At 61.7% G+C, this 55,569-nt stretch carries 54 protein-coding genes and 1 pseudogene (2 of these 55 running past the window's edge); 34 read left to right on the forward strand and 21 right to left on the reverse strand.

The window, feature by feature from the left end; genetic code table 11:
* Positions 1-1,650, reverse strand: the 5' portion of a protein-coding gene (gene hsdR / locus MET49242_RS07070) for a type I restriction-modification system endonuclease (RefSeq protein ID WP_051134062.1). It extends 1,731 nt beyond the left edge of the window; the window shows 1,650 of its 3,381 coding nt (coding positions 1-1,650); its start codon is at positions 1,648-1,650; its stop codon lies off the left edge, out of view.
* An 842-nt stretch (positions 1,651-2,492) separates the two neighbouring features.
* Here hsdR and MET49242_RS07075 point away from each other — a divergent pair.
* A complete protein-coding gene (locus MET49242_RS07075) occupies positions 2,493-2,753 on the forward strand; it encodes a hypothetical protein (RefSeq protein WP_036281779.1) in 261 nt (86 codons plus the stop codon).
* Positions 2,754-2,771: 18 nt separating this feature from the next.
* On the opposite strand, the gene MET49242_RS07080 is transcribed toward MET49242_RS07075, so the two are convergent.
* Positions 2,772-3,224 carry a hypothetical protein gene (locus MET49242_RS07080; protein ID WP_036281781.1) on the reverse strand — a complete coding sequence of 151 codons (453 nt, stop codon included), beginning with the start codon at positions 3,222-3,224 and terminating at the stop codon, positions 2,772-2,774.
* Between the two features lie 6 nt (positions 3,225-3,230).
* On the opposite strand from MET49242_RS07080, the gene MET49242_RS07085 reads away from it, so the two are divergent.
* Positions 3,231-4,508 carry an IS66 family transposase gene (locus tag MET49242_RS07085; protein WP_036281783.1) on the forward strand — a complete coding sequence of 426 codons (1,278 nt, stop codon included), beginning with the start codon at positions 3,231-3,233 and terminating at the stop codon, positions 4,506-4,508.
* Between the two features lie 257 nt (positions 4,509-4,765).
* On the opposite strand, the gene MET49242_RS07090 is transcribed toward MET49242_RS07085, so the two are convergent.
* Together MET49242_RS07090 and MET49242_RS07095 are read right to left on the reverse strand one after the other, a co-directional pair.
* Complete coding sequence (locus MET49242_RS07090; protein ID WP_036281784.1) at positions 4,766-6,283, reverse strand: sigma-54-dependent Fis family transcriptional regulator; 1,518 nt, start codon at positions 6,281-6,283, stop codon at positions 4,766-4,768.
* 50 nt (positions 6,284-6,333) lie between these two features.
* Positions 6,334-7,146, reverse strand: coding sequence for an IS5 family transposase (locus MET49242_RS07095; RefSeq protein ID WP_036279258.1), 813 nt, complete (start codon positions 7,144-7,146; stop codon positions 6,334-6,336).
* 509 nt (positions 7,147-7,655) lie between these two features.
* Here MET49242_RS07095 and MET49242_RS07100 point away from each other — a divergent pair.
* The 3 genes from MET49242_RS07100 to MET49242_RS24800 all read left to right on the forward strand — a co-directional run bounded on the left by MET49242_RS07100 (position 7,656) and on the right by MET49242_RS24800 (position 8,766).
* On the forward strand, positions 7,656-8,054 hold the full coding sequence (locus MET49242_RS07100; protein ID WP_144259503.1) for a hypothetical protein: 399 nt from the start codon (positions 7,656-7,658) through the stop codon (positions 8,052-8,054).
* Entirely contained in the window at positions 8,051-8,260 is a 210-nt protein-coding gene (locus MET49242_RS07105; RefSeq protein WP_036281789.1) for a hypothetical protein, read from the forward strand. The genes MET49242_RS07100 and MET49242_RS07105 overlap by 4 nt, the downstream gene beginning before the upstream one ends.
* Before the next feature lie 83 nt (positions 8,261-8,343).
* Complete coding sequence (locus tag MET49242_RS24800) at positions 8,344-8,766, forward strand: hypothetical protein (RefSeq protein ID WP_144259504.1); 423 nt, start codon at positions 8,344-8,346, stop codon at positions 8,764-8,766.
* A gap of 253 nt (positions 8,767-9,019) precedes the next feature.
* Here MET49242_RS24800 and MET49242_RS25490 read toward each other — a convergent pair whose 3' ends face one another.
* Positions 9,020-9,370 carry a hypothetical protein gene (locus tag MET49242_RS25490; RefSeq protein WP_158497265.1) on the reverse strand — a complete coding sequence of 117 codons (351 nt, stop codon included), beginning with the start codon at positions 9,368-9,370 and terminating at the stop codon, positions 9,020-9,022.
* 11 nt (positions 9,371-9,381) lie between these two features.
* Here MET49242_RS25490 and MET49242_RS23250 point away from each other — a divergent pair.
* Positions 9,382-10,033, forward strand: a pseudogene (locus tag MET49242_RS23250) (leucine zipper domain-containing protein); the annotation flags it as partial.
* A gap of 1,301 nt (positions 10,034-11,334) precedes the next feature.
* Here the strand turns inward: MET49242_RS23250 and MET49242_RS26570 are convergent.
* Entirely contained in the window at positions 11,335-11,895 is a 561-nt protein-coding gene (locus tag MET49242_RS26570; RefSeq protein ID WP_192815577.1) for a hypothetical protein, read from the reverse strand.
* Positions 11,882-12,487 carry a recombinase family protein gene (locus MET49242_RS07125; protein WP_036287239.1) on the reverse strand — a complete coding sequence of 202 codons (606 nt, stop codon included), beginning with the start codon at positions 12,485-12,487 and terminating at the stop codon, positions 11,882-11,884. The genes MET49242_RS26570 and MET49242_RS07125 overlap by 14 nt, the downstream gene beginning before the upstream one ends.
* 205 nt (positions 12,488-12,692) lie before the next feature.
* Between MET49242_RS07125 and MET49242_RS07130 the strand changes: the two genes are divergently transcribed.
* Both MET49242_RS07130 and MET49242_RS07135 read left to right on the forward strand, forming a co-directional pair.
* Positions 12,693-13,544: a zinc ribbon domain-containing protein gene (locus MET49242_RS07130; protein ID WP_144259505.1), complete on the forward strand. Its 852-nt coding sequence runs from the start codon at positions 12,693-12,695 to the stop codon at positions 13,542-13,544.
* Positions 13,541-15,988 carry a tetratricopeptide repeat protein gene (locus MET49242_RS07135; RefSeq protein ID WP_036281798.1) on the forward strand — a complete coding sequence of 816 codons (2,448 nt, stop codon included), beginning with the start codon at positions 13,541-13,543 and terminating at the stop codon, positions 15,986-15,988. Before MET49242_RS07130 ends, MET49242_RS07135 begins: the two co-directional genes overlap by 4 nt.
* Before the next feature lie 667 nt (positions 15,989-16,655).
* Here the strand turns inward: MET49242_RS07135 and guaB are convergent.
* Positions 16,656-18,143, reverse strand: coding sequence for an IMP dehydrogenase (guaB, locus tag MET49242_RS07140; RefSeq protein WP_036281801.1), 1,488 nt, complete (start codon positions 18,141-18,143; stop codon positions 16,656-16,658).
* Positions 18,144-18,457: 314 nt separating this feature from the next.
* Here guaB and MET49242_RS07145 point away from each other — a divergent pair, with 314 nt between their 5' ends.
* Positions 18,458-20,416, forward strand: coding sequence for a pilus assembly protein TadG-related protein (locus tag MET49242_RS07145; protein WP_158497267.1), 1,959 nt, complete (start codon positions 18,458-18,460; stop codon positions 20,414-20,416).
* Here MET49242_RS07145 and MET49242_RS07150 read toward each other — a convergent pair.
* Together MET49242_RS07150 and MET49242_RS07155 are read right to left on the reverse strand one after the other, a co-directional pair.
* Positions 20,406-20,846, reverse strand: coding sequence for a nuclear transport factor 2 family protein (locus tag MET49242_RS07150; RefSeq protein ID WP_036281805.1), 441 nt, complete (start codon positions 20,844-20,846; stop codon positions 20,406-20,408). The two genes, MET49242_RS07145 and MET49242_RS07150, sit on opposite strands and share 11 nt — an antisense overlap.
* Positions 20,847-20,916: 70 nt before the next feature.
* Entirely contained in the window at positions 20,917-22,746 is a 1,830-nt protein-coding gene (locus tag MET49242_RS07155; RefSeq protein WP_036281807.1) for an ABC transporter transmembrane domain-containing protein, read from the reverse strand.
* 334 nt (positions 22,747-23,080) lie between these two features.
* On the opposite strand from MET49242_RS07155, the gene MET49242_RS25725 reads away from it, so the two are divergent.
* Both MET49242_RS25725 and MET49242_RS25730 read left to right on the forward strand, forming a co-directional pair.
* The gene (locus tag MET49242_RS25725) at positions 23,081-23,248 is read left to right on the forward strand and encodes a hypothetical protein (RefSeq protein ID WP_192815578.1); all 168 of its coding nucleotides are present in this window, start codon (positions 23,081-23,083) and stop codon (positions 23,246-23,248) included.
* A gap of 56 nt (positions 23,249-23,304) precedes the next feature.
* Positions 23,305-23,472: a hypothetical protein gene (locus MET49242_RS25730; protein ID WP_192815579.1), complete on the forward strand. Its 168-nt coding sequence runs from the start codon at positions 23,305-23,307 to the stop codon at positions 23,470-23,472.
* A gap of 128 nt (positions 23,473-23,600) precedes the next feature.
* Here MET49242_RS25730 and MET49242_RS07160 read toward each other — a convergent pair whose 3' ends face one another.
* The 3 genes from MET49242_RS07160 to MET49242_RS07170 form a co-directional block, all read right to left on the reverse strand.
* Positions 23,601-25,259 carry an acyl-CoA synthetase gene (locus tag MET49242_RS07160; protein WP_036281809.1) on the reverse strand — a complete coding sequence of 553 codons (1,659 nt, stop codon included), beginning with the start codon at positions 25,257-25,259 and terminating at the stop codon, positions 23,601-23,603.
* A gap of 107 nt (positions 25,260-25,366) precedes the next feature.
* Positions 25,367-26,086: a DUF1013 domain-containing protein gene (locus tag MET49242_RS07165; protein WP_036281812.1), complete on the reverse strand. Its 720-nt coding sequence runs from the start codon at positions 26,084-26,086 to the stop codon at positions 25,367-25,369.
* A gap of 548 nt (positions 26,087-26,634) precedes the next feature.
* Positions 26,635-27,708, reverse strand: coding sequence for a hypothetical protein (locus MET49242_RS07170; protein ID WP_036281815.1), 1,074 nt, complete (start codon positions 27,706-27,708; stop codon positions 26,635-26,637).
* A 159-nt stretch (positions 27,709-27,867) separates the two neighbouring features.
* Between MET49242_RS07170 and purM the strand changes: the two genes are divergently transcribed.
* Both purM and purN read left to right on the forward strand, forming a co-directional pair.
* Positions 27,868-28,935 (forward strand): phosphoribosylformylglycinamidine cyclo-ligase, encoded by a 1,068-nt coding sequence (gene purM, locus MET49242_RS07175; protein WP_192815580.1) that lies wholly within the window; start codon positions 27,868-27,870, stop codon positions 28,933-28,935.
* Positions 28,932-29,573 carry a phosphoribosylglycinamide formyltransferase gene (gene purN, locus MET49242_RS07180; protein WP_036281820.1) on the forward strand — a complete coding sequence of 214 codons (642 nt, stop codon included), beginning with the start codon at positions 28,932-28,934 and terminating at the stop codon, positions 29,571-29,573. Before purM ends, purN begins: the two co-directional genes overlap by 4 nt.
* 51 nt (positions 29,574-29,624) lie before the next feature.
* Here the strand turns inward: purN and MET49242_RS07185 are convergent, their stop codons facing one another.
* The gene (locus MET49242_RS07185) at positions 29,625-30,341 is read right to left on the reverse strand and encodes a hypothetical protein (protein WP_051134063.1); all 717 of its coding nucleotides are present in this window, start codon (positions 30,339-30,341) and stop codon (positions 29,625-29,627) included.
* Between the two features lie 165 nt (positions 30,342-30,506).
* Between MET49242_RS07185 and MET49242_RS07190 the strand changes: the two genes are divergently transcribed.
* Positions 30,507-31,205: a glutathione S-transferase family protein gene (locus MET49242_RS07190; protein WP_036281823.1), complete on the forward strand. Its 699-nt coding sequence runs from the start codon at positions 30,507-30,509 to the stop codon at positions 31,203-31,205.
* Positions 31,206-31,325: 120 nt separating this feature from the next.
* Here MET49242_RS07190 and ndk read toward each other — a convergent pair whose 3' ends face one another.
* Both ndk and tpiA read right to left on the reverse strand, forming a co-directional pair.
* Positions 31,326-31,748, reverse strand: a complete 423-nt coding sequence (ndk, locus tag MET49242_RS07195) for a nucleoside-diphosphate kinase (RefSeq protein ID WP_036281826.1) — start codon at positions 31,746-31,748, stop codon at positions 31,326-31,328.
* A 90-nt stretch (positions 31,749-31,838) separates the two neighbouring features.
* Positions 31,839-32,591, reverse strand: coding sequence for a triose-phosphate isomerase (tpiA, locus tag MET49242_RS07200; protein WP_036287244.1), 753 nt, complete (start codon positions 32,589-32,591; stop codon positions 31,839-31,841).
* Between the two features lie 126 nt (positions 32,592-32,717).
* On the opposite strand from tpiA, the gene MET49242_RS07205 reads away from it, so the two are divergent.
* From MET49242_RS07205 to MET49242_RS07220, 4 genes are all read left to right on the forward strand, one after another.
* Complete coding sequence (locus MET49242_RS07205) at positions 32,718-33,059, forward strand: helix-turn-helix transcriptional regulator (RefSeq protein ID WP_036281828.1); 342 nt, start codon at positions 32,718-32,720, stop codon at positions 33,057-33,059.
* Complete coding sequence (locus MET49242_RS07210) at positions 33,056-33,580, forward strand: arsenate reductase ArsC (protein WP_036281830.1); 525 nt, start codon at positions 33,056-33,058, stop codon at positions 33,578-33,580. The genes MET49242_RS07205 and MET49242_RS07210 overlap by 4 nt, the downstream gene beginning before the upstream one ends.
* An 8-nt stretch (positions 33,581-33,588) precedes the next feature.
* Positions 33,589-34,650, forward strand: coding sequence for an ACR3 family arsenite efflux transporter (gene arsB, locus MET49242_RS07215; RefSeq protein ID WP_036281833.1), 1,062 nt, complete (start codon positions 33,589-33,591; stop codon positions 34,648-34,650).
* Between the two features lie 132 nt (positions 34,651-34,782).
* Complete coding sequence (locus MET49242_RS07220) at positions 34,783-36,168, forward strand: glutaredoxin family protein (RefSeq protein ID WP_192815581.1); 1,386 nt, start codon at positions 34,783-34,785, stop codon at positions 36,166-36,168.
* Here the strand turns inward: MET49242_RS07220 and MET49242_RS07225 are convergent.
* On the reverse strand, positions 36,144-36,560 hold the full coding sequence (locus tag MET49242_RS07225; protein WP_036281835.1) for a hypothetical protein: 417 nt from the start codon (positions 36,558-36,560) through the stop codon (positions 36,144-36,146). The two genes, MET49242_RS07220 and MET49242_RS07225, sit on opposite strands and share 25 nt — an antisense overlap.
* A 245-nt stretch (positions 36,561-36,805) precedes the next feature.
* Here MET49242_RS07225 and MET49242_RS07230 point away from each other — a divergent pair, with 245 nt between their 5' ends.
* The gene (locus tag MET49242_RS07230) at positions 36,806-37,021 is read left to right on the forward strand and encodes a hypothetical protein (RefSeq protein ID WP_036281838.1); all 216 of its coding nucleotides are present in this window, start codon (positions 36,806-36,808) and stop codon (positions 37,019-37,021) included.
* A 144-nt stretch (positions 37,022-37,165) separates the two neighbouring features.
* A protein-coding gene (locus tag MET49242_RS23985) for an IS5 family transposase (RefSeq protein ID WP_144259506.1) occupies positions 37,166-38,004 on the forward strand; the annotation gives its coding sequence in 2 pieces (ribosomal slippage) (positions 37,166-37,565 and positions 37,565-38,004; 840 coding nt in all).
* Here MET49242_RS23985 and MET49242_RS07245 read toward each other — a convergent pair.
* Positions 37,979-38,752, reverse strand: a complete 774-nt coding sequence (locus tag MET49242_RS07245) for an IS5 family transposase (RefSeq protein WP_051134064.1) — start codon at positions 38,750-38,752, stop codon at positions 37,979-37,981. The genes MET49242_RS23985 and MET49242_RS07245 overlap by 26 nt on opposite strands.
* Positions 38,753-38,985: 233 nt before the next feature.
* On the opposite strand from MET49242_RS07245, the gene MET49242_RS25735 reads away from it, so the two are divergent.
* Positions 38,986-39,177, forward strand: coding sequence for a hypothetical protein (locus MET49242_RS25735; protein ID WP_192815582.1), 192 nt, complete (start codon positions 38,986-38,988; stop codon positions 39,175-39,177).
* A gap of 86 nt (positions 39,178-39,263) precedes the next feature.
* Here MET49242_RS25735 and ppk2 read toward each other — a convergent pair whose 3' ends face one another.
* Complete coding sequence (gene ppk2, locus MET49242_RS07255) at positions 39,264-40,271, reverse strand: polyphosphate kinase 2 (RefSeq protein ID WP_244430752.1); 1,008 nt, start codon at positions 40,269-40,271, stop codon at positions 39,264-39,266.
* A 224-nt stretch (positions 40,272-40,495) separates the two neighbouring features.
* On the opposite strand from ppk2, the gene MET49242_RS07260 reads away from it, so the two are divergent.
* The 3 genes from MET49242_RS07260 to MET49242_RS07270 are packed head-to-tail and all read left to right on the forward strand — an operon-like array spanning position 40,496 to position 44,516.
* Entirely contained in the window at positions 40,496-42,403 is a 1,908-nt protein-coding gene (locus MET49242_RS07260) for a SurA N-terminal domain-containing protein (protein WP_036281844.1), read from the forward strand.
* Positions 42,404-42,411: 8 nt separating this feature from the next.
* On the forward strand, positions 42,412-43,932 hold the full coding sequence (gene trpE, locus MET49242_RS07265; protein ID WP_051134480.1) for an anthranilate synthase component I: 1,521 nt from the start codon (positions 42,412-42,414) through the stop codon (positions 43,930-43,932).
* Positions 43,933-43,985: 53 nt separating this feature from the next.
* Entirely contained in the window at positions 43,986-44,516 is a 531-nt protein-coding gene (locus MET49242_RS07270; protein ID WP_036281849.1) for a DUF6163 family protein, read from the forward strand.
* Here MET49242_RS07270 and MET49242_RS07275 read toward each other — a convergent pair whose 3' ends face one another.
* Complete coding sequence (locus tag MET49242_RS07275; RefSeq protein ID WP_036281852.1) at positions 44,517-45,914, reverse strand: nicotinate phosphoribosyltransferase; 1,398 nt, start codon at positions 45,912-45,914, stop codon at positions 44,517-44,519.
* 66 nt (positions 45,915-45,980) lie between these two features.
* Positions 45,981-47,003, reverse strand: coding sequence for a bifunctional nicotinamide-nucleotide adenylyltransferase/Nudix hydroxylase (locus MET49242_RS07280; RefSeq protein WP_144259507.1), 1,023 nt, complete (start codon positions 47,001-47,003; stop codon positions 45,981-45,983).
* A 360-nt stretch (positions 47,004-47,363) separates the two neighbouring features.
* Between MET49242_RS07280 and ldtR the strand changes: the two genes are divergently transcribed.
* The 10 genes from ldtR to MET49242_RS07330 all read left to right on the forward strand — a co-directional run.
* On the forward strand, positions 47,364-47,876 hold the full coding sequence (gene ldtR / locus MET49242_RS07285) for a transcriptional regulator LdtR (RefSeq protein ID WP_036287262.1): 513 nt from the start codon (positions 47,364-47,366) through the stop codon (positions 47,874-47,876).
* A gap of 166 nt (positions 47,877-48,042) precedes the next feature.
* The gene (locus tag MET49242_RS07290) at positions 48,043-49,158 is read left to right on the forward strand and encodes a site-2 protease family protein (RefSeq protein ID WP_036281854.1); all 1,116 of its coding nucleotides are present in this window, start codon (positions 48,043-48,045) and stop codon (positions 49,156-49,158) included.
* A 63-nt stretch (positions 49,159-49,221) separates the two neighbouring features.
* Positions 49,222-49,836 (forward strand): aminodeoxychorismate/anthranilate synthase component II, encoded by a 615-nt coding sequence (locus MET49242_RS07295; protein WP_036281856.1) that lies wholly within the window; start codon positions 49,222-49,224, stop codon positions 49,834-49,836.
* Positions 49,833-50,846, forward strand: a complete 1,014-nt coding sequence (gene trpD / locus MET49242_RS07300) for an anthranilate phosphoribosyltransferase (protein ID WP_036287265.1) — start codon at positions 49,833-49,835, stop codon at positions 50,844-50,846. Before MET49242_RS07295 ends, trpD begins: the two co-directional genes overlap by 4 nt.
* 103 nt (positions 50,847-50,949) lie before the next feature.
* Positions 50,950-51,744: an indole-3-glycerol phosphate synthase TrpC gene (trpC, locus tag MET49242_RS07305; protein WP_192815623.1), complete on the forward strand. Its 795-nt coding sequence runs from the start codon at positions 50,950-50,952 to the stop codon at positions 51,742-51,744.
* Positions 51,745-51,830: 86 nt separating this feature from the next.
* Complete coding sequence (locus tag MET49242_RS24810; protein ID WP_144259508.1) at positions 51,831-52,421, forward strand: hypothetical protein; 591 nt, start codon at positions 51,831-51,833, stop codon at positions 52,419-52,421.
* 213 nt (positions 52,422-52,634) lie between these two features.
* Entirely contained in the window at positions 52,635-53,114 is a 480-nt protein-coding gene (gene moaC / locus MET49242_RS07315) for a cyclic pyranopterin monophosphate synthase MoaC (protein ID WP_036281864.1), read from the forward strand.
* A gap of 51 nt (positions 53,115-53,165) precedes the next feature.
* Complete coding sequence (glp, locus tag MET49242_RS07320; protein ID WP_036281867.1) at positions 53,166-54,383, forward strand: gephyrin-like molybdotransferase Glp; 1,218 nt, start codon at positions 53,166-53,168, stop codon at positions 54,381-54,383.
* A 99-nt stretch (positions 54,384-54,482) separates the two neighbouring features.
* The gene (locus MET49242_RS07325; protein WP_036281869.1) at positions 54,483-55,181 is read left to right on the forward strand and encodes a phosphatidylserine decarboxylase; all 699 of its coding nucleotides are present in this window, start codon (positions 54,483-54,485) and stop codon (positions 55,179-55,181) included.
* An 8-nt stretch (positions 55,182-55,189) separates the two neighbouring features.
* On the forward strand, positions 55,190-55,569 hold the beginning of the coding sequence (locus MET49242_RS07330; RefSeq protein ID WP_051134065.1) for a phosphatidylcholine/phosphatidylserine synthase. The gene runs 469 nt beyond the window's last position; 380 of the gene's 849 nt are visible here — the first part of the coding sequence; the start codon lies at positions 55,190-55,192; the stop codon falls past the right edge of the window.

Genomic DNA, 55,569 nt, shown 5'->3' on the forward strand with positions numbered 1-55,569 from the left:
ATATGTTCCGGGGGTCGGTTTTTCGGCCTCGCCTTCCGCGACAAGGACGCGCTTGACCATCGCCTGAACGGTCGCGACGTGGACGCGGTCTTCTTTGTCAGGCAGCTTCTTGTCCATAGCGGCAACGTTGTAGCTTTCGGAAAATTTCAGCAGTCCTTCCAGCTCGGTGTTGTCCAACGCCTGCAGCGTTTGTTCGCCGAGCGCATTGCGATCCACCAGGAACAGGATGCGCCGGAAACGTTTGTGCTTTAGCAGGCGATACATCAGGGCGATGCAGGTGCGGGTCTTCCCCGTGCCGGTCGCCATGGCGATGAGAATCTCTCGCTGGTCTCTCTGGACAGCGCCTTCGATGGCGTTGATCGCTTCCTGCTGATAGGGGCGTAAACCGGCGTAATCGAAAGGCTCCTCTGCGAGGCCCGCGCCATCCGTGGACTGGGCCAGCTTGTCGCGCAAATCCTGGGGGCTGAACCAGTCGCTGAGAGCAATGGGAATATTGGTTTCGCGCCGCGCATCTCGGAACCAGATGCCCGACTTGGTCAGCATTTGTTTGACGTATGGCCGGCCGTTGGTCGCGAAAAGAAAAGGGACGCCTCCTAGCGCAACACCCGCCAGGGTGCGAGGCAGTCGCTGATCGCCCTCAAGCTTCACACCCTCGGCGTAGCGAGTTGTCTGAATTAGCACGGCCGGCACGTCGGTGCTGGCGCGTTTGGCCTCGACCAAGCCGACACAACGGCCGTCGAGAAAAAGGGCGTAATCGACAGGGCCGGCGTTCGTCGGCCATTCAGCAATGGCGATGGCCGGGGCCTGATCCGGCCGACTTCCGGCGCTATGGCGCAGCCGGGCCGAATCGACGCTCCAGCCAGCGGCGGCGAGTTTGGCGTCAATCATGACGCGGGTGTCCGCCTCGTCCAGCTCAATATTCGCGTCGGCTATTTCCGCCGCTTGGGCGAGTTCCGCAGTTAGCGTTGGCGCTCGGCCCGCCGCTTCAGCGCGTAATTGATCGAGCTGGCGTTGGACGGCGTCGCGAGCTGAAGCCTCTTGCGCCGCCAGTTGCTCCCATTGAGCGCGTTCGTCGGCTTGGCGCTTGGCGAGAGCTTCGGCATCGAGCCTGGCGAGCGCCGCTTCCTCAGCCTCGCGTTGGGCTTTTTGCACGGCGCTCTCGGTTTCCGCCAGTTTGGCGCGCAGGCGGTCAAGCTCTCTCGCCAAAGTGGTGGTCGCGTCCTTGGGCCGGGTTGGCGGATAAAAAGGCCCGGGATTGACGTTTCGATCTGGTCCGTAAGCGCGCATGAACCAGGCGCCGAGCTGTTGCGCGAGTTTCAGGCCGGCGAGGGCCTGTTCCGGCGTGCCGCTATTTTCATGAACAGCTAAATTTCCGACCTTGCGAAAGAAATGAAAAACATCCGCGGCTTGGCGGGGGAGCAGGCCTTCCTGTCGTAACACCCGCAACATTTCATCAAAATTAGCCCGGCGGTCGATTCCCAAACCGTTTCGGGCGGCGAGCGCTTTCGCCATATGTTCGGCGAACTGGCGCAACTTGCCGAGCGCGGTTGGCGCATCTTCGTGAAAAGCCCATTCCGCGAGCGCGCCCAAACGAGCTAGCTCGGGGTCAAATGAGATCAGAAAGACGAAATTTCGAGAGCTCGGACTCACGGCGCGACAGTCTATGAATCAAGACCTTGTCATTATGTGGCAAGCCGCTGATCGAGGCAATTTATGGGAGCGCCGACGGCTCTGAATGCACAACGTCCGGCCAGATCGACTGCCCACCGAACGAAAGGGCTGATGATCAAGGATTTCCTATGCTCTGTTTTTTCCCATCCCTTGCAAGCCTCGCTCCGTTAGACGCTTACCGTTCGACTATCTAATGGAACGAAAACGGGCTGAGATATCGGCAGCCACTATCCAAGAAAGATCCAGAAACTTGGATTGCGTGCTCGTCGCCATTCAAAAAACATTTTGGCATCTCTATATAATCAAAAATAAAAGATCTATTGAAATAGGTTGATTTGAACAGTCAGTTCTTACATATTTTTGTATGCATTATCGACTTATAGCATTTTTGAATATGAGGCGAACATTTTGTATGCGCAAACGCATCTAAATGCCGATTCTATCAATGGTTGCACGGATTGCGATTCCGTCAATAGCTAAAAATAAATTGACAGTTGGTTATTTTATTTGAAGAATGCACTTGCAGATTCGCTCGTGTCGAGATGTCCGCCGTCCAGTTTTTCCCGGGATTGTTCCTCTTTCTCAGGTATTCTCGTAGATGGATCGCTCAACCTCTTGTCGGCGGCGGGGATGGAACCGCGCGACGATTAGAACATCTCCGGAGGGGCTTTTGTATCGCCGCCTACCCTGCTGTTTCGGCCATCTACTTGCCCCGAATTCTCACTGCGCTTCCATTGAGATGGTATTTGCGTCCTAAACGACCGGACCATCAAACTCACCCGCCCTCTTGTCGGGGCAGTAATACTAAAGAGGAGAACTGGATGACCGATACGCCGCGAAGGAACCCGTCTCCTTGGGCGTCGCAGCCGACCGAGGTTCCCGAAAAACCCAACGAGCCGACCGACAACGCCCCGAAGAAATGGGCGGACTTCAATTTCAAGGTCGATGATGACTTTCGCGCCTTTTTCGCCATCGAGGCGCGAATGCGGCGCATGAGCAATATCGCGCTGCTGAAGACGGCGCTGAAACACTATCTCGACACTTACGGCTCCAAAGCTGATCCGGAGCGCAAGATCCTCTGAATTTGATGGCTGGGACGGTTAATCATCCGAGTTGAAGGCTTGAGAGTAATCGTTGCGCCCCAGTGCACTCGGGCCTTTTTCGCTTAAACAGCCCCCCGTAAGAATGCTCGGACGATGCTGCCTGGCCGAACAGAAATTGTCGGGTATTTTATTGAAAAGGTGTGGGATATCGTCCGCCCTCGTGTCGACCCGCTCGACAACGTGCTCGTCACCTGCATCAACGAAAAGGCCAAATCCAGGATCTTGATCGGAGCCAACCGAAGTTGCCCCTGCGGCCAAGCCGAGCGCGCCAAATGTGATTATGCTCGCGCACGCGACGGCGCGGTGGATGAAGATGCCGTCAGGCTTGTCGAACCCCCCCGACGCGATTACCTCCAGGTAATTACCCACCCCCATTTTCATCGCGCCTTTCTGGGGTGGGGTCCGGATTTCCGCGTCCCCCTTGCCACGGACTCGGATCTCTGAATCCATGTGCTCATGGATCGCACTGATTTGCAGCGCCTGAGTAAGGACGAGTTGATTGAGCTGGTGCTCCAGCTTCAACGACCGGATAAAACGTCGCGCAATTCGTCGAAGCCTCCCTCCACCGACAAGAAAGAGAAACGCGAGAACTCCCGTCCTGGCGGGGCGAAGGTCGGGCATGAGCCGCACAATCGTCGGCTGGCCGACAATCCCGACGAGTTCCGCGACCACAGACCAACTCGTTGCGACCGATGCGGCGGGTCTGTGTCGCCGGACGCCGACATGGAGTTGATTGGCGAATATGACGAGATCGAGATTCCGCCGGTCAAGCCTTATGTCGTCCGCCACCGACGCTTCGCCTGCCGCTGTGCGCATTGCGGGGTGGGCGTCAAGGCTCCGGTGCCCGCCGTCGCCACGACGACGCCATTTGGACGGCGCATTCATGCGCTGGCGATTTATTTGAAGGGCTTTCAGGCGCTTTCCTATGAGCGTCTGCGCTTCCTGTTCCGCGACGCCTTTGGCCTGATCGTCAGCGAGGGCGCGCTCATGAACATGTTCATCCGCTCCCATGCGGGGTTCAAGATCGAGGCGGATAAGGCGAAGGCCATTCTTCGCGAGGCCAAAATCGTCGCCAGCGACGAAACCGGCGTGCGGATCGAGGGGACCAACTCCTACCATTGGGTCTTTCACTGCAAGGATGCGGTGGTGCATCAGCCCGACTATTCGCGCGCCGCCCGTGTCGTGGAAGAGACGATGAGCGACCATGTTCCAAAGGTATGGCTCTCGGATCGTTATAGCGCGCAGCAAAAGCATGGCGCTGCGCATCAAACCTGTCTGGCGCATCTAGCGCGCGACACGGCCTTTGCGCTGGAGCATGGATCGGACGATCTGCCCCTGCGGTTCAAGCTGTGGTTTGGCAAGGCCTTCGATCTGGCCCGAGATATCGCCAGTTTCAAAGCCTCGACGATCGCCAGCAAAAAGCGCGCGCTTGAAAAGCACCTTGCGATTCTTCTTGCCGCCGCGACAGGATGCGATCTCGCTCGCGAGTTGCAGGCCAAAATCAGGCGAGCGCAAAATCAGCTTCTGACCTTTTGCGACTATCCCGGCGAGGTCGAGGCCACCAACAACGGTTCCGAACGAAAGCTCAGGCCCAGCGTGATCCAGCGAAAAGTTACCAACGGCTACCGCGCCATGTGGGCCGCAAAGGCTGAGGCTGACGTGCGCACAACCGTAGACACCGCAAGGCTCAATGGCGCAAACCCCTTCCAGACAATCCTCGACACCCTGGCGTGAATCTGCGGCAAAAACTGCGCCCTAAAAAATGGGGGTGGGTAATTGCGATTACCTCCAGAGCAACAAAATCGACACGTCAATTCCCTGCACGTTCGTAACGGCGGACGACTCTTGTGAAAGAGCATCACAGCTGGAGCTCCGACAAGAAACTGGCGAGACAGAGGCGTTTCTAACGCCGGCGAGGCCGCTGATCGCAGCCGTTTGCACCCACTATGTTCCTTTTTTTGGCGAGCGTTATCCGCACGATTGACGACCAATTATGCAAGACCGTATTTATCCAGCCAGTTCGAAAGTGTCTGATAGCTGGCGAGTCCCAGCATTCCCGCCGCCCGCGTCTTGTTCCCACGCGCTTCTTCCATGGCTCGGCTCAGATAGTGCCGCGCCACCTCGGCCAGCAGCTCTTGCAAATCGATACCCTGCTCCAACGGCCGGTCGAGCACATTGTCGCAGTTGGACTGCGCCCGCGGAAGCAATGCGTCGGCGATATCGGCCTCTTGGATCGTCTCGCCGTCGCTCCAGACGACCGCGCGGCGCAGCGTGTTCTCCAATTCGCGGATATTGCCAGGCCAACGTTGCCGTCTCAACAGGCTCTTTGCGCTGGGAGTTATCTTCCGAGATGCAAAGCCCGGCTCCTTGCCGCTTTGCTGATTTATCCGCTCCAGTAAACCATCGATGAGGGCGTCGAGATCGCCCTCTCGCTCACGTAAGGGTGGCGCCCGCAGGACTAGGACAGCCAAGCGGTAAAATAGGTCCTCTCGAAACCGACCGGCCGCGACCTCTGTGACAAGCTCCAGGTTCGTCGCAGCAATGATGCGAACATCAACCTGAAGATTTTTTTCGCCACCGACCCGACGGATCTCTCCCTCCTGTATGGCCCGCAAAAGTTTCACCTGGGCAGGAAGTGGCAACTCCCCGACCTCGTCCAGAAAAAGCGTTCCGCCATGCGCGGCTTCGAAATGGCCGACATGATCGCTAATCGCGCCGGTAAACGCGCCTTTCACATGGCCGAAAAGTTCCGACTCCACCAGTTCGGAGGGAATGGCGCCGCAGTTGACGACCTCAAACGACTTGCTCCTGCGAGCGCTGGCTTGATGGATGGCGCGGGCGAGAAGCTCCTTTCCGGTGCCCGATTCCCCTTCAATGAGAATCGGCACTGATCGCGGCGCCGTTTTGGCTGCGCGCGCGATCAATCGCTGCATCGCCGGACCTCGGTAGATGATATCCCCGAATTTCGAACGTTCGTCCACGGCGCCGGCGCTTAATCTTTCGAGTCGCCGATCCGGCAGGTGCAGCGCGTCGGTCACAAATTCGGGAGAGAGCGAAATATCGAAAGGAACGGAGGCTGTTTCCACACCCTTTTGACGGGAGGCTTGCAGGAGTTCCGCTCGGTATTTGGTTTTTCCCAGGATCACCCAGGTCGCAGCCATCGCAGGTGTGCCGGAACTGAGATTGAAAGACAGTTGCGGCTTCATTGCGAGATGTTTCAGCTCTTGATCGAGATTATTGGTGACGGCCGTATAAATCTCTTCAAAATTCGTTGGGCTGGTTAATTCCACCCGGACCATGGCCAATTCAAAGCGTTTTTTCCCTCCTACCCTCGCGCGCAGCCAGCTCTCATATTTTCTGACGCGCCTTCGATCCTGATCCGCAAGCAGGAGCGCGCGGTCAAAGACGCGATCCTCCAACGTGTGGGCGACCGGCCCTAAATCTGTCTTATCTTCGGCGTCAGGCGCTTTCAGGTCCGCACTGCCCAGCCACGACACAAAAATCCGCATATGATCAATATATAAAATTTTTTATGCATGGACAAGAAATCTAGAGGGTGTTATGCACCTTGGATCATGAAATCTGCTGCGCGCTTGAGCATGAGACATGCGAAGGCGACGACGTGGAGTCCTGCGAGGGTCTGAGCATAGCGCTCGTAGTCTTTGACGAGCCGCCTGCATCGCGTCGCCCAGGCGAATGAACGCTCGACCACCCAGCGCTTGGGCAGCAACACGAAGCCCTTCTTCGCTTCGGCAAGTTTGACGACGCACAGTTCGGCGCCTTGCGCCTTCGCCGCCTCGGACGCCTTTTCGCCGGTGTAGCCCTGATCGACATAAACGAGTTCGACGCTTTCGCCTGTCACATCCTGCACGGCTGCGATGAGCTTGCCGACCTCGGCGCGGTCATCGACATTCGCCGGCGTGACATGCAACGCCAGCAAATGGCCCAATGTGTCGACTGCCATGTGCAGCTTCGAGCCGCGCTTTCGCTTCGCGCCGTCATAGCCCGCTCGTGGGCCGCTCTCAGGGGTCGAGCGCAAGGTGCGGCTGTCGATGATCGCCGCCGTCGGCTCCGCCGCCCGCCCGGAAGCGACGCGCAACTGGGCGCGCAGATCCTGCGCAAGCGCCTCGAACACGCCCGCCGACAGCCAGCGCTGCGATTGCTGATACACGGCGAACCATGGCGGCAGATCGTTGGGCATGGCGCGCCAGGCGATGCCGTAGCGCAGCACGTAACGCAGGCCGTTGAACAGCTCGCGCAGCGAATGTTGACGCTGCGGCGCGCCTTCGTCCATGAGCGTCAGATAAGGCGCAACCAGCGACCATTCTTCGTCGCTGACGTCAGACGGATAAGGTTTGCGAATCGGAGACATCCGATTCTACTAAGACAATCAATCACCAAAGTACATAACACCCTCTAGCGAAATAATCCCCGCCTGTTGGAGCCGCTTGAGCCGGGCGATGCCCCGCTTCGTATCTGTTCATCGCGTTAAAACAATAGGTTAATGCTAACACAATCTCCAGTGCCGCCAGCAGGGGGATCACAGGCACGATCATTGCGCATTCGTCGACATGAAAAACGAAACGAATGTCTTCGAGGCGCGACTTTGGCAAGGCCGCACCGCATTTCTCGCCGCCAAACAGGCGATGGCTGAATGGGCGTCAAACCCTCCTGCAGTTGGCTTTGACCGTGCTGCAAATTTCCGCGCGTCGCCTCCCGCTACAACCACACAAGGTGCCAGCTGCGTTCGGTGAAGCGCCACGATCCGCGATCAAATCTCGTCGACAAGCCGCAGCGACGGCATTGCGGAGAGGGAATAACTCCTCGCTGAAACGACGTTTTCAGCGAACCATGTCCACACACTAATTGGAGGTTCAACGGATGAATGACGAATTTGAGATCCCGACCGCACCTGAAGGGCTCGCTGACTTCTGGATCGCTTTAATGGAGGACGGCTGCGATATGCGGCATGTCCATAAGATGCTCAAGCGTATCGAAACAGAGCGAGCAGCGGCTACTGCCGCCGCCGCACGCATGTTCTTCCAACATGATTCGAATAAGCCTCTATCGCTTGTGGAACTGCTCGATGGGTTGCGTGAATTGCGGCGGCAGGCGTTGACGCTTGAACTGGCGATTATCGGCGCATGCGGCGAGTCTCGGCTTGGCGATTGCGGCGAGACATTATCGGATCGAGCCAGAGAGCTATGCCGAGGAGTAGAGCGCTTTGAGCGCGCTTTCAGCGCTGAATTGCAAATGGTCAGCGAGAGAGAACAGCAATGACGCGTAATGCGATCGAACTCACAAACCTCGCGATCGATCTACAGCCGCAGGAACCGGACGATTACTGGGAGCGGCTCCTCCATCTCCTCGACGAGGGCGACGTCATCGGTGATATGCGGCAGCTCCAAACCGAAGTGTTCCAAGAGAAAATCCGGAGATTTGAAGGCACGTCGAACGTAAGGAAAGAGGGCCGGCGACGATCCTGAAACCGAAGCGGTCCTTTATCCGCGCCCCTGTCGATTTTGATCTATCCGCTAATTGAAAAGCAAGCACATGGAGGAAATATAGCGTGAAAATACAACTCTTGGCTTACGCGGCAACGATTGGGTTAACTGGCTGCGCGACAATCACCCGCGGAACCACTCAAACCGTCTCGATCAATACGCCGGGCGCACCCGGCGCCGTATGCACGCTCACTTCGGCGTCTATCGGTTCGCAGACGATCACAACTCCAGGCGTCATAACGCTCGCGAAGGGGGCGAGCGCGATATCTATTCGGTGCAGCAAGGAATGTTACAATGACGGCACGGGCGTTCTTGCATCGAGTATGGACGGTATGGCGGCTGGCAATGTCGTTGTTGGCGGCGTCATCGGGCTCGGCGTCGACGCCGCCACTGGCGCTATGAACCAGTATGCTCCACAGGCCGACATCATCATGGCGCCGGATGGCTCCTGCGCTATGTCGTCGACTTCAAGACGAAACGCGCGTTAGTAGGGCGAAACGCGGAAAGTCGAGAAGAAGGGCCTAACATTAGAGTGAGGCGCTTCTCGGTTCAGCGCATTATGGTGGTCCTGGTAAGATTTATTGCGACCGCGGCGTTGGCTCAGAATGCGCTTTCAGATTCCAGGCCGCTCTATGAAACTCGTAAAAACGGAGCGACGCATGCGTGACTACCCTTCCGTGTAGCGGAAGTCGCCGGCCTTCTGTCGACATGCTAAACTTCAGTGCAATCGCATCAACACATTTATGTGCTCGATCTTGCGACACTCTCGAAAAGCGCCGTCGCATCGTCGGCGCTTTCCGGCGGCGTCAGCATGTCGCGCGACAGGGCCCGCTTGCGTTCGAGCAGATCATGCAGCTTAATGTCGAAGGATTGATCCTCGAATTCTGGATGAACCGCGAACGGAATGTGAATGAAAACATCCTTACTCGCGCCGAGCCGATGAGGGCGCGAAACGGCCCCGTCCAAAGAATACGGTTGGAGAAATGACCCGACACCATGCCGCTCCCAAGGTCGCGCTAGCTGTGAGTTTGCAATTGGTTGTCCATCCGGACCGGAGCGAGGAAAGTGGAGTTGCGAAGCTTCACCTTTCACCGGAGCCTCGGATGAACACCCATAAGAATGCCCGTTTGACGCCGCTTGGTCGAGCGAAACTGGCGCGTCGTGTCCTGGAGCGAGGCAAGCCGGTCGCCAAGGTCGCTCGCGACTTCCACGTTTACATCAAGGACTGCTCGAAAATCGGTGGAACGGAGCCGAGAGGCGCGCGCGGAGCCGCTTTGCGATCGGTCATCGCGGCCGCGCCGCCTGCGTAAACCCACGCCACAAACCGTAATCGACGATATTGTTCGGCTACGCCGCCATCGCTTCACCGGAAAGCATGTCGCCAAGGTTGCGGGCGTCAGCGCGGCGACAGTGAGCCGCGTGCTCAAACGCGCCGGTCTCAACCGCTTGCGCAATCTCGAGCCAGCCGAGCCGGTCAAACGCTACGAGCGCCAGAACCCCGGCGAGATTATCCACATCGACATCAAGAAACTCGGGCGCTTCGAGCGGGTCGGCCACCGGATCACCGGCGATCGCACCGGCCAGAGCAAGAGCCGCGGCGTCGGCTGGGAGTTCGTCCATGTCTGCGTCGACGACGCCTCGAGAGTGGCTTTCACGCAGATCAAGCCGGACGAAAAGGCCGCCAGCGCTGTCGACTTTCTGAAGGCGGCGGTCGCCTACTACAAGAGCATTGGTGTCACGGTCGCCCGCGTCATGAATCTCCCGCATCGGCCTGACCGGCGACAACCTGTTGACGCTCCACAACTAGTTCAGCGATATCCGTGGCCCCCCATGGATTAACTCTTGGATGAAGCGCTACCTGCACATTTTTGCAGACCCTCCCCGAGACCATGGGACTCGCGCCCGCGGGGCATATACGCGGGGAGTAACGTCTTTTGATACAATGATTTACAGATGGGGAATCGGTGGTGTCTGGCCACACATAACGATATATTTGTATGTTTATATCTAATCGGGAAAAGATTTGCGATGTGATGGCGATGAGAGAACCAGCGGTCTCGCCGCACCGCTTTTTCGTCCATTTCCGGCGTATCAGGCGCTTCTATACGCACCCGACACTCTCAGGCCCGCGACGTCTGCTCACCGGCTCCTCCTGCGAACCGACACCACTCACCGGCTTTCTTGAGGCTCGCCACTAGCGTTCACTGCGGTTCACTATCTCTCCGGCGTCTCTGGGAGCCATCTTCTCGTGTCTGTTTCCGGTGTCGAATCTTCTAGCTCTGTCTCATGCGCCGAGGATTCGCAGAGAAGCTTGCTGGTGCGTCCTTTTGAGATTGAAAGCTGTCGGTTGTGCTGTCTCGTCGTTTCGCGCACCGGTGCGCTTTATAAGCGCTTCTCTTGAAGATGGCGGAGAATTTTGATGCCGGAGCCATGTCCGTGTGCGTTTCCGGGACCGCGAAAGCGAAATATATGCTAATATTAAGAATTTATAAGTTTATATTATATTCGCTTTCGCGGACGCGGATTTCACGTTCCGGCGGTCTCTGTTCCGGTCCATGATGAGCTTGGTTCTCACAGATTTAAGAATCTGAGAATCTAGGTTCCGGCGTCATCTTGTTCCCGTCCTCTTTTGGTCAGTCTCTTGGAGATCCCGGTCGTCTCGTTCCGGGTCCGCGCAAGCAGTCTCGGCTCGCTCTCATGTTGACGAAAATTTTTTCTGGGAGATTGTGGCGAAAAAGCGCCAAAACAGTCTTAAATCGGGGTTTTGGTGCTCATACTGGACTTACGATGTATAAAACGGGCTGAAATGGGCGTGTTTCGCGTTTACGTGGAAATTGACGCGCGGTTGACGAATCTCCGGCTACGTTTGAGGCTGTAAACGTTGTGGAAAGCTGAAAATGGGTTTCCTCACCTGCTCGTTCGCCTGTTCATTAGATTGGTGGCAGACTCAAACAGTAATGCTCCAAGGCGAACCAATTAGATTCGGTGTCCGCTATGGACCTGATGTCGTCCGCTTTGATCACCCAACGGCGCGACGGCTATCCGATCATAATGAATCATAGCCGGATGTGGCGAAGTAATTCCCTCATTCGTCGGACATGCCGCTTCGCATGGCTTCTGCAACCGCCGCCAGCGCAGTGGCGGTGCGCGCCGCGATACATCGTAGGATCGACTTGAACTTCGAGACTTCGTCCCCCTGCCGCGCCGCTGGGTCGTCGAACGAAATTTCGGCTCGATGATCCGATGACGCAGGCTTCGGTGATTACTAGCGCCGTATCGATGTCTCGATCGCCCTGATCCATGTCGCGATGGTCGGTCTCCTTATCCGCCGGAACACTCACCCATGATTTTCCAAACAGGTTCTGAGACATGATAAGGTGCTGAATCTTGCCGGCGTCGGCGAATGTCTCGGCGCGGATTTCAGCGGCGAACGTCGCGGCTTTCGAGCCTTTCGTGACGCCTTCCCGCTTAAACAGATATAGCAGCGCCCGAGGCGAACAATCGAAGCGCCCCGCAAGGTCTTCGATTGTCGATGATCCTGCCTCCCATAGCGCCACCGCCTCTGCGCGTTCGTTGTCTGTTAGACGCTTATAAGCGCGCGGCTCATACCTGGACATTGCCGCCGCCTTTCTGCGGAAGGCTTGCCTTGATCCGCTGGATGTTTCGCCTGACCGTATTAAACTTCATGGCAAGTTGGTTTACCGGCATGCCGGCAGCGAGAAGCCGCATGATCTCTTCGCGTTGATTTTCGTCGAAAGCAGGCGGTCGACCGGGCTTCTTGCCTTCGGCGCGGGCGCGGACAAGGCCAGCTTGGGTGCGCTCGATAAGCAAGTCGCGCTCGAACTCTGCGACGGCGGCGATGACGCCCATGGTCATCTTTCCAGCCGGCGAAGTCAGGTCGACGCCCCCTAGGGCCAAGCAATAGACGCGGACGCCACGCACCGCGAGAGCCTCAACGGTCTGGCGAACGTCAATGACGTTGCGGCCGAGACGATCGAGCTTGGTCACGACAAGCACGTCGCCATGTTCCAGTCGGTCCTGAACCTTAGCGAAACCGTTGCGTTTTGACGCCTGCACACCGCCGCTGACCGTCTCGGTAATGATCCGATGCGGCTCGACCTTGAAGCCCGCCGCCTCAATCTCGCGAATCTGATTGTCGACAGTCTGATCGGCCGTCGAAACGCGGCAATAGGCGAAAATGCGAGACATGGCGGCCTCCAAGAGCGCGATTTATAGCATATAATTACGCGCATGCGCTAAATGTGCCAAGAGCTATATTTTACGCCCGTTGTGCAGAGGGGGCGCTTAAACGATCGTTTTCGCGCAGCGCTGTTAGGAGCGCCTCCCGGATCGCGCCGGCCTCTAAAACTTTGTAAGGGTGATGCTCGGTAAAAATTTTGGGCTTTGGAGACGCATGGTCTATTTTTGCGAGAAGTGCCGGACAGAACTTCGACCGAACGAGCGAGCCTGTTCGGCTTGTGGAAGGGATGCGGGTTTCCCGAATGTCAGAGCAGCAAATTCGCCGGAAGAACGGGCGGCGTTGGATGGACGCTTCAAAGAGGCGCAAGCCTCAGCGGTCGCCAAGGGGACTACAATAGAACTGGATGCATTTGTAAGAGAAGTCAGCCGTTCCCGTGCCGTCATGAACCGCTCGCTTGGGGCTCTAAGCAACTGGATCGAGGGACCGACCCCTCTTTTCTGCTCTTTCCATCGCCAAGTTGAGATCATGGGGCGGACCCCGAACGAAACGAATTATGATCAGCAGAGAGTAGCAGCGGAAGCCGCAATTAATCCTTTTTGCTACGCAGAAATCGGCTATGCGGCCCTCAGTTTGGACGAAACGGGGCTCGCTCTATACGGACCTTATACCGTGATTCTCAAAGACCTAACCATCGAGGATCGAAGCTCCGTATTTGAAGAGAACCCGTTTGAGTTCAACCAAAAGCATCACGTTATAGCAGGCCAAAGTCCTCCCCTTGGCTACCGCGCGCCCTGGGCGGAGCGAGGGCGTCTCGCCGGTGCAAAGCTACAGCGTAAACTCGAACGAGGTATGCAACCTATCGCCTTCCCCGCTGTTCTTATGGAGGAACGACGTGAGGAGCCGGACTGTGATTATATTGAGGTTCATATCTACGGTTCGGTAAGCCGGCTGTGTATAGAGAAGGTTATTGGCCCGAAACCTGCTAATCGCGCTGAAGTGGCTTTGTGGCGTCGAACAGTCCGCACTCTGGAAAAGGCGGGTGTGGTCGTGGAGGAAGCTCCATGAAAGCAATCATTTCTGGAGAGGCTGCTGCTGCAGCGATCCTCGAAAGGGACGTAGAATTCCGCCCAGCTGGTGGAAAACCTGTTGAGAACCTGCGCCCATACGACGTAAGCCGTGCATTCGATGGTTGTCTTGACCTGCGCTTAGTCGAGGTGAAGGACAAGCAGGAAGCTGACGCTCTTGTCGAACTGGCTTGGGCGGAGGATAGGGCTCTGCGACTTTTTCTATTTCTGCTCGATTCGGAAGAAGAAGATGATGATCTAAAGGAATATGCAGAGTGTATCGAGGAGTTGATGGAGTATGATGGAGTAACGCCATATTTGGAACGGCGCTTAATAAGTAATACAATTCCCGTTTTAGTTGAGATTAATCGCGTTAAGAGAGCGCTTGAGTCAAGCCAAAAAACACTTGCATTGTTTTCTCGTTTAGTTTCATTGCAGATCAGTATTAAGCGGGTGCGTGAGGCATTCGACCAAGTTGAAGCCGAAGAGTTCGGCGGTCAGTATGAAAAAAATCATTGCCTCGAACTCTTAATAGATGAGGGCCTAATACGCGAGCTCGTGCTTGCTATCAACCAGGGTAAGGATATTAACTTTTTGAGGCTCCAGCTTATCTCCAAACATAGGGCCCAATCAAAAGCTATTCTTAAGTTCATGGCTCAGTTGCAGCCGGCGCTCGACAGAGTGCCTCGATCGCTGCTTCAAGAGCCAGAAACCGACGAAGAATATGAACACGATTCTTTTGGCCTATCCAGAGATGGAGATTTCCAAGCCTATTCCAGGGTGCGCGCCCAGCAGAAAGGTATAATTGACAGACTGAAGGTGCACGATCTTGGTGCGGCTAAGCGGTTTGCCGACCAGTTGATCGAGGAACAGCGCCGCGTATCCGATAAAGAGCACATCGCCAAATCACTCTGCCTTCTTGCCCAACAGGCTAAACAATACGAAGCCACAGAGCTGCAGCTTGAATGGGCGGAGCTTGCAAATGCAATCAATCCCAGCGACCCAATGACGTCCGGCCATCTGGCCGATGCGCTTATCGGCAAGGGAGATTTCGTCGCTGCCTACGAAGCGATTGACCAAACCGAACGTCGCGGAGACCCACTTTACGCGGCAACATCGCGTGCGCGCATTCGTCGATTAGAAGGGCATTATGCTGAAGCCCACGAGCTTTATCTCAACGCGGCTCGAGCCCATGATGCTGAAGAAACTGTCGTGCATGCCTGGACAGGCGTCGCCGAGACATTGCGAGACATGGGCCAATACGACCAGGCACTCTCCCAATATCAAACTCTGGTTAAAAGATGGGAGAACGACGGCGGACTTAGGAGTGGCCTCGCGTCACTCCTGATGGAAACCGGGCAATACCAAAGTGCCATACGCGAATTCGGCATTGCGTTACAATTTGGTGGAGGCGTTGTAGCGGAAAACGGCCGTGCCACTGCATATAAGTTGGCAGGTAATATCGAGGAGGCACTTCGCTTATATGATAAGATCCTTGAAGGATCGCCATTTAATTCGGCGACGTTATGCGGACGTGCAGAAGTTTTTCGAGCCAACGACGATTTGATTGCGACTTTAGAGGCTTACAAACTCGCCGTCGACAGAGCTCCTCATAGTCCTCGCACGTGGGCCGGCCTAGGTTCCGTATTGGAAGACTTGGGGCGTTATGACGAAGCGAGGCAAGCCTATGCGGAGGGAGAGCGGCGGTTTCCGGGCGATGAATTCATTGCAGTTGGGAAGGCGCGCTTGCTTCGACGTGAAAAGAATTTTGCAGCGGCTCTAACCGCTTTTGAGGAGTTGTCCAGCAAGTTTCCTTTCAATCGCTGGGTTAAGTGGGCTCGGGGGGATGTGCTGCGGCGAATGGGCCATACTGACGCGGCTTTACAGTCCATGGAGTCCATTCTTTCGGTTTGGTCAGATTATGCCCCTGCAAAGACTTCCAAAGCGGCCATGTTGATCGAAGCAGGTCGCCTGGATGAAGCCGCTGCGCTGCTAGACGCTAACGAAGGTCAGCTTACCGATTGGTCCAGATCGGTGCTTCGTGCGGCCGTCTCAAAAGCGCGCAGCGAGTGGGATGATGCGCTGCTAACGCTCACCAGCAGTTTGAGCAGGGCACGATTACCGCGAGAGCGCCGTTTCATCAAATCGGCTATCGCCGCCTTGGATTTGCAGGTGGGCCGTCCCCAGGCAGCTGCACTTCTCGCGGAGTCTAAAACTGGAGAGATAACTAACGTCATATGTTTTCATGCACTTGCTGCTGCAGGGAACCGGCAAAAGGCAATGAACATGTATAAGCATATTATTCAGAGCGAAGCCGACAATGCATATAGAGGCATCGTTGTAGAAATAGCTCGCAGGTTCCGCATTACTCCAGGAACACCATCTCATACGTCCGACTGGATTGCTCAACAGGAAGACAAGGCCTTGCTCCTTGAAGTGAGCTAACATAAAATCACCTGTTTTTCCGCAGCACGGTCGGATAGCCGAACGGGCGGCAACGATAGTATTGGCTGGAATAGGCCCCCACCTCCTTGGTGGATTTACACGCTGATCCCGCTTGGTAGTCAGCGTGTCGAGCTGCTTAGCCCCCTGGCGACCATCCCAGGAGGGCGATCGTCGTTGGTCAGATCGCAGGCCAAGTCGGCGCGGCGGTCTGTGCTGTAACTCACTATCTCGCTGGGCACCCAAAATGTCTCCTAATGTCGGGTCACTGCAGCGACGCGAGGCTTCGAGCTGTGACCGAATCGGGGCGTTCCCTGAGCAGCGCTCCGTTCCGCCGTCAGCCTAGGCGATAGCTTGGACAGAGGCGTAAGCTGGCGCAAGAAAGATCGGCGAACCCACGAATCGTGCCCCGCTACAATGCTACAAGACCAGATGACGCACACGGCCAACAGTCTGTTTTAAAAAGCTTTTAATTAGTTCGCTCAGAGTTCAATCCTCTCTTGCAACACGGCGAATGATCGAGCAATCCCGCGTGCGGCTGAACGACAAAGACGTGCGGGCGCGCACCAAAAATCCCTTTAGCTTTCAAAGGGGCTTATCGCGCCCGCACCTTCACATAAGAAATTGATTCTAGGGTATATTCTCAGATTTCGCGAGGCCCCCATTCTAGTTAGACGCCCGTCGGATAGTTCGGGCTCTCGCGGGTGATGGTGACGTCGTGGACGTGGCTTTCGCGCAGGCCCGCATTTGTGATGCGCACAAATTGCGCGCGCTCCTGGAACTCCTTGATCGTCGGAGCGCCGACATATCCCATGGCGGCGCGGAGGCCGCCGGCGAGTTGGTACAGGATCGGCGAAATCGGGCCGCGATAGGGCACCTGCCCCTCGATGCCTTCGGGAACCAGCTTCAGCTGATCCTTCACATCGCCCTGGAAATAGCGCGTCGCGGAACCCGCCGTCATCGCGCCGACCGAGCCCATGCCGCGATAGGATTTGAACGAGCGGCCCTGGTAGAGGAACACGTCGCCGGGCGATTCTTCCGTTCCGGCGAAGAGCGAGCCGATCATCACCACATCCGCGCCCGCCGCAATCGCCTTGGCGAGGTCGCCGGAATATTTCACGCCGCCGTCGCCGATCACGGGCACGCCGGCTTTGCGCGCCTCCTCCGACGCCTCCATGATCGCCGTCAACTGAGGCACGCCGACGCCCGCCACGATGCGCGTGGTGCAGATCGAACCCGGGCCGATGCCGATCTTGATCGCGTCCGCGCCGGCGTCGATCAGCGCCTTGGCCGCCTCGGCGGTCGCGATGTTGCCGGCGATGATCGAGACCTTGTTGGTTTCCCGCTTCACGCGCGCGACCTGATCGATCACCGCCTGCGAATGGCCATGCGCGGTGTCGACCACGATGCAGTCCACCCCTGCGTCGATGAGCTGCAGCGCGCGCTCGAAGCCGTGGTCGCCAACCGTGGAGGCGGCGGCGACGCGCAGGCGGCCCTCGGCGTCCTTGGCAGCGTTGGGGTGCTGGGTTGCCTTCTCGATGTCCTTGACGGTGACGAGGCCGACGCAGTGAAAGTCCTCGTCGACGACGAGCAGCTTTTCGATGCGGTGCTCGTGAAGCAGACGCTGCGCCTCCGCCTGCCCCACCCCTTCACGCACGGTGACGAGCTTCTTCGTCATCAGCTCGGCGATCAGCTGGCTCTTGTCCTGAGCGAAGCGCACGTCGCGGTTGGTGAGGATGCCGACGAGCTTGCCCTTGGCGCTGTTCGGCCCGCGCTCGACGACCGGGATTCCGGAAATGCCGTGTCCCGCCATCAGCGCCAGCGCGTCGGCAAGCGTCTCGTCGGGGAAAATCGTGATCGGATCCACCACCATGCCGCTCTCATAGCGCTTTACCTTGCGCACTTCCGCCGCCTGGGCCGCGGGCGAGAGATTCTGGTGGATGACGCCAATGCCGCCGGCCTGCGCCATGGCGATGGCGAGGCGCGCTTCCGTCACCGTGTCCATGGCGGCGGAGATGATCGGCAGATTGAGCGTGATGTCGCGGGTCAGTCGCGTGGAGATGTCGACGCCCGAGGGCATCACCCGCGAATGGCCCGGCCGCAGCAGCACGTCGTCGAATGTCAGCGCTTCGGTCAACGTGAGGGGCGTACGGGCCATAGAGCCAACTCCTTTTCGCAATAGCGGCAAAAGCGACGGCGCGTCGCCGTGCAGGGTTGGCGGGTGCTCATAGCATTAATCCTTGTAAAGGCAAATGCCCCGCCCCGGACCCCCTCGCCTGCGCGAAGCTGGCCGCCTTAATCCCCATTAGGTTTTTGAGCGCATGGGATTTTACTCAAGCTTGACAGGTTGCGCGCAAATTACCCTTCGCAAATCGAACGGGGCCATTCGACATGAAATCATTGATCTGCTCGCTCGCTGGAGACCTCGTCAGGCGCGCAGAAAATCTTCGGAAATCCCGGTCGGGAACGGCGATGATCGCATTCGGTCTGGCCATGATTCCCGTTACCTTCATGGCTGGAGCCGCGATAGATTACGGCCGCGCGACCCTCCTGCGGTCAAGCCTTCAGAAGGCCGCCGACGCTGGCGCGCTCGCCGCTGGCGCACGGACCTCCCTGACCCAACTCGCACGCGAACAGATCGCCAAAAACGCCGTCCTCGCCAACCTGGGCGCAAAGGCCCGGAACCTCAGCCTGACGATCACCGAAACGGAGCCTTCGGCCGGCGTCTTTCAGGTTCAGATTCAGGCGTCGATTGCGACCAGCATCATGAAGGTCGCGCGTTTCGACACAATCCCCGTCGTCGTCACCTCCGAAGCCCGAGTGGTCGGCGGCTCGACCAATCCGATCGAGATCGCCCTCGCGCTGGACAACACTGGCTCCATGCGCGACGACATGCCGGCGCTCAAGCAGGCGGCGAAGACTCTGGCGCAAAATGTCATGAGCGGCAGTGGCGGGAACGTGAAAGTCAGCGTCGTGCCATATGTCGCCGCAGTCAATCCGGGTCTCACGGATTTGACCCAGGTCGACACGGCCGCAGTCGCTCCCGCGACCGGCAACTGGTTCATGTATGGCTGGCTCGGATATGACAAGAACTGCACGCCCTCATGGGGACCTGGCGGCGGCACGGGGCCCGGCAGCGGCTCGAGCGGCGATACGACCGGCGACGCCCGCGACCTGATTCAGCTTCTCGATCCGTTTCGTCGCATCGCGAGAGAACTCTTCGGCGTCGGCGCCGCCTACGCGGCCGACGTCACGCCGAATACTGTCCCGCCGTTGCTGCTCCAAGTGCTTCAGTCCAACGTGACGTGGCGACTGTTCTCGGCCCCCATGGGATTCGGCATCCTGCCCAAATCGTCAACCACGGCGGGCTGTGACTGGGTGACGAACCCCGGCGTCGTCAGCAATTACGAGCTCTTCAAGCGCCTGCGCGACAACAGCGGCAATGTCGTGCGCTGGAAGGGCTGCGTCGAGGCGCGCGCAAACGCCGTCGAGGTCGCCGCCGCCAATGCGGCCTTCGGACGTTCCTACACCACGGGCGTCGACTATGACGTCACCGAGACGCCGCCGGTCGCCGGAGACCCAGCATCCCTGTTCGTTCCCTATTTCTGGCCCGACGAACCCGATTACCTGCCGAGCACGGGCGCCTATGCGGCTCCAGGGCCTTATGTTGCCGGCTCGGGCCGGTTCCACAACAATTATCTCGCCGACTTCACGGTCCCGATCTTGTGGAACTGGGTCGCAAATCCCTGGAACAACGGCCAGAGCATCCTGAAGTATGACGGATCGACGCGGGCGGCGATCATTTCCGAGACCTCGCCCGAGACATATGGCCCCAACGCCTCCTGTCCTGAGCCGTTGACGCGATTGACCAACAATCTGTCGACCGTCACCGCTGCGATCGACTCAATGAACTACTGGTTGAACGGCGGCACGGTCATCTCCGAGGGACTGATGTGGGCATGGCGCACCCTTTCGCCGCAAAAGCCCTATGCCGATGGCGCCGCCTATACCGATAAGAAGACGAAAAAAGTGATCGTGCTGATGACGGACGGCGTCAACGGCCTCGCCGACAACGGCAACGCCGCCAGCGCCAACATCTCCGACTATTCCGCTTACGGTTATATGGGCGCGAGCCGACTGTCCGTGGCCGATGGCGTGACGACCTACGCCGGCCTGCAGACCTTTCTCGACGACCGTCTCAAGAAAGCCTGCGACAACGCCAAGGCGAAGGGAATCTCGATCTACACGGTAATGTTCAACCACAATGGCTTTTTGAGCGCGACCGAACAGGCCCGCTCGGCCACGCTGCTGAGCTATTGCGCGAGCAAGCCGGAATACGCCTTCCTCGCAACGGATTCGGCAGCGCTGAACAGCGCTTTCGGGCAGATCGCGTCGTCCGCCGCGGCGTCGCCCCTGCGCCTTACGCGCTGAGGGGGGACGGCCGCGTCGCGTCGATCAGCGCGGCCGTGTCGTAATATTCGAAGAACTCGATCGCCTGCCCCTCGGCGTTGAAGCGCCACACGTCGCATTTCGGCGAGTCGGCGACCTTGCCGGTAGACCTGTTGCGCCACGACGTCCGGCCGATCGCCACGACGCGGTCGCCCTGCGCGACATGATGGTCGACGACATAGTCGATCATTTCCCAGTCGCGCGTCAGTTCGCACAGGTAGCTCGCGACTCCCTCACGGGTGTTGCGGGTGCAGGTGAAAGCGAGGGAGTCGGGACGGCCTTGCGCCAATGAGCCAAAATTCAGTTCGTCCGCGATGAAACCGAGCCAGCAATCGACGCTGCCGGCCTTCGTGTCATGCCATGTCTGGTATGCGTTGCGTAAAATTGCGACGTTGCGATCCTCGGGCGACATTGAAAACTCTCCCGTGCAAATGACAACGGAAGGCTAAAGCGTCTGGAAATCGACGCAAGCGGAAAAGACTTCACAAGGGCGCGCTCGCGCGGTCGGTGTCGAATTGCAGCTTCGCGAGACGCGCATAGAGTCCGCCGGCCGCGCTGAGGCTCGCATGCGTGCCCTCCTCCACGATGCGCCCATCGTCGAGCACGACGATGCGATCGGCTTCCAGCACAGTCGCGAGACGATGCGCGATCACGATGCTCGTGCGGCCCGACATAACGTCGTGCAGCGCAGCCTGCACGGCGGCTTCGTTCTCGGCGTCTAGCGCGGATGTTGCCTCGTCGAGCAGCAGGACGGGCGCGTCGGCGAGAATGGCGCGCGCGATCGCAAGACGCTGGCGCTGGCCGCCGGAGAGAGTCACCCCGCGCTCGCCAAGCATCGTGTCGTAGCCTTGCGGCAAGGCCACGATGAAGTCGTGCGCCTGCGCGCGTTTCGCGGCCACGACAATCTCCTCGCGCGCGGCGCCCTCGCGGCCATAGGCGATGTTTTCGGCGGCCGTCAGCCCGAAAATCACCGGGTCCTGCGGCGCCAGCGCGAAGGCGGCGCGAAGAGCCGCCGGATCGAGCGCGCGAAGGTCCACGCCATCGAGCGTGATCGAACCGGCGTCGACGTCGTAGAAGCGCAGAAGCAGCGAAAAGAGCGTGGACTTACCCGCGCCGGAAGGCCCCACCAGCGCGACGCGTTCGCCCGGCGTGACCGTCAACGAGAGATCGTTCAGCGTCGTTATGTCGGGCGCGGTCGGATAGGCGAAGCGCACATGGTCGAAGACGATGCGCCCCCGCCAGCGAGCCGGCGCAGGAGCAGGATCAGGCGGCGCGACAATCTTCGGCGCCACGGCGAGAATCTCCGCAATGCGGCCGGCGGCGCCGGCGGCGGCGGTGACCTCGCTCCAGACCTGCGACAGTTCGCCGAGCGAACTCGCGCCGAGCACCGCATAGAGAACGAATTGCGACAGCAGGCCCGAACTCATGCGGCCCGCCAGCACATCCTGCGCGCCGAGCCACAGCACGGCGACGATGCTGGCGAAGACGACGAGGATGGCGCCGGCCGTGACGAAGGCGCGCATCTGCGTCGCCGCCTGCGCGGCGTCATAGGCGGTTTCGACCGCGTGTCTGAAGCGCGCGACGGTGGAAGCCTGCGCGCCATTGGCCTGCATGGCGCGCACGGCCGAAAGATTCTCGCCCGCGTAGGCGGCGGCGTGCGCCAGCGCGTCCTGCGCATGGCGGGAGCGGCTGCGCACGGCGCGGCCGGAGGCGATAAGCGGCAAGACGATGACGGGAATCGCCGCCAATGCGAGGCCCGCGAGCTTCGGGCTCGTCGCGACCATCATCACAACCGCGCCGATGAACATGAAAAAATTGCGCAGCGCGACGGATGCGGAAGAGCCGAACGCCGATTTCAGCAGCGTAGTGTCGGCCGTCAGTCGCGACAGCAACTCGCCGGTCTTGGCGGTGTCGTAGAAGGCTGCGTCGAGCGACGTGAGATGCTTGAAGAGATCGGCGCGCAGGTCCGCGACGACGCGCTCGCCGAGCGTCATCACGAAATAATAGCGGGTGGCGGAAGCCGCGGCGAGCGCCGCCGCAACGCCGATCATCGCGCCGAAATAGGCGTTCACCGCGCCCGCGCTGTCCGCCGAAAAACCGTGGTCGATCATGCCACGCACGGCCAGCGGCAGCGTGAGCGTCGTCCCCGCCGCGACGATGAGCGCCGCGAAAGCGAAAGCGATCGTCGCCTTGTAGCGCAGCGCGTAAGGCAGCAGGGGCCGCAAGGGAGAAAGCGTGGCGCGGAACCGGTTTTTCGATTCGGCGGAAGGGGATGCGACGCCGGCGCGCGAGGCTTCTTTGATTTCGGTCATGGGACCTCGGTATAGCGCCCGCCGCGAGGGAAAACGACCCCGCTTCAGGCGCCGCCCTGCGCCCGCCTATGACAAAAAAAATCGATGACCGAAAAAATTATTTTTCATGACGGCCGGCGGAAAATTGATGCTCCTCAACAGAAGCACAATTATTAACAATAACTTATGATGCGCGACATGGTGTCGCACCCATTTCACCGCGACGCTGGACAGCGCCGAAACTTGTGGTAACGTCCCCCTGCGTCGAAATGACGCGGCCCTGAGGGGCGAAGGAGAATGCGCCACAGAAAAAACGATAAGGCGCAGCTTCGGGAACGAAAGAGGAGTGAAAGAAATGGCTGATAAAGAATTCGAAATCACGACGAACACCTACATCTTCGCTGGCGTCGGCGCCGTCCTTCTCGGCGGTCTCGCCTCTTTCGCTCTCGGCGGCCTGCCGAACACCATCGCGGCTGGCGTTGTCGGCGCTCTCGCCGGCGGCTGCCTCGGCCTGTTCTTCTAATCTAGCTTTCCCGGCCAATCTGGCGCGGTTCTGCGAACGAAACAGGAGTGAAGGTTATGGCTGATAAAGAATTCGAAATCACCACAAATACCTACATCTTCGCTGGCGTCGGCGCGGTTCTCCTTGGTGGCTTGGCTGCCGCCGCTCTCGGCGGCATGCAGAACACGATCGCGGCAGGTGTTGTCGGCGCTCTCGCCGGCGGCTGCCTCGGCCTGTTCTTCTAGTAAACGATAACCGACGGCTTCCGGGCGTCAAGCCCGGTCCCGAAGCCAGTCGACAGCAGCCAGCATTCGCGCAAGCGATTGCTGGCTGTGTTGTTTTCAGACAATGTCTTGACGCAGGGCGCTCGCCCTCAGAGCGACGCCGTGGACGATCCCGCCGGCCACATTTCGCGGGCGCGCTCGCGCAGCACATATTTGCGGATCTTGCCGGTCGAGGTTTTCGGCAGCTCGCAGAACACGATGTGACGCGGGCATTTGAAATGCGCGAGATGGGTGCGCGACCAGGCGATCAACTCGTCGGCGGTCGCCTCCGCGCCCGCCTTCAGCTCCACGAAGGCGCAGGGCGTCTCTCCCCACTTGTCATCCGGCGCGGCGACGACGGCGGCGGCGCTCACCTTCGGGTGCTTGAAGAGAACGTCCTCGACCTCGATCGAAGAGATGTTCTCGCCGCCGGAAATGATGATGTCCTTGGAACGGTCCTTGAGCTGGATATAGCCGTCCGGATGCATGACGCCGAGATCGCCCGAATGGAACCAGCCGCCGTGGAAGGCATTCTCGGAGGCGGAGGGGTTCTTGAGATAGCCCTTCATGACGATGTTGCCGCGGAACATCACCTCGCCCATCGTGGCGCCGTCGCGCGGCACCGGTTGCATCGTTTCGGGGTCGATCACGTCGATCGCGTCCAGAACCTGATATCGCACGCCCTGGCGCGCCTTCATCTGCGCCTGCCCCGCGTCATCGAGTTCGTCCCAAGCCTCCTGCCACTCGTTGACCGCGGCGGGACCGTAAGTTTCGGTGAGGCCGTAAAGATGCGTGACCTCGAACCCCGCCGCCTTCATGGCGGCCAGCACGGCCTGCGGCGGCGGCGCGGCGGCGGTGAAGAATCGCGCGGTCACCGACAGCGGCTTCTTTTCCGATTCGCTCGCGCCCAGGAGCGTCGACATCACGATCGGCGCTCCGCACAGATGCGTGACGCCATGTTCCGCCATCAACTCATACATGTGCCCCGCCCGGACCTGCCGCAGACAGACATGCGTGCCGGCGGCGACAGACAGCGACCAGGGGAAGCACCAGCCGTTGCAGTGGAACATCGGCAGGGTCCACAGATAGACCGGATGCTGGCCCATATTGCCGGTGAGCACATTGCCGAGCGCCAGCAGATAGGCGCCGCGATGATGATAGACGACGCCCTTGGGGTCCCCGGTCGTGCCCGAGGTGTAATTGAGCGAAATGGCGTCCCACTCGTCGCGTGGCGGCTTCCAGTCGTAATTGGGATCGCCCGAGAGGATGAAATCCTCATAGTCGATAGAACCCAACCGCTCGCCCGGCCCGGTATAAACCGGATCGTCGTAATCGATGATCAGGGGTTTCGTCTTTGCCAGCGCCAACGCCTCGCGGATGACGCCGGAGAATTCGCGGTCGACGATCAGCGCCCTGGCCTCGGCGTGGTCCAGCGTGAAGGCGAGTATCGCGGCGTCGAGCCGGGTGTTGAGCGTATTCAGCACCGCCCCGGTCATCGGCACGCCATAGTGGCATTCCAGCATCGCCGGCGTATTGGCCAGCATTACGGAAACCGTGTCGCCCCGATCAATCCCGGCCTTCTCCAGCGCGCTGGCGAGGCGCCGGCTGCGCGCATAGAAGTCGCGATAGGTCCGCCGCAGATCGCCATGGACGATCGCCACCCGCTCGGGGAACACCGCCGCCGCGCGCGCCAGAAAAGTCAGCGGCGTGAGCGGCTGGAAATTGGCGGGGTTGCGGTCGAGATCGCGGTCATAGGCGGAGGCGGTCATGAAAAATGCTCCCGGATGCGCAGAGCGACGAGCGGCAAGAGCGACGCATGCAAATTCCGGCGAACCTGCAACCCGGGCAAGTTCGCCGGCGTCCCGCGCCTCTCGCGTTACTCGCCGAAATCCATGTCTTTCAGGCGACCGAACACGCGGTCGGCGTCGAAATTGTCCTCGTCCTCCGCGGGCTGGGCCGGCGCCGTCGGCTTGCCGAAGACGTCCTCGGTCGTGACCGGCTCCCGGGCGCCGCTGGTCGTGACGCTGGCGGGCATGAGCGTCTGGCCCTGCTCCTCCAGCGCCGCCGGACGGTCCTTGGCTGCGCGATTGACTTCGAAGTCGAGGTCGATTTGCGAGCACAGGCCGAGCGTCACGGGATCCATCGGCGTCAGCGCGGCGGAGTTCCAGTGCGTGCGCTCGCGAATCGCCTTCAGCGTCGCCTTGGTCGTGCCAACGAGGCGCATGATCTGCGCGTCCTTCAGCTCCGGATGGTTGCGCACCAGCCAGAGAATGGCGTTCGGCCGGTCCTGACGACGCGAGAGAGGCGTGTAGCGCGGTCCGCGCGCTTTCTTGACCTCCGGCACGACGACCTTCGAAACCGAGAGGTGCAAATGATAGTTCGGGTCGCGCTCGCCCTTGGCGATCTCGTCGCGGGTCAACTGTCCCGAGGTGATCGGATCGTGGCCGCGAATGCCCGCCGCCACTTCGCCGTCGGCGATGCCCTTCACCTCGAGCGGGTGGAGTTTGCAGAAGTCGGCGATCTGGTCAAAGGTCAACGACGTGTTTTCGACGAGCCAGACAGCCGTCGCCTTCGGCATCAAGGGGGCGTTGCTCATCTTGCGAAATCTCCTTGGATCGCGGGCATGGAGGGAGCGTCCGGCGCCGCGCTCTCTCGCGCCGGCGACCCATGAGGGCGAACCGTCCATGATGGGGATACTCGCCTATATACGCTCCATCCGCCCAAAGCGCAATCAAACTGCTTCAAATTCCGGACCGTCCCGGCCGGGGCCTTGACGCCCGTTCCGCCCAGAAAACCGGAGAGGCGGCCTGTAAGCCGCCCCGACAAAAAGTTCCGGGCGCTGGCCAGACGCGACCTTCAGCCCCGCTTCGACAGAGCCGAGCCGGGCCTCTCCTTCGATCGCCGCCGCCAGATCGCGGCTACGCCGGTCGGCGGGGTCTTTTCGCGCGCCGCGCCGGCGAGGAAGCTGTCCCTTGTTTCGGAAATGGAACGGGAAGGCCCGGAAATGGATTCCGGCCTCTGTTTTCCTATCAGCGCAGAAAGTCCTAATCGAAACGACATCGCTAACTCCAATAGAGCGTCTTGCGATGTTGCTTTTAAGCGGCATTAACCGCGAAAGACGTGTGAGGGCGCACACGCGCGCCCTCACCTCTCCTCCCGCGCGTGAGCGGGGCGCATGAAGCGAAGATGCGCCGGCATCAGTTCGCCGAGCGTGTCGCTGACCGCCTTGCCATATTTGTGGAACAGCAGGCCGAAGGCGATCAGCAACACGCCGATGCCGGAGAGCGCAAAGGGAAACAGGATCGAGTCCTTGAAGACGTCCCACGCCAGATGACCGAGATACATGGTCACGCCCACCGCGCCGAAGACCGCATAGACGCGGCGCATCAGGAACAGGGACAGGACGACGAGCCCGACATTGATCGCGCAATACATCGCCTTTCCGAATTCGTCGCCACTGTGTTGCGCCGTCAGTCCGCCCCAGAAGGCCATCAAGCCGAAGAGGTGCAGCCAGAACGCGAAATCGCCGTTCTTCCAGCGCTTCAGATCGACGAGCCACGCGACGGCGAGAACCAGCAGCCCGAAATACATGCTGACCATCGCGCGCTGCTCCCACGAAAACTCCGTGATCCCCATCAACCATGGCGTGAGATCCATGGACATGAACCACAGGCAGAAGGCGATGATCATCACGAGGAAGGGGAAGGGAAAGGCGATCAGCGCAAGCAGCGCGGCCGCGATCGTCCCCAGCTCCATCGGCAGCCAGCTGGATTTGATCCAGACATAGAACTCACGATAAGAATGGCCGTCGTCCACGGGGCTATGGCCCCATAACGACTGCAACGCAAAGATCGCCAGCGGCGCCATGCCGACCGCGCAGGTGACGAGCAAGCCGCCCGGGGTGCGCAGATCGCGCCGCCAGAGATAGGCGCCCGCCAGCGTGAACAGAACGGCGTAGATCACCGCCGTCGTCAGAAGCGCCTTGTCGCCCCACAGGCCGAAGGCCGTGGTCGAGAACATGCCCATGGCGCCGAGCACGATCAACGCGCCGGCGTACCAAAGCAGGTTCACGAAATCATAGCGCGGGGCCTGATGCGCCGGCGCATGAGCCGACGCACGCGCGGCCAGAAATCTCAAAAGGCGCTCGAATGTCGCTGCGTCGATGACGCCGGCCTCACGCGCGGCGGCAAGATCGTCGGTGCTGATGCGTGTTTTCATGACGCGACTCCTTTGTCGCCGACGATCCCTACACCGGCCGTGTCGAAAAACCGTGCGCGGCCTCACATGAGCGTAACCCACAACGTCTCATTTGACAGCCGCCGTCGCTTTCGCCCATTTACCGAACACGGGCGGGGAGGCCCGACGGGAAATCTCGCAATGCAAAATAATTCAAAGGGCCTCACCTATGCCGAGGCGGGCGTCGACATCGACGCGGGCAATCGGCTGGTCGACATGATCCGCCCCGCCGTGCGCGCCACGCGCCGTCCGGGCGCGGATGGTGAAATCGGCGGCTTCGGCGGCGTGTTCGACCTCAAGGCCGCGGGGTTCAGCGATCCCCTGCTGATCGCAGCCAATGACGGCGTCGGCACCAAGGTGAAGATCGCGATCGAGTCGGGCCTGCACGGCACGATCGGAATCGATCTCGTCGCCATGTGCGTCAATGATCTCATCGTGCAAGGCGCCGAGCCGCTGTTCTTTCTCGACTACTACGCCACCGGCAAGCTCGACACGAAGGTCGCCGCCGCCGTCGTCAAGGGGATCGCCGACGGCTGCCTGATGGCCGGCTGCGCCCTGCTCGGCGGCGAGACCGCCGAAATGCCGGGCATGTATTCCAAGAGCGATTACGATCTCGCCGGTTTCGCCGTCGGCGCGGTCGAGCGCAAGGGCCTGCTGCCGCGCGACGTTTATCCGGGCGACGTGGCCTTTGGCCTGCCCTCCTCCGGCGTTCACTCCAACGGCTTCTCGCTGGTGCGACGCATCGTCGATCGCGCCGGCCTCGCCTGGAACGCGACGGCCCCCTTCGCGCCGGACATGAATCTCGCGCGCGCCCTGCTGGAGCCGACCCGCATCTATGTGAAGCCTGTGCTGGCCGCCATGAAGCGCACGCCGCACATTCGCGCGCTCGCGCACATCACCGGCGGCGGCTTCCCCGACAATCTCCCGCGCGTGCTGCCCAAGGGCCTCGGCATTTCACTCGACCTCGCGTCTTTCGATGTTCCGCGCGTTTTCCGCTGGCTCGCCAAGTCCGGCGAGGTGGCCGAAAGTGAGATGCTGCGCACCTTCAACTGCGGCATTGGAATGGTGATCATCGCCGCGGCCGATGGCGCGAGCGAGGTCGAGGCGGCCTTGCGCGCAGTCGGCGAGCGGCCGGTGAAGATTGGCGAGATTGTCGAGCCGGAAGAAGGCCAGGAGCGCGTGATCCTGCGCGGGGCGCTGGGGTTGTGACACGCCTGCGCACCGCCGTTCTCATCTCCGGCCGCGGCACCAATATGGACGCGCTGATCCTGGCCGCGCGCGCGCAGGATTACCCCGCCGAAATCGCGCTCGTTCTCTCCAACCGCCCCGACGCGCCGGGGCTGGCGAAAGCGAAAGCCGCCGGGATCGCCGTCGCAGCCGTGGACCACAAGATTTACGCGGGGCGCGAGGAATTCGAGCGCTCGCTGCAGGTGGTGCTAGAGACCTACCGGATCGACTTCATCTGTCTTGCGGGTTTCATGCGGCTGTTCACGCCATGGTTCATCAATCAATGGCGCGGGCGGATGCTCAACATTCACCCCGCCCTGCTGCCCTCCTATCGCGGCCTGCACACGCATGAACGCGCGCTTGCGGATGGCGTGAAGATCCATGGCTGCACCGTGCATTTCGTCGTGCCGGAGATGGACGAAGGCCCCATCGTCGCGCAGGCCGCGGTGCCCGTTCTCGATGGCGATACGGCGGAGACGCTCGGCGCGCGCGTCCTTTCACAGGAGCATGTCATCTACCCGCTGGCGCTGCGGCTCGTGACGTCGGGCGCCGTACGGGTGGAGGGCAATCGCGTGCTGGGGGCTCTGCCCGCGAGCGACGCTGCGCTCGTCGCGCCGTAAGGCGTCCTCCGACGTGAAAGGGCGTTCGTCGCTGCTCAGGCCGAGCGCGGTCTATCTTTTCTTTCTTCCGCCAGCCGAAGCGGGCGGCGCAAGAAGATAGACTCCGCCAAACGACACATTCATGCCGCCGCATCTCTGATTATCCGCCGCGAGCATGAAAGGCGGAAGCAAAGTCATTTCGACATGACATTCATCTTCTTCGTCGATGAAAGTGACCCGGTTCCCCGTCGGCGACGCGGAGCCGGACATTTCGCCGAGATGCGGCCCGCCCGGAGCCGCTTCTTTCGACGGATTGGCGGAAGGCCAGAAAGCCTCGCCTCGGGCGCGCAGCTTGCCGCCCCTCGCGAGCAGGGAGATGTAGTCATCGCCCTTCCGCCACTTGCCGAGCCACGAGTCGAGAGTCAGCGTCGCGGAAGGCTCGGGAAGAAGCCGGCTCTCGTGGACATAGCCGGCTGAACCAGCGCTGTCTTTCTGATTACGATAGAAAACGCAGCGATAGGCGCCGAAGGATTGACCCGCGATGACCAGATCGCCGGGAATGAGATAGCCGCCGGATCGGCACGCGGCGCTGTCGCCCGGACAGGGAAGCGTGTCCGAAAGCAAAAAGGCCTTATCTTCGCCCGTGATTTTCGACAGGCTGTATTTGCCGCCGGTCTGGACGAAGGTTCCGTTCCGGCAATCCGGCGGAGCGGCCTGCTCCGCTCGGGTAAGGGAGCACGGAGCGATTGATGCGGCCAGCAATAAGAAAAGTCCCGAAAGATGCTTCATCACGTCTGTCCGTTGCCGAATTTGGGGGCTCGCCGAGCGGGCGGTTTTCAACGTATCGCATTGCGGCGACGTCGGGAACGTGAGGAACCGCACAAGGCGCGGACCCTGTGTCGCACAAACATGAAACGCGCGATAACTCCCATGTCTTAATGGAACGGGATCGTCATGATCACTCTCTATTGCTTCACGCCCATCGCGGGCCTGCCCGACGCTTCGCCCTTCGTCGTCAAGGCGATGACGCTGCTCAGGATGGCGGGCCTCGACTATGTCGAAGACCGGAAGGGCTTCGCAAAGGCGCCGAAAGGCAAGCAGCCCTACATCGATGACGGCGGCGTGATCGTCGCTGACTCGACCTTCATCCGCTTTCATCTCGAAAAGACGCGCGGAATCGACTTCGACGCACATCTCACTGAGGCGCACAAAGCCGTCGGCTGGTGCGTCGAGAAAATGTGCGAGGAACATCTTTACTGGATCGTCGCGCGGCTCTTCTGGCTCGACGACACCAATTTCGAACGCGGACCCGCGAATTTCTTCAGAGGAATTCCCGCCGTGATCCGGCCTCTCGCGAAATGGTACATGCGCCGGCGCATCGCGAAGAATTTATGGACGCAGGGAATCGGCCGACACAGCGTGGCCGAGGTCGATGTCCTTGGCGTGCGCGACATAGAGGCGCTGGCGACGCTGATCGGGGATCGGCCTTATCTGTTCGGAGAAAATCCCTGCGGCGCGGACGCGACGGTCTTCGCCTTCCTCGCCGCGATCATGGCGCCGCTGGCTGAATCCCCCATTCGCGACGCGGCGTTGGCGAAGCCAAATCTGGTCGCCTATCGCGACCGGATGATGGCGCGGTATTTCCCGAAATGAAAATGGCCGGGTCGCCCCGGCCATGACACTGCTGACGTCGGGTTATCGCCCCTCGCGCTTCGAGTCCCCTCCACTGGAGCCTCGAAGCATGAGGCGGCTCTCAGTGATTTATCGAGAGACTCAGCCGACGATCTCGTTGCCCGAGAAGAACTGCGCGATTTCGACCACGGCGGTCTCCGGCGCGTCGGACCCGTGCACCGAGTTCTCGCCCACGGAAAGCGCATGCTCCTTGCGGATCGTGCCCGGCGCGGCGTTGGCCGGATTGGTTGCGCCCATCACTTCGCGATAGCGCGCGATGGCGTTCTCGCCTTCGAGCACCTGCACGACGACCGGCTCGGAGATCATGAAATCGACGAGCTCGCCGAAGAAAGGACGCTCCTTGTGGACCGCATAGAAGGTCTCGGCCTGCTCACGGGTCATGCGGATGCGCTTCTGCGCCACGATACGCAGGCCCGCGCCCTCGATCAGCGCATTGATCTTGCCGGTGAGGTTGCGCCTGGTCGCGTCGGGCTTGAGAATTGAGAAAGTGCGTTCGATCGCCATGGCAGCGCATCGCCTCGTCTGTTGGAGTTTGGGAAAGGTTAAGCGCCGCGCTTATACCGGGGGCGCCGCGAAGCGGCAAGTCTGGGCGCCTTACCGATAAGCGGCGGCGATTGCCATGAAATCCTTCGCGGTCAGGCTCGCGCCGCCGACAAGCGCGCCATCGACATTGGCGACGCCCATCAGCTCCCGCGCATTGGCGGGTTTCACCGAGCCGCCGTAGAGGATGCGCACGGTCGCGCTTTTGCCGCGGCCGAGACGCGCCTCGATGCGCTCGCGCGCGAAGGCGTGCATCTGCGCGACATCGGCGAGCGTCGGGGTCAGTCCCGTGCCGATCGCCCATACGGGCTCATAGGCGACGACGATTTGTTCGGGCGCGTCCGCCGGCAAAGAGCCTTCGATTTGCTCGCCGACGACGCCGAGCGCGTCGCCCGCCTCCCGCTCGGCGCGCGTTTCGCCGACGCAGATGATCGGCGTAAGCCCCGCTCGCAAGGCCGCCGCGGCCTTCGCCTGCACGATCGCGTCCGTCTCGCCATGGTCCGCGCGCCGTTCGCTGTGGCCCACGATGACATAGGAGGCGCCGGCGTCCTTCAGCATCTCGGCTGAAATATCGCCGGTATGGGCGCCATTCTCGGCCGCATGGCAATTCTGCCCGCCGAGCCCCAGCCCGCCGCGCGAAGCGGCCTCTGCGGCCGGCGCGATCAGCGTCGCCGGCGGACAGACGATCAGCTCCGCGCGCGCCCTCAGCGCTTCATCATAGGCCGCCCCCATCGCTTTGATTTCGGCGAGCGACGCCCGCAAGCCGTTCATTTTCCAGTTTCCGGCGACGAGCGGGCGGCGGGTCATGTCAAAACGCTCCATGTAAAGAACGGGCTTTCGTAACAGAGCCTCGGGCGCAGGAGCAATGCGGCGGGCGGGCGCAGCGGTTTCTTCTGTCATAGACATGTCATAAATTTCGATATATCTGGAAATATGGAATCCGAAAACGCTCTCGCCTGTCTCGCAGCGCTCTCGCAACCGACGCGCCTCGACGCTTTTCGTCTGCTCGTGCGGCATGAGCCCGAGGGTCTGCCGGCCGGCGAACTGGCGCGCCAACTTGGCGTGCCGCAAAACACCTTATCGGCGCATCTCAACATCCTTTCGCACGCGAGGCTCGTTACGAACGCCCGAAGCGGCCGCAGCGTCGTTTATCGCGCGGAGCTCTCGCGGCTGAACGCGCTCGTCCGTTTCCTTGTGGAAGATTGTTGCGGCGGCGCGACTTGCGCGCCTGCTCGAGCGCTTTTCTCCGCCAAATGTGAAGAGACCGAAAGATGAGCGAAAAAATCTACAATGTGCTGTTTCTGTGCACGGGCAACAGCGCCCGGTCGATCATGGCGGAGGGGATTCTGCGCCGCGACGGCGCCGGGCGCTTCAACGCCTTTTCCGCCGGCAGCCAGCCGAAAGGGGCCGTCAACCCTTACGCGCTGACGACGCTCGCGAGCTTCGGCTATCCGGCCGAAGGCTTCAGCTCCAAGAGTTGGGACGCCTTCGCCGGGCCCGGCGCGCCGGAGATCGATTTCGTTTTCACCGTCTGCGACAACGCGGCGGGTGAAGCCTGCCCGGTCTGGCCGGGTCAGCCGATGACCGCGCATTGGGGCGTCGAAGACCCCGCCGCAGTGGAAGGGTCGGACATCGAGAAGCAGCGCGCCTTCGCAACCGCCTTCCGCTACCTGAAAAATCGGATCGACCAGTTCCGCGCCATCCCGCTACATCGGCTCGACAGGCTGGCGCTCGGGGCGCGGCTGCGCGAGATCGGCGACATGGAAGGCGCAACACATCCACATGTGGGAGCTTGAGTGATCACATGACGATTTTCGAACGTTACCTCACCCTCTGGGTCGCGCTCTGCATCGTTGCGGGCGTGGCGCTCGGCCATTTCCTCCCCGCCGTTTTTCACGTCATCGGCGGCATGGAGGTCGCCAAGGTCAATATGCCCGTCGCGGCGCTGATCTGGCTGATGATCGTGCCCATGCTGATGAAGATCGACTTCGTGGCGCTGAAGGACGTCGGCCGCCATTGGCGCGGCATCGGCGTGACGCTCTTCGTCAATTGGGCGGTGAAGCCCTTCTCCATGGCGCTGCTCGGGTGGATCTTCCTCGGCCATTTCTTTCGGCCCTATTTGCCGGCCGAACAGATCGATTCCTACATCGCGGGGCTGATCCTGCTCGCCGCGGCGCCCTGCACGGCCATGGTGTTCGTCTGGTCCAATCTGACGAAAGGCGAGCCTCATTTCACCTTGAGTCAGGTCGCCCTCAATGACGCGATCATGATCGTGGCCTTTGCGCCGATCGTCGGTTTGCTGCTCGGGCTCTCGGCGATCACCGTGCCGTGGGACACGCTGTTTCTGTCCGTGGCGCTTTATATCGTCGTGCCGGTGATCGTGGCGCAGATCGCGCGCCGGCGTCTGCTCGCTTCGGGCGGCGAGGCGCGGCTGTCGCAGGCGCTCTCAAAGATCGGACCGCTGTCGCTCATCGCTCTGCTCGCGACGCTGGTGCTGCTGTTCGGTTTTCAGGGCGAGCAGATCATTCGTCAGCCTGCGATCATCGCCATGCTCGCCGTTCCGATCCTGATACAGGTCTATTTCAACTCCGGGCTCGCCTATGCGCTCAACCGCGTCGCGGGCGAGGAGCATTGCGTGGCGGGCCCTTCGGCGCTGATCGGCGCCAGCAATTTCTTCGAGCTGGCGGTGGCGGCGGCGATCAGCCTTTTCGGCTTCGACTCCGGAGCGGCGCTGGCGACAGTCGTGGGTGTGCTCATCGAAGTGCCGGTGATGCTGTCGGTGGTGTGGATCGTGAACCGGAGCAAGGGCTGGTACGAACGGGGCGTCCCGCAGCCGGCGCAAACGGCCGGAGCGCGGGAAAGCTGAGCCGGGCCCTCCGGCCGGAGCGACAATTTGTAGCCGTGATCGAGCCTTATCGAGGCCTTACATGACCGGCTGTCGCCCGCCCGGACACGGGACGGCCGGCCGGCTCCCCTGCGTCTCGTGAGAATCCCGACCTTGTCGCGTTTTCGCATCCTGCTCGCCGTGGTTCTCGGCGCCGCATTCCTTTCGCTTCAATTCGCGAACTGGACATCTCCCTCGACGCCCGCGCGCGACTGGCGGGACGATGGCCGCCTGCATGTGTTCTTCTCTCCCGATTGTCCCCATTGTCACGAGGCGATCGACTATCTGAAGACGCAGCCGGGGATCGACTACGTCCTCCACGATATTTCGACGCCGGCGGGAGAAGCGCTGCTCGTCGATGTCGCAAGGCGCTTCGGCATGACGCGCGTCGCCGTTCCCATGTTCGTTTACGGCGCGCGTTACATGACCGGCTTCGGCTCCGGAGAAACGACCGGCGCGCAACTCCGCGAGTTGCTCGACGGGCCAAATCCCAAGGGCGCCAGCGCCGATCCCCCGAAAATCACCTTGCCGCTGCTAGGGGAGATCGACCCCACTCATCACTCGCTGCTCGCGCTGACCGCGCTGATGGGGCTGTCGGACGGGTTCAATCCCTGCGCGATGTGGGTGCTCGTCTATCTGATCTCGCTGATCGTCAATCTTCAGGACCGGCGCAAGATCTGGTGGCTCGTAGGGATCTTCGTGGTCTCCTCGGGCATCCTCTATTTTCTCTTCATGACCGCGTGGCTGAACGCCTTTCTGTTCCTCGGCTATGTGCGTCCGCTCACTCAGGCCATCGCGCTCCTCGCCATCGGTTTCGGCGTGGACCATCTCATCCAGCTCGCGGTCAATCGTGGCGAGGTGGCTTGTGAAGTGGGCGACATGGAGCAGCGCCGCCGGACGATGGCTTGGGAACGCGAGATCGTCGCGGCGCCGATCGGCGTCGCCAGCCTTCTTACCGTCGTCGCTCTCGCATTCACGGTGAATGCGATCGAATTCATGTGCTCTGCGGCGCTGCCGGCGATCTATACGCATGTGCTGGCGCTCACCGGCCTTCCGGCTGCGCTTCATTACGCTTATGTCGCGCTCTACGTGCTCTTCTTCATGCTCGACGATCTCATCATTTTCGGGCTGGCCGCGTTCGCCGTGCAGAAGATCGTCGACACCCGCTACGCCGCCGTCAGCCGCGCCGTGGGCGGCGTCATCCTCGTGGGGCTCGGGGGCTGGATGCTCGGCGGAGAAGCGGCTTCGGCGCCCCCGCCGGGCCCGGCGCAGACCGCGCCCCGCGAGGCCCCCGCCCCTTCCCCCGCCCCGGCCGACAAGCCGGAGCCGGCGACCGGCGGCGAACAGGCCGCCCCGCTTCCCGCGCCGCGACCGGCGGAGGAAAGCACGCGGCCCGGGGAGGATCGCGGCAGCAAAACTGAAAGCGTCAGGAAGCAGCGAAAGAAGCAGCGAGAGCGCCCTCGGGGAACAAAAGTTCAGTCCGCGCCCGTTTCGCGCTGAAGACAGCGACGAAACGCGGGAAGATGGCGCTCCAGCGACGCTTCCCTGAGACGCTGCATCACCTTGCGCGCCTCCGGATCGCTGATCTGATTCAGCAGCCGATCATACATGGCGGCGTTCTCGATTTCGCCCTGGACCGCAGCCCGGCAAGCCTCGACGAGCGTTGTCGGGGCGCGAACCTTCCCCGCCCATTTGTCCTGCGGCGGCTCGACTCCAAAACACTCGAACAAACTCAGCAGAGCGTCGGCGTGCCGCGTCTCCGCCTCGAGAATGTTCACGAATGGACGCACCGGCCCGAAAGCGTCGATCACGCTTCGATAGGTTGCGCGCGAGCGGTATTCCTCGTCGATCGCTTCTCGCAGCGCATCTATGGTTTTCTGATCGACCGGCATGACGCTGTCCCTCGCAATAATTGATTTCAGAACTTACCTAGCCGCCGTCCTGGGAAATTGTAGGCGGACGCCGCGCGTCGATTGGCCACATCGCGTCGATTCCAAAACGATTTTCGAGGCTTAGACCCGCCTCGGCAAATCTACCCGCGCGAATATTCTTGAAACGGGAAAGCGCGGAACCTTTTTTATCGAGGAGCGGAAATTCGACGCTCGGGGCGGGGCGACATTGAGAGGGGCTTTTGCAAATGGTCACAGACGAGCAGCTGAGCAATATGCGCGAAGTGGTCGGCGTATTCACCGACGCGGACACGCTTCAGGCGGCGATCGACGAATTGATGTCTTCGGGCTTCGACCGTGCTGAGATCAGCCTCCTCGCCGGCGAGAAGGCGGTCGACGAGAAGCTTGGCCACAAATACAAGAAGGTGACTGAACTAGAGGGTGTTATGCACCTTGGATCATGAAATCTGCTGCGCGCTTGAGCATGAGACATGCGAAGGCGACGACGTGGAGTCCTGCGAGGGTCTGAGTGTCGGTCCGAGGACAAGTTGAATCGGATGAATCGGTTATGATTCAATGATGCGGCCTGATTCTCGAAGGGGCCGCCGATGTGGACGAATGAAAATCGTGCGCGATACGATCGCAGCAAATTGCGCTACCCGAGCGACGTGACCGACTCGGAATGGACGCTCGTCGAACCGCTGATCCCACCTGCGAAGCGGGGTGGAGGGAAACGCACGGTCGAGATGCGCGCGGTTGTGAACGGCTTGATGTATGTGCTCTCGACCGGCTGTCAGTGGCGCGCGATCCCGAAGGATTTGCCGCCCAAGAGCACGGTTTACGGCTATTTCGATCTTTGGACATATGACGGGACGCTCGATCGCATCCACCGCGCTCTCTACGTGAAATGCCGCGAAGCGGCGGGGCGCGAGGCCAGCCCGACCGCCGCGGTCATCGACAGCCAGAGCGTGAAAGGCGCAGAAAAAGGGGGCGTCGCATCGATCCGCATGGTTACGATGCAGGAAAGAAGATCAAGGGCAAGAAGCGGCATATTCTCGTCGATACGATAGGGCTGCTGCTTCACGCGCTCGTTCATCCTGCCGACATCCAGGATCGCGACGGCGGCGTTCTCGTCCTGCGCACGATGTTGGGAAAATTCCCGTTTCTGCAAAAACTGTTCGCGGATGGCGGCTATCAGGGTCCGCAATTCAGGGACGCGCAGAAGAAGGCCTTGCCCTTCGTCGTCACCGAGATCGTCAAGCGCTCGGATGCCGCCAAAGGTTTCGAGGTTTTGCCCCGACGCTGGGTCGTCGAAAGAACCTTTTCATGGCTTGGTCGCTGCCGAAGGCTGGCAAAGGACTTCGAAAACCTCAATTGCAAGGCGCTCGCGTTTCTGCACCTCGCTTCCATCCGCCTGATGCTCAGAAGGCTCTGTAATCAAGAATGAAGTTCACGGACAGACTCTGAGCATAGCGCTCGTAGTCTTTGACGAGCCGCCTGCATCGCGTCGCCCAGGCGAATGAACGCTCGACCACCCAGCGCTTGGGCAGCAACACGAAGCCTTTTTTGGCCTCGGCGAGTTTGACGACGCAAAGCTCGGCGCCCTGCGCCTTTGCGGCCTCGGACGCCTTTTCGCCGGTGTAGCCCTGATCGACATAAACGAGTTCGACGCTTTCGCCTGTCACATCCTGCACGGCTGCGATGAGCTTGCCGACCTCGGCGCGGTCATCGACATTCGCCGGCGTGACATGCAACGCCAGCAAATGGCCCAATGTGTCGACTGCCATGTGCAGCTTCGAGCCGCGCTTTCGCTTCGCGCCGTCATAGCCCGCTCGTGGGCCGCTCTCAGGGGTCGAGCGCAAGGTGCGGCTGTCGATGATCGCCGCCGTCGGCTCCGCCGCCCGCCCGGAAGCGACGCGCAACTGGGCGCGCAGATCCTGCGCAAGCGCCTCGAACACGCCCGCCGACAGCCAGCGCTGCGATTGCTGATACACGGCGAACCATGGCGGCAGATCGTTGGGCATGGCGCGCCAGGCGATGCCGTAGCGCAGCACGTAACGCAGGCCGTTGAACAGCTCGCGCAGCGAATGTTGACGCTGCGGCGCGCCTTCGTCCATGAGCGTCAGATAAGGCGCAACCAGCGACCATTCTTCGTCGCTGACGTCAGACGGATAAGGTTTGCGAATCGGAGACATCCGATTCTACTAAGACAATCAATCACCAAAGTACATAACACCCTCTAGAAGACGACAAGGAGACGCCGCGCACGCATTACGTTTCGCTCGAATCCATCGGCGCCGCTCAGGGAGCCATAATTGGCGGGCTCGTCTATCTCGGCGCGGCCGCCACGATCACGGCGGTCTTCGTTTCGGGCGGAACGGTCGCGACAGCGCTCGGCGCTGCGGCAGTCGCCACCGGAACGTGGGGAATGGTCGGCGCCGCGCTCGCTGAACTCATCGGTGAGCATCATGCGAAATATCTGGAAGAGCAGCTCGTGCACGGCGGATTGCTGCTATGGGTCCGCACCTGGGACGCCGAGCGAGAGAAGACAGCGACCGAGATTCTGAAGAGGCACTCCGGACGCGACGTTCACGCTCACACATTCACGGCGGAGGCCTGACGCACGAAACGGTCATCGGCCCGAACACAAAGCCCCGGCAGCCTTGATGTTGGCAGCCGGGGTTTCTTTTTTCGAGCCGGCGGATGTCAGCTCCGCTTGCGCTTCTTGTCGAGGTCGAGCGACTTGCCGATGATATGCTCGCTGCGGCCGATGACATGGGCGCTCGCGCCGACGATCAGGGGGTCCGGGCCGCGCACGACGCTCGTGTCCTTGTTGGGGTAGTCGAGGCTCGACAGGAAGTGCTGCATGCAGTTTAGGCGCGCGCGCTTCTTGTCGTCCGACTTGATGACCACCCATGGCGAGTCCGCTGTGTCGGTAAAGAAGAACATCGCCTCCTTCGCCTCGGTGTAGTCGTCCCATTTGTCCATGGAGGCGCGGTCGATGGGAGACAGTTTCCACTGCTTCAACGGATCCGTCTCGCGCGCCTTGAAGCGGCGGGTCTGCTCCTCGCGCGTGACCGAGAACCAGTATTTGTAGAGGCCGATGCCCGAATTGACGAACATGCGCTCGAGCTCGGGGCACTGTCGCATGAAGTCGAGATATTCATTGGGCGTGCAGAAATTCATCACGCGCTCGACGCCCGCGCGATTGTACCAGGAGCGATCGAAGAACACGATTTCGCCCGCCGATGGCAAATGATTGATGTAGCGCTGGAAATACCACTGAGTGCGCTCGCGCTCGGAAGGCTTTTCCAGCGCGACGACACGGGCGCCGCGCGGATTGAGATGCTCCATGAAACGCTTGATCGTGCCGCCCTTGCCGGCGGCGTCGCGGCCCTCGAACAGCATCACGACGCGCTGGCCGGTCTCCTTGACCCAGTTCTGCGCCTTCAGCAGCTCCACCTGGAGAGATTCCATATGGGCGAGATAGACCCTGTTGCTCAGCCGGGTCTTGTAGGGGAACTCCCCTGACTCGAAAGCGTGGCGGATCGCGTCCGAATCGGCGCGGAGCCGGCGCACGTCCTCGCGCGGCGGCTGAACCTGCGGGCGAGCGGCCTTGGTCGCGGTCTCTTCCCCCTCCACCGTCCCGGCGCCCATTTTTTCGAGCGACTCGACGGCTTCGGCGCTGATGGTGGTGGTGGTGGTGTCGTCCATCAATGCTCCTTACGAGAAATGCGCCCGGGTCGGCTTACTGACCTCCCGCGGCCTGAATTCGGCGGCCAAATTGTATCGTCCCGCCTGAGCCCGCAATGACGCATATCGACGCGGCGCGAGGCTGTTCTCCGCGGCTCATTGCCACGGCCGCCGCCCCTCCCTATAGTCCCGCGCCAAAACGGGGGGCGGGTCAGCCCGAATTACGCACAAGGGAAGCCAAAATCATGTTAGAGGGCCTGCGCGTCGCTTCGCAGAACTGGATCGGCCGCACCATCATGGCGGTGGTGATGGGCGTCATCGTCGTCAGTTTCGCGATCTGGGGCGTCGGCGACGTCTTTCGCGGCATGACCACCAGCCGGCTGGTGAAGGTCGGCAGCGGCGAGGTGAGCGTCGACTCCTTCCGCAACGCCTACCAGAACGAATTGCGCCGCATCCAGCAGCGCCTGCGCCGCGCGGTCACCAATCAGGAGGCGCGTCAGGCCGGTCTCGACCTGCAGGTTCTGGAGCGCCTCATCACCGAAGTCGCGCTCGACCAGAAGGCCCGCCAGCTCGGCCTTGCGTCCAGCGACGAGACGACCCAGCAGCTTCTCGCGAAGGAAAAGGTGCTCCAGGGCCCCGACGGCAAGTTCGACGTCGAGCGTTTCAAGCAGATCGCCCGCGACGCCGGCTTCACGGAGCGCGGCTTCGTGGCCGACCAGAAGAGCGCCTATCTGCGCAAGCTCCTGACGGACCTGGTGACCAACGGCGTCGAGCCGCCGCGCCTGATGATCGAGGCGATCCACCGGTTCCGCAACGAATCGCGCACCATCGACTATTTCGTGCTTCCCGTGTCGGCCGCCGGCCCCGCGTCCACGCCGTCCGACGAGGAGCTGAAGAAATATTTCGACGAGCGCGAGCAGACCTTCCGCGCCAAGGAATATCGCAAGCTGACGGCGCTGGTCGTCAGCCCGACGAGCGTCGGCAAGCCGGGCGAAGTGACCGAGGACGAGGTCCGCAAGCTTTATGAGGAATCAAAGGCCAGGCGCTTCGGAACGCCCGAAAAGCGCGACGTGCGCCAAATTGTCCTCAAGACCGACAAGGAAGCCGAGGACGCGCTCGCCAGGCTCAAGGGCGGTATGGACATCGACGCGCTGGCTGCCGAGCTCAAGCTCAATCCGAAGGACGTGAATCTCGGCTTGGTCGAGCAGCGCGACTTCGGCGACGCCAAGGTCGGCGCGGCCGTCTTCGCCCTCGCCAAGCCCGGCCTCGCGGAACCGGTGAAGACCGCCTTCGGCACGGTGATTTCGCAGGTGAAGTCGATCGCCCCGGCGGTCTACACCAAGACCTTCGAACAGGCGGCGCCGGAACTGCGCGTTGAGATCGCCGCGCAAAAGGCTGGCCCGGAGGTGCGCCGTCTCCATGACGCAATCGAGGACCAGCGCGCCGCCGGCAAGACTCTCGCCGAGACCGCGAAGGGCGTCGGCCTCGACGTCCGCGTGATCGAGGCCGTGGACGACGCCGGCCATGACAAGGACGGCAAGGCGATCGCCGACCTGCCCGCCGGCCCCGATCTGCTGAAGGCGGCCTTCGCCTCCGACGTCGGCGTCGACAATGATACGGTCGCGACCCGTGACGGCGGTTATGTCTGGTTCGAGGTCAACGCCGTCGAGCCCGCGCGCCAGAAGACCTTCGAGGAAGTGAAGGGCGCAGTTCTGGAAGCCATGCGGAACGAGGCCGCGCAAAAGGCGCTCGCCGAGAAGGCCGACGAGCTTGTCGGCAAGCTGCGCTCCGGTCAGCCGATCGAGGATGTCGCCAAGTCCGTGAACGCCGAGGTGAAGCGCGCAACCGACGTGAAGCGCGCCGCTCGCCCCGACTTCAACAACCCCACGATCGTGCAGTTCTTCGACGTGCCGCCGCGCGGAGCGGGTTCGCTCCCCGGTGACGCCGGTCGTCTGGTGTTTTTCGTGAAGGACTCGACGGCGCCGGCCTTCGACCCCCTCTCGATCGAGTCGAAGACAATCGCCGAACAGCTGAGGCCGGCGCTGCACAACGACCTGCTCGAGCAGTTTGTCGGCGGACTGGAAAAGGCGCTCAACGTCGAAATCAACCAGAAGGCGCTCGAAGCCGCGACGGGGACGGAAAAGGAACAGTGACCGGCGCCATGTTCGAACCGTCCCTCGATGAGTTCGGCGAGAATTATGACGCGGGCCGCGCGCAGCTCGTCGTCACCAGGCTCGTCGCCGACCTCGAAACGCCGGTCTCGGCGTATCTGAAGCTGTCGCGCGAGCGGCCGGGCGCGACCTTCCTGCTCGAATCCGTCGAAGGCGGCGCCGCCCGCGGCCGCTATTCGATGATCGGGCTCGATCCGGACGTGATCTTCCGCGCGGTGGGCGACAGGGCCGAGATCAACCGCGACGCGCTGACAGACAGAGGCGCCTTCACGCCCTGCGACGCGCCGCCTCTCATCGCCTTGCGCCAGCTCATCGCCGAGTCGGCCGTCCCTCAGGCGACGCAGCTTCCGCCCATGGCGGCCGGCGTCTTCGGCTATCTCGGCTACGACATGGTGCGCCAGATGGAGCGGCTCGCGCCGGCCAAGGAAGACAAGATCGGCGTGCCGGACGCGCTGCTGCTGCGCCCGACCGTCATGGTCGTCTTCGACACGGTTCGCGACGAGATCTCCATCGTGACGCCCGTGCGCCCCCGCGCCGGGGTCACGGCCAAGGCCGCCTATGAGGCCGCCCTCGCGCGCCTCGACAGGATCGTGTCGACGCTGGAGGCCCCGCTCGAACATCGCGAAACCGGCGCCGACCCGCAACTTCTCGTGCAGGAGCCGGTCTCCAACACCTCGCAGTCGCGCTTCCTCGAAATGGTCGAGCGCGCGAAGGAATACATCCGCGCGGGCGACATCTTCCAAGTGGTGCTGTCGCAGCGCTTCACGGCGCCTTTCGCCCTGTCCGCCTTCGCCCTTTACCGCGCCCTGCGGCGGGTTAACCCGGCCCCTTTCCTCTGTTTCCTCGACTTCGGCAATTTCCAGATCGTCTGTTCGAGCCCCGAGATTCTCGTGCGCGTGGCGGACGGCAAGGTGACGATCCGCCCCATCGCGGGCACGCGCTGGCGCAGCGACAACAAGACTGAGGACGAGCGCCTCGCCGCCGACCTCCTCGCCGACGAGAAGGAGCGCGCAGAACATCTCATGCTGCTCGATCTCGGCCGAAACGACGTCGGCCGCGTGGCGAAGACGGGCACGGTGCGCGTCACCGACAGCTTCACCATCGAGCGCTACAGCCACGTCATGCACATCGTCTCCAACGTCGAGGGCGAACTCGACGACGCGCGCTTCGACTGTATCGACGCGCTGTCTGCGGGGTTCCCGGCCGGCACGGTCTCCGGCGCCCCGAAGGTGCGCGCCATGGAGATCATCGACGAACTGGAGACCGACAAGCGCGGCATATATGGCGGCTGCATCGGCTATTTCGGCTCCGGCGGGCAGATGGACACCTGCATCGTCCTGCGCACGGCCATCGTGAAGGACGGCCGGATGCATGTGCAGTCCGGCGCCGGCGTCGTCTACGACAGCCAGCCGGAATATGAGCATCGCGAATGCGTGAACAAGGCGAAGGCGCTGTTCCGCGCGGCGGAGGAAGCCGTGCGTTTCGCGACGCGCGCGCGCCGAGGCCAGTAAGAGCGAAAATTAACGAGCGCGCGGCATGATGTTGCGCACACGAAGGACCATGGATGGCGGACCCGACCATATATGATGACGGCGACGACCCCTATCGTCCGATCCGCGTCGGCGACCCCGGTCCTGCGGGCGAAACCGCGAAATGGGGGGCGCTGCTGTCGCGCTTCATGCGCATCGTCGCGCTGTTCTGGATCGTGCAGGGGTTGATGCACTGGCGCATCGTGCTGTCGGCGCCGCAATCGATCTTCGACACCATGCCGCAGAACGCCGCCTTCGCGGTGATCTTCTTCGCGGTGCTCGATCTCATCGCCGGCGTCGGCCTGTGGCTTGCGACGCCGTGGGGCGGCGTGCTCTGGCTGCTGATCGCGAGCGGACAGATTTTTCTCACGCTCAGCATGCCGGGCTTTTTCATCGGCGGCTATTGGCTCATCGGCGTCAACGCCCTTCTCATCCTGATGTATTTCGGCCTGACCTTCGAGGCCGGCCGCGACGTTGATGCGCAGCGGCTGCGCGAACGCCGGCGAAGAAAGGCCGAGAAGCGGAAGGCCCGCGCCGCGCCCGAGACCGCCCCCCCGGCGAAGTGATCACTCGGCCGCCGACGCCCGCGCACGAATTTCAGCGAGCGATTCATCCACGAGCAGCGCGCCATTGCGATAAACCGGGCGCAGGAGATTGACCCCGCCGCCGATGGGCTGGAAGCGCTCGCCATCCACCGGCACGGTAGTGTAATGCGGTCCCGCCACAAGGCCGAGAAGACCGCGCTTGGAGCGTTTCCCATGGTCCGTGACGGGATCCTTGTAGACGTCGCGCCAGGCGCCGTTCACCTCGGCCGCGCTGGCCTTGTAGGCGAATTTCTGCGTGTCGCGATCGAGCCGCTGCAACAGCGCGCCGCCCATTCCGAAAGCGACATTCGCCGCGCTGAAGCCGTCGGCGACTATGCGCGACAGCATCTTCCTTATGCTTTCGGGATTGACGCCGTCGCCCTGGATGACGCGCACATGGCGCAACACCTTGTAGCCTTTTGAATTGACGTCGACGCCGAAGCGTTCGCCGAGAATCCGCAGCGTATCGGCGACAATCGTTTCCGGATCGCCGCTGTCGGGCCGAACGACCAAAGTCGCGCCGCTGTCGACGACGCGCTGGCGCAAACGCTCGCCCCAAAGATGATCGACCGCAGCGTAAATATCGTAACTGTCCGAGACGACGGCGAAGACTTTGCCCGGCTTGCCGAATTGCGCGACCATATTGGCGTAGGCGTCGCACTCCCCTTCCCGCCCCCAGGCCGTGATCGTGCTGTGCTCCGCGGCGGGAATGCTGAAACCGGCCATCGGTTCGTTGTAGAAATCACGCGCCGCGACAATGCCCGCAAGAGTGTCCGTGCCTTTGAAGCTGACGAGATGCGCAAGGCCGCCGAGCGCGGCGCTGGCGTAGCTGGAGACGCCGCGAGAACCGAAATCATGCAACTTGAACGGCAGTTCGTCAGCGGGCGCGTCGGCCGTCTTTTCCAGAGCCTCGGCGATCGTCTTGCGCACGTGCCAGCTGATCGTGCCGACGGTGATCGGGTACCACACGCGCAGCAGCGCGGTCTCGACATAGCTTGTCAGCCAATAAAATTCCGGATCGGTGTTGACGACGCTCATCATCGCGTTGCCGACAGGAATGGCGCTGCCCTCCGGGGCCGCGCGTATTTCGAGCGGATAGAGTCCACCGTGTTTTTCGATCAGCCGGCGCCAGCCTTCCTCGTTGAAAGGAACGCCGTGCAAAGCGAGCAACTCGCGCGCTTCCGCTATGTTTTCCTGCGTGACGGGGCGGAGGAACTCCTGTTTCAAAATCGCCTGCAAGCCAAAGAAAAGGGTGCGATCATAGGCGCCGCCCCGGCTTTCGACATAGGAGAAGACACGCGTCGTTCCCGGCGGATATTGCAGGAAATGACTGGTCTTGTAGCTGTCCGTATTGAGGATCGGATTGAAAGAAAGGGTCATGGCGAAACTCCTTCGCGCGCTACTTCCGCTTCGGGGTCTCTCCCCTCGCGGGATCAATGGGCGTTGTCAGGCGGCGCCGAGAAAATGTTCGAGAATGAAGAAATGATCCTCGAACAGGCTCGCGCGCATGCCCTGAATTTCGGATACCGGAATCCACCTCGCGCGCGCCGCATCGTCCGCGCCACGCACGCCCGGCAATTCGCCCGAGGGAAATTCGAAATAGAAGGCGTGAGTGATCGTGCGCCCGCGCAGCGATCTTTCGGGATAGTCGAAAACTTTTTCGCCGCGAATGCTGCCGCGCAATACGGCGGCAGGAATTTTCAGCCGCGTTTCCTCGCGTAATTCGCGGATGGCGGCGTCGCGCAATGTTTCGCTCTCATTGACGAAGCCGCCGGGCAAGGCCCACAGGCCCCGGCCCGGCTGCGACTTGCGCTTCACCAGAAGCACATGGCCCGAATGCGCCACGACGGCGTCTACGGTGACGAAGATCGGCGGATAGGGCGCCTTCGCCCAGGCTGCGCGATAGTTTTCGACATGACGAAATTCATCGAGCGTCTGCGCATAGGCGGCCGTGTTGCGAAAGGCGCTGATGATCTCGAAAACGGGCGCCGGAACATTGGCTTCGATCAGCCGCAACGCGCCTGCGTCTTCAGAGAAAAGATGTCGACGCAACTCCGTCGCGGAAAGCAAAGGCACGGATGCTGCGTCGACAAGCTCCCATTGCGGGAATGCCTTCAGATAATAGCTCGAAGCATCCTTGCTCAAGCCGAAGAGCGCGATCGATCTGGCGTCGCCCGCGACGCTCGCGACCTGCGCCTGCGCTTCTGCAAGCCAGGCGTTCTCATTGTAGAGATGATCGCGCAACGGCAGCGTCACGACGCGCTTCCCGTCCACGCCGAGCGCGGCGTGAATCATCACTTCGCGCTCCGTATAGGTCCATGGATTCTTCGCATTGCGCGGCGCATCGGCCGAGCCGACGAGCACGACCACGCGCTCCGCCTGCGCCAGCGCGCGCTGCAAAATCGCAAGGTGTCCGAGATGAAAGGGTTCGAAACGGCCGATGAAGACCGCAAGGTCGTAACGCATCATGAGGCTCCCTCATGCAGTGCCGTCCGGTCTGCCCGAACGTGGCGGCGATCCGCCGTCTTCCACAGGCTAGGCCGGTGTTTAGCGCGCGACAAGAGACAAAATGACGTTTCGTTAAAGGCGCGGTCCGGCACTCGTTAAACTTCGTTACCTCCGCGAGCGCGCGCGGTTCAATATGCTTAAGGAAGATTCAGCGTAAACGAGCGATTGAGTTTAGCCGTTGTTCACCCAATGCGGGCTTTACTGGGTAAACGTCAGATTCAGCTTGTTGTTTAAACTGCTTTTCATTCGGATTGATCTAATTTGAACTCATCAAACGCCGATCAAGAGATGCTCGATGCATCCGAGGAAATGGAGAAGACGATGAGCGCCGTCACGAAAACCGCCCCGCAGCAGGCCCGCGCGGAACGCATCAGCGAAATTCGTCCCGTCTACCTCGAGGCTCTGACGCTCGTGGAGCGCCTTCATCGCCGCCTGCTCGACGTCATCAAGGACGAGTTCGATCGTCGCGATCGCGGCGACGTCAACTCGGTGCAGGCGCTCCTCCTCTACAACATCGGCGACAAGGAGCTGACCGCGAGCGAACTGCGCACGCGCGGATATTATCTCGGGTCCAACGTCTCCTATAACGTCAAGAAGCTGGTCGAGATGGGCTATCTGCATCACGCGCGCTCGCGCCTCGACCGTCGCTCGGTCCGCATCAGCCTCACGCCCAAGGGCAAGGAAGTCCATGACATCGTCTCGCAGCTCTATGAGAAGCACGCGATGACGGTCGAGCACATCGGCGGCGTCTCATGCGACGAGTTCCGCAATCTGAACACGTCGCTTTCGCGTCTGGAGCGCTTCTGGACCGACCAGATCCGCTATCGCCTCTGACATTTCAGGTTTCGACTTCTTCTCCCGCAGTCTTCAACTTTTCGCCGGCAAAGCGTCCCAAGCCGCTTTCGCCGGCGATTTTCGTTTTTGAGCCGTCGATCTGGCGCGAACGGGGCAGACGCTCTATTTTCTGGTAAATTAACTTTCCTCTCGCCCGGGCGACCTCATGCGCTGGTCCTTCACGATAGGCACGTTCAAAGGGACCGCGGTCCGCATCCACGTCACGCTGCTGCTCTTTCTCGCCTGGATCGGCTTCGCCGCCTATCAGCGCGGAGGCGCGGAAGCCGCGGGCCAGAGCGTGTTGCTGATCTCGGCGATCTTCGCCTGCGTGGTGCTGCACGAGTTCGGCCATATACTGACCGCCCGGCAATTCGGCATCGTCTCGCCCGAGGTCACGCTCCTGCCGATCGGCGGCGTCGCGGACATGAACAAGATGCCGGAGAAGCCCTATCAGGAGCTGCTGATCGCGGTCGCCGGGCCGATGGTCAACGTCGCAATCGCCATCGTGCTGCTCGCCCTGTCCGGCGCCTTCAATTTCGGCGACGCGGCGCAGATCAGCGATCCCTCGATCAGCATGGTGGAGCGGCTCGCGGCGACAAACATCTTTCTCGCCATTTTCAACCTCATCCCGGCCTTCCCCATGGACGGCGGGCGCGTGCTGCGCGCCGGGCTCGCCATGTGGCTCGGACAGGACAAGGCCACCCGCATCGCCGCACAGATCGGCCAGGGGTTCGCCTTCCTGCTCGGCTTTCTCGGGCTTACGTCCGGCCATCCCATGCTCGTCTTCATCGCCATCTTCGTCTACATGGCCGCCGCCGGCGAAGCGCAGATGACCAGCATGTCCGAGGCGGCGCGGGGCCTCAGCGCGATCGACGCCATGGAGACGCGGATCGCGACGATCGACCGGGGATCGACCGTGAACGAGGCCGTTGAGATTCTGCTCGCAACGTCGCAGGATGACTTTCCCGTCCTCGATTCGGCCGGCTGGTTCCATGGCCTGCTGTCGCGCTCGGACATTGTCGAGGCGCTCCGCACCTCCGACCCCGGCGCGCCGATCGCGCCCTTCGCCCGCAAGGAGACGCCGACGATCAATTCGGACGCCACGGTCGATGCGGCGCTGCCCGCTCTCAACGGCGGCGAGACCGTCGGCGTGATCGACCCTGACGGCCGGCTTGTCGGCCTGCTAACCCGTCAGTCGCTGGCCGAGATCATGATGATCCGAGACGCGCGCCCAGACTGGCGGTTTTCGAGACGCAGCCAAAGCTCTCGGACGGTTGCCTAACGCCGCCGCGCGGCCTATGGGACTTTCAGCGCCAAGAGCGGCGAAACCGGACCCGTAACAGCAATGTCCAATGTCACGCTGATCGACAATTACGACAGCTTCACCTTCAATCTGGTCCATTACTTCGGCCAGCTGGGGGCGAATGTCTCTGTGCGCCGCAACGACGCCGTATCGGTGGCGGAGGTGCTGGCCGGCGGGCCGGACGCCATCGTCCTGTCGCCCGGCCCCTGCACGCCGCATGAGGCCGGCATCTGCATGGACCTGATCCGGGCCGCGGCGGAGACGATCCCGATCTTCGGCGTCTGTCTCGGTCACCAGTCCATCGGCGAGGTCTTTGGAGGCGAGGTGATCCGCGCGCCGCTGCCGATCCATGGCAAGATGGCGACCATCCTGCACCATGGCGAGACAGTCTTCCGCGGCATCGAGGGGCCGTTCCAGGCGACGCGGTACCATTCGCTGGTCGTGAAGCGCGAAACGCTGCCCGAGTGCCTGCACATCACGGCCGAGACGCCCGACGGGCTGATCATGGCGCTCTCCCACAAGACGCTGCCCACCCATGGCGTGCAGTTTCACCCGGAGAGCATCACCTCGCAGCACGGCCACAAGATCCTGCGCAATTTCCTCGATCTCGCCGACGAGTGGAACGCCGCGCAGCGCGGCCGGGCCAAGGTGGCGTGAGCGACTTCAAACCCTACATCGCCGTTATCGCCGAAGGCGAACCGCTGGCCCGGGACGAAGCCCGCGCGGCCTTCTCGTTGATCTTCGAGGGCGCGGCGACGCCGGCGCAGCTCGGCGCCTTTCTGATGGGACTGAGGATGCGCGGAGAGACGGTCGAGGAGATCGTCGGCGCAACTCAGGCTATGCGCGCCGCCATGACGCCTGTCGAGGCGCCGCCGGGCGCGATCGACATTGTCGGCACCGGCGGCGACGGCGCCGGCACATACAACATTTCGACGCTCGCCTCGATCATCGCCGCCGCCTGCGGCGCAATCGTCGCCAAGCATGGCGGCAAGGCCGCATCTTCTCTTTCCGGCGCTTCGGACGTTCTGGGAGAACTGGGCGTGAAGGTCGGCATCCCGCCCGAGGCCGCGAGCGCCTGCCTGCGCGAGGCGGGCGTCTGTTTCATGGCGGGCCCGACGCATCACCCTGCCCTGCGTTTCGCGGCGCCGGTGCGCTCGGAGCTCGGCGTCCGAACCATTTTCAATCTGCTCGGCCCGCTGAGCAATCCGGCGCGCGTCGAGCGGCAAACCATCGGCGTCTACTCCCGAGAGTGGCTGGAGCCTCTCGCCCGCGCGCTCTCTGAACTCGGCTCCCGCCGCGTCTGGCTGCTGCATGGCGAGGACGGGCTGGACGAAGCGACGACCACCGGCGTCACCCATGTCGTCGCACTGGAGGAAGGCGCGATACGCGCTTTCGACATCACGCCCGAGGACGCCGGCCTCCCCCGCGCGACGGCGCAGGAACTCGTCGGCGGCGACCCTGCCCATAATGCGAAAGCGCTGCGCGCCGTGCTCGCGGGCGAAAAGAACGCCTATCGCGACATCGCCGTGCTCAACGCCGCGATCGCACTCGTCGTCGCCGAGCGCGCCGCTGACATTCGTGACGGCGCGGAGCAGGCCGCCCGCGCGCTCGATTCGGGCGCGGCGCGCGAAAAACTCGACGCGCTGATCCGCGCCTCCAACGCGTGACGCGCGCCGTCCGCGACCTTTTGGAGGGATAGGATTGCGCCCGCTAATCGGCTAATCTCACGAAATCAAAAGGCAGGGCGCGCTGCGCTCGCTGCAGGCAGCTATCATGACCGATATTCTGGATCGAATCGAAGCTTACAAGCGCACCGAAATCTCCGAGGCCAAGGTGCGCATGCCGCTCGCGACTCTCGAACGCAACGTGCGCGATCATGATCCGCCGCGCGGCTTCGTGCATGCGATTGAACAGAAATTGAACGAGCGCCGAATCGCGCTGATCGCCGAAGTAAAGAAGGCGAGCCCGTCCAAAGGCGTCATCCGCGAGAATTTCGATCCGCCGAAAATCGCCCGCGCCTATGAAAAAGCGGGCGCGGCCTGCCTGTCCGTGCTCACCGACGGGCCCTCCTTCAAGGGCAAGCTCGAAGATCTCGAGGCCGCCCGCAAAGCCACGCATCTGCCGGCGATCCGCAAGGACTTCCTCTTCGATCCCTATCAGGTGTTCGAGGCGCGAGCCTACGGGGCCGATTGCATCCTCATCATCATGGCGGCCGTGAGCGACGACGAGGCGAAGGCGCTCAACACCGCCGCGCATGATCTGCGCATGGATGTGCTGGTGGAAGTCCACGACGAACGCGAACTCGATCGCGCGCTGGCGCTGGAGACGCGGCTGATCGGCATCAACAACCGCAATCTGCATGATTTCAAGGTGTCGCTCGAAGTCAGCGAACGCCTCGCCGAGAAGGTTCCGCACGACAGGATCATCGTCGCGGAAAGCGGCATCATGACTCACGACGACTGCCTGCGCCTGGAGAAGTCGCGCATCTTCACCTTCCTCGTCGGTGAAAGCCTGATGCGGCAGGAGGACGTGGAGGCGGCGACGCGCGCGCTGCTGTTTGGATAAGGTGCGCGAGAGTGGCGCTGCGAGTGAAACGAGCGTGCCTATACTTGTCGCGTGTTCAAAATAGCTTTTAACTGCGGTAGATGTATATGGCGCTCTCAGCCGAAAATCTCGACCGTATTGTTAAACTTCTTTTGCTCACAACGAGCAGCAATGACGCCGAGGCATTATCAGCGCTCCGCCGCGCGCAGCACATAGCCGGTAGCGACTTCTTTGCTTTGATCTACCGGCTAAATTCGGAGAGTGCCGGCCTAAGAGTTGAAAGCGCTCGCGCCTATAGCCATACGAAGCCAAGCCGCCAGTCGAAAAAAAAAGCTCCCGAATACGATAGATCGAAAGCCTCAGCGCACGAAAAGTCATACAGCCCGAACGATAATCTTACTGCTAAAATGACTGAAGGCGCAAAATATAATCCGTTTAGATGGACAGGGAATAAGTCAGACGCCCACAATGCGGCAAAAAACTCGTCGTCGGATGCCTTCGCCGAGGAGGAAGACGGAGCGGCGAGGTATAAGTGGACTGCTTGGAAGCCAACCGCAAACGGATCGACGAATGAAATGTCAATGGGCAGCTTTTCAGATCGGATGGCTAGAGCGGCGAGATACAATCCAACATCTCACATGCCGGAAATGGACGAGGTCGCGCTTAAAATGTCGAATCGACGTGGTGACGCAGGATGAGGCGGGTATGGAGGGAGATCCGGATCGATCAGCACTCACAGGGAAGGCGACGTGGATCAACGGACAAAACACGGATGACTGAAGAGCTCGGATGCGAATTTCTAACGCGGATGGCGAGCGATATAGCAAAGTCGCTTACTGTCTGGATTTTACGAGAAACCTTCCTTCCTTCCCGACATATCTTTGATGGGTAAACGCGCGAAAACGCTTCGGATGACCAAACTCACCCACCTTTCCACGACGGGCGAAGCCCATATGGTCGACGTCTCGGCCAAGGCCGACACGAAGCGCGTGGCCCAGGCGCGCGGGCGCGTGGTGATGGCGCCGGAGACCCTCGCGCTCGCCGTTGCGGGACAGGCGAAGAAGGGCGACGTTTTCGGCGTCGCGCGCATCGCCGGGATAATGGCGGCGAAGAAGACGAGCGACCTCATCCCGCTGTGCCATCCCCTGCCGCTGTCGAGCGTGACGGTGGAGATTACGCCCGACGAAGCGCTGCCCGGCGTGCGAGTGAGCGTCGAGGCGAGTTGCGCCGGCAAGACCGGCGTCGAGATGGAGGCGCTGACGGCGGTTTCCGTGGCCTGCCTCACGATCTACGACATGCTGAAAGCCGCCGACCGCGCCATGAGAATCGAGGGCGTGGAGCTGGTGTCCAAACAGGGCGGCAAGTCGGGCGACTGGCGGCGCGACGACTGAGATTCCATGCGAGCCGGAAGAGGCTCCCACATGAACAGAGGCTCCCCCGCAATGGCTGACAACAAGCTCCTCTCGGTCGACGACGCCCTCGCCCGCGTGCTGGCGGGCGCCGGAATGCTCGGCGAGGAAAATGTCGCGTTGAACGCCGCGCGTGGCCGCACGCTGGCGCGCGATCTCGTCGCGAAACGCACCCAGCCGCCGGTCGACGTCTCCGCCATGGACGGATATGCGCTGCGCGCCGCCGATCTCGCCTCGGGCGCGCCCCTGCGCCTTGTTGGCGAAAGCGCCGCGGGACACGGCTATGGCGCGACGCTGAACGCGGGCGAAACCGTCCGCATCTTCACGGGCGCCCCCGTCCCCGCCGGCGCCGACGCGATTCTCCTTCAGGAAGACGCCGTGGCCGAAGGCTCGGCCATCATCGCGAAAGACCCCGTCAAACCGGGCCAGCACATCCGGACGGCGGGCCTCGATTTCCGCGACGGCGCGGCCGCGCTCTTTGCGGGGACGCGTCTCGGCCCGGCCGAACTGGCGCTGGCGGCCGCGATGAATCACGCGGCGCTGGCGGTTGCGCGCCGACCGCGCGTCGCCATCCTCGCCTCCGGGGACGAGCTCGCGCCGCCCGGCGCCGAGCCCGGGCCGTCGCAAATCATCGCCTGCAACGGCTATGCGGTCGGTGCCATCGCGGAGGACGCCGGCGCCGAAATCATCGACCTCGGCCTTTTCCGCGACGACATCGGCGAGCTAGAGCGCGGCATCGCCCTCGCCCGCGAGGCCAAAGCCGACATTCTCGTCACCCTCGGCGGCGCCTCGGTGGGCGATCACGATTTGCTGCGTCCGGCGCTCGCGCGACAGGGCATGACGCTCGACTTCTGGCGCATTGCCATGCGCCCCGGCAAGCCGTTGATCCACGGCGCGCTCGGCGACATGCGCATCCTCGGCCTGCCGGGAAACCCCGTCGCCTCCATCGTCTGCGCGATGGTGTTCCTCGCGCCGCTCATCCGCGCGCTGCAGGGCGATCCGCGCGCGGGAGAGGACAAGACCGAGGCGGCCGTCGCCGGCGCGGACCTGAGCGCGAACAAGGGGCGGCGCGACTATATGCGCGCCCGGCTGACGACCGGCGCCGACGGCCGCCTGATCGCGACGCCGCAACCCATGCAGGATTCGTCGCTCCTTACTGAGCTGACGCAATCGCAAGCGCTGCTGATCCGCGAAGCGGGGACGCCGCCGCTGCCCGCCGGGGCGCCCTGCCGCATCTGGCGCTTGCGCTGAGGCCGTCGCACGGCCGTGACTTTGGCGCTGCAACATGGCAAACAGTCGCAATCGCCCTCAGATTGACTCGCCGCGCCGCGCAACGGGAGCCTGCACCAAATGTCCATTATCGATTCCGTTCGCAAAGTCCTCGTCCCCATTCATCCCGAGGGATATGTCTTCATCGCGGGCTTCGCGGTTGTCTCCTTCCTTCTCGACTGGTTTTCGCCGACCCTCGGCTGGATCGGCTTCATCGCCACCGCATGGTGCGTCTACTTTTTCCGCGACCCGCCGCGTGTGACGCCGCTGCGCGAGGGGCTCGTCGTTTCCCCCGCCGACGGCGTGGTGTGTTCGATCGGCTTCTTCCTGCCGCCGCCGGAACTCGGCATGGGCGCCGATCCGATGCAGCGCGTCTCCGTCTTCATGAGCGTCTTCGACTGCCATGTTAATCGCGCGCCGGTTACGGGCCGCGTCACCAAGATCGCCTACAAGCCCGGCCTTTTCGTCAACGCCGACCTCGACAAGGCGAGCGAGGACAATGAGCGCAACGGCCTCGTCATCGACTCCCCGATGGGGCGTTTCGGCGTCGTGCAGATCGCTGGCCTCGTCGCGCGGCGCATCGTCTGCTTCATCAAGGAAGGCGAGAATGTCGGCGTCGGCGAACGCTTCGGCCTCATCCGTTTCGGCTCGCGCGTCGACGTCTACATGCCCTCCTCCGCGCGCCCGATGGTCGCCGTCGGCACGCGCGCCATCGCCGGCGAAACCGTCCTCGCCGACATGAACGCGGGCGCGCCCGCGATCACCTTCAAGGCCGGTTGAGACCGCACATGACCGACGAGCCCCTTACGAACGAACCGCACGCAGACGAACTGACGGCCTCCGAGCGCCGCCGGCTGAGGTTCCGCAACATTCCGCTGCGCGTCGTGTTGCCGAATCTCGTTACGCTGCTGGCGCTCTGCATGGGTCTGACCGCCATCCGCTATGCGATCGAGGGGCATTTCGAGACCGCCGTCACCGCTGTCATGGCGGCGGCGGTGCTCGACGGGCTCGACGGGCGTCTGGCGCGCGCGATCAAGGGCACGTCGCGTTTTGGCGCGGAGCTGGATTCGCTTTCGGATTTCGTCGACTTCGGCGTTGCGCCGGGGCTGCTGCTCTATTTGTGGACGCTGCACGAGATCAAGGGACTCGGCTGGTTCGCGGTTCTCGT

The sequence above is a fragment of the Methylocystis sp. ATCC 49242 genome, assembly GCF_000188155.2.
GTDB lineage: Bacteria > Pseudomonadota > Alphaproteobacteria > Rhizobiales > Beijerinckiaceae > Methylocystis.

What these genes read in the sequence shown, in the direction of transcription:
- glp (WP_036281867.1), top strand. Translation starts at nt 53,166, where the DNA reads ATGGCTGACAACAAGCTCCTCTCGGTCGACGACGCCCTCGCCCGCGTG.
- MET49242_RS26570 (WP_192815577.1), bottom strand. Translation starts at nt 11,895, where the DNA reads ATGTCCAGGTATGAGCCGCGCGCTTATAAGCGTCTAACAGACAACGAA.
- MET49242_RS25735 (WP_192815582.1), top strand. Translation starts at nt 38,986, where the DNA reads ATGGTCGGCGCCGCGCTCGCTGAACTCATCGGTGAGCATCATGCGAAA.
- MET49242_RS07135 (WP_036281798.1), top strand. Translation starts at nt 13,541, where the DNA reads ATGAAAGCAATCATTTCTGGAGAGGCTGCTGCTGCAGCGATCCTCGAA.
- MET49242_RS07295 (WP_036281856.1), top strand. Translation starts at nt 49,222, where the DNA reads ATGTCCAATGTCACGCTGATCGACAATTACGACAGCTTCACCTTCAAT.
- MET49242_RS25725 (WP_192815578.1), top strand. Translation starts at nt 23,081, where the DNA reads ATGGCTGATAAAGAATTCGAAATCACGACGAACACCTACATCTTCGCT.
- tpiA (WP_036287244.1), bottom strand. Translation starts at nt 32,591, where the DNA reads ATGACCCGCCGCCCGCTCGTCGCCGGAAACTGGAAAATGAACGGCTTG.
- MET49242_RS07225 (WP_036281835.1), bottom strand. Translation starts at nt 36,560, where the DNA reads ATGCCGGTCGATCAGAAAACCATAGATGCGCTGCGAGAAGCGATCGAC.
- MET49242_RS07325 (WP_036281869.1), top strand. Translation starts at nt 54,483, where the DNA reads ATGTCCATTATCGATTCCGTTCGCAAAGTCCTCGTCCCCATTCATCCC.
- MET49242_RS07190 (WP_036281823.1), top strand. Translation starts at nt 30,507, where the DNA reads ATGATCACTCTCTATTGCTTCACGCCCATCGCGGGCCTGCCCGACGCT.
- MET49242_RS07155 (WP_036281807.1), bottom strand. Translation starts at nt 22,746, where the DNA reads ATGACCGAAATCAAAGAAGCCTCGCGCGCCGGCGTCGCATCCCCTTCC.
- MET49242_RS07085 (WP_036281783.1), top strand. Translation starts at nt 3,231, where the DNA reads ATGGATCGCACTGATTTGCAGCGCCTGAGTAAGGACGAGTTGATTGAG.
- MET49242_RS07160 (WP_036281809.1), bottom strand. Translation starts at nt 25,259, where the DNA reads ATGACCGCCTCCGCCTATGACCGCGATCTCGACCGCAACCCCGCCAAT.
- MET49242_RS07270 (WP_036281849.1), top strand. Translation starts at nt 43,986, where the DNA reads ATGGCGGACCCGACCATATATGATGACGGCGACGACCCCTATCGTCCG.
- ndk (WP_036281826.1), bottom strand. Translation starts at nt 31,748, where the DNA reads ATGGCGATCGAACGCACTTTCTCAATTCTCAAGCCCGACGCGACCAGG.
- arsB (WP_036281833.1), top strand. Translation starts at nt 33,589, where the DNA reads ATGACGATTTTCGAACGTTACCTCACCCTCTGGGTCGCGCTCTGCATC.
- MET49242_RS07205 (WP_036281828.1), top strand. Translation starts at nt 32,718, where the DNA reads ATGGAATCCGAAAACGCTCTCGCCTGTCTCGCAGCGCTCTCGCAACCG.
- trpE (WP_051134480.1), top strand. Translation starts at nt 42,412, where the DNA reads ATGTTCGAACCGTCCCTCGATGAGTTCGGCGAGAATTATGACGCGGGC.
- purM (WP_192815580.1), top strand. Translation starts at nt 27,868, where the DNA reads ATGCAAAATAATTCAAAGGGCCTCACCTATGCCGAGGCGGGCGTCGAC.
- MET49242_RS07130 (WP_144259505.1), top strand. Translation starts at nt 12,693, where the DNA reads ATGGTCTATTTTTGCGAGAAGTGCCGGACAGAACTTCGACCGAACGAG.
- MET49242_RS07245 (WP_051134064.1), bottom strand. Translation starts at nt 38,752, where the DNA reads ATGTCTCCGATTCGCAAACCTTATCCGTCTGACGTCAGCGACGAAGAA.
- MET49242_RS07170 (WP_036281815.1), bottom strand. Translation starts at nt 27,708, where the DNA reads ATGAAAACACGCATCAGCACCGACGATCTTGCCGCCGCGCGTGAGGCC.
- MET49242_RS07260 (WP_036281844.1), top strand. Translation starts at nt 40,496, where the DNA reads ATGTTAGAGGGCCTGCGCGTCGCTTCGCAGAACTGGATCGGCCGCACC.
- MET49242_RS07185 (WP_051134063.1), bottom strand. Translation starts at nt 30,341, where the DNA reads ATGAAGCATCTTTCGGGACTTTTCTTATTGCTGGCCGCATCAATCGCT.
- MET49242_RS07290 (WP_036281854.1), top strand. Translation starts at nt 48,043, where the DNA reads ATGCGCTGGTCCTTCACGATAGGCACGTTCAAAGGGACCGCGGTCCGC.
- moaC (WP_036281864.1), top strand. Translation starts at nt 52,635, where the DNA reads ATGACCAAACTCACCCACCTTTCCACGACGGGCGAAGCCCATATGGTC.
- MET49242_RS07165 (WP_036281812.1), bottom strand. Translation starts at nt 26,086, where the DNA reads ATGAGCAACGCCCCCTTGATGCCGAAGGCGACGGCTGTCTGGCTCGTC.
- MET49242_RS24810 (WP_144259508.1), top strand. Translation starts at nt 51,831, where the DNA reads ATGGCGCTCTCAGCCGAAAATCTCGACCGTATTGTTAAACTTCTTTTG.
- MET49242_RS25730 (WP_192815579.1), top strand. Translation starts at nt 23,305, where the DNA reads ATGGCTGATAAAGAATTCGAAATCACCACAAATACCTACATCTTCGCT.
- MET49242_RS07145 (WP_158497267.1), top strand. Translation starts at nt 18,458, where the DNA reads ATGATCGCATTCGGTCTGGCCATGATTCCCGTTACCTTCATGGCTGGA.
- ldtR (WP_036287262.1), top strand. Translation starts at nt 47,364, where the DNA reads ATGAGCGCCGTCACGAAAACCGCCCCGCAGCAGGCCCGCGCGGAACGC.
- guaB (WP_036281801.1), bottom strand. Translation starts at nt 18,143, where the DNA reads ATGGCCCGTACGCCCCTCACGTTGACCGAAGCGCTGACATTCGACGAC.
- ppk2 (WP_244430752.1), bottom strand. Translation starts at nt 40,271, where the DNA reads ATGGACGACACCACCACCACCACCATCAGCGCCGAAGCCGTCGAGTCG.
- MET49242_RS07150 (WP_036281805.1), bottom strand. Translation starts at nt 20,846, where the DNA reads ATGTCGCCCGAGGATCGCAACGTCGCAATTTTACGCAACGCATACCAG.
- MET49242_RS07105 (WP_036281789.1), top strand. Translation starts at nt 8,051, where the DNA reads ATGACGCGTAATGCGATCGAACTCACAAACCTCGCGATCGATCTACAG.
- MET49242_RS07230 (WP_036281838.1), top strand. Translation starts at nt 36,806, where the DNA reads ATGGTCACAGACGAGCAGCTGAGCAATATGCGCGAAGTGGTCGGCGTA.
- MET49242_RS07125 (WP_036287239.1), bottom strand. Translation starts at nt 12,487, where the DNA reads ATGTCTCGCATTTTCGCCTATTGCCGCGTTTCGACGGCCGATCAGACT.
- MET49242_RS07100 (WP_144259503.1), top strand. Translation starts at nt 7,656, where the DNA reads ATGAATGACGAATTTGAGATCCCGACCGCACCTGAAGGGCTCGCTGAC.
- MET49242_RS07280 (WP_144259507.1), bottom strand. Translation starts at nt 47,003, where the DNA reads ATGATGCGTTACGACCTTGCGGTCTTCATCGGCCGTTTCGAACCCTTT.
- MET49242_RS07080 (WP_036281781.1), bottom strand. Translation starts at nt 3,224, where the DNA reads ATGGATTCAGAGATCCGAGTCCGTGGCAAGGGGGACGCGGAAATCCGG.
- MET49242_RS07275 (WP_036281852.1), bottom strand. Translation starts at nt 45,914, where the DNA reads ATGACCCTTTCTTTCAATCCGATCCTCAATACGGACAGCTACAAGACC.
- MET49242_RS07090 (WP_036281784.1), bottom strand. Translation starts at nt 6,283, where the DNA reads ATGCGGATTTTTGTGTCGTGGCTGGGCAGTGCGGACCTGAAAGCGCCT.
- MET49242_RS07210 (WP_036281830.1), top strand. Translation starts at nt 33,056, where the DNA reads ATGAGCGAAAAAATCTACAATGTGCTGTTTCTGTGCACGGGCAACAGC.
- MET49242_RS07075 (WP_036281779.1), top strand. Translation starts at nt 2,493, where the DNA reads ATGACCGATACGCCGCGAAGGAACCCGTCTCCTTGGGCGTCGCAGCCG.
- MET49242_RS07095 (WP_036279258.1), bottom strand. Translation starts at nt 7,146, where the DNA reads ATGTCTCCGATTCGCAAACCTTATCCGTCTGACGTCAGCGACGAAGAA.